Annotated in this window: 49 protein-coding genes, 1 tRNA gene and 6 pseudogenes (2 of these 56 cut by a window edge); 26 read left to right on the top strand and 30 right to left on the bottom strand. The window is 40.7% G+C overall.

Going from position 1 to position 57,671, the window contains the following annotated elements; translation table 11 throughout:
* Positions 1-2,985 carry the 3' portion of a beta strand repeat-containing protein gene (locus V7L20_RS01695; RefSeq protein WP_334742390.1) on the top strand. 48 nt of this gene lie to the left of the window's left edge, so 2,985 of the gene's 3,033 nt are visible here — the last part of the coding sequence; its start codon lies beyond the left edge, outside the window; its stop codon occupies positions 2,983-2,985.
* Positions 2,986-3,484: 499 nt separating this feature from the next.
* Here V7L20_RS01695 and V7L20_RS01690 read toward each other — a convergent pair whose 3' ends face one another.
* From V7L20_RS01690 to topA, 5 genes are all read right to left on the bottom strand, one after another.
* Positions 3,485-6,187 (bottom strand): HD family phosphohydrolase, encoded by a 2,703-nt coding sequence (locus V7L20_RS01690; RefSeq protein ID WP_334742389.1) that lies wholly within the window; start codon positions 6,185-6,187, stop codon positions 3,485-3,487.
* 236 nt (positions 6,188-6,423) lie between these two features.
* Positions 6,424-7,341 carry an ADP-ribosylglycohydrolase family protein gene (locus tag V7L20_RS01685; RefSeq protein WP_334742388.1) on the bottom strand — a complete coding sequence of 306 codons (918 nt, stop codon included), beginning with the start codon at positions 7,339-7,341 and terminating at the stop codon, positions 6,424-6,426.
* Positions 7,342-7,551: 210 nt separating this feature from the next.
* Positions 7,552-8,049 carry a type II 3-dehydroquinate dehydratase gene (gene aroQ, locus V7L20_RS01680; RefSeq protein ID WP_334742387.1) on the bottom strand — a complete coding sequence of 166 codons (498 nt, stop codon included), beginning with the start codon at positions 8,047-8,049 and terminating at the stop codon, positions 7,552-7,554.
* Positions 8,024-8,164 carry a hypothetical protein gene (locus V7L20_RS01675; protein WP_012410890.1) on the bottom strand — a complete coding sequence of 47 codons (141 nt, stop codon included), beginning with the start codon at positions 8,162-8,164 and terminating at the stop codon, positions 8,024-8,026. The genes aroQ and V7L20_RS01675 overlap by 26 nt, the downstream gene beginning before the upstream one ends.
* 425 nt (positions 8,165-8,589) lie before the next feature.
* Complete coding sequence (gene topA, locus V7L20_RS01670; protein WP_334742386.1) at positions 8,590-11,241, bottom strand: type I DNA topoisomerase; 2,652 nt, start codon at positions 11,239-11,241, stop codon at positions 8,590-8,592.
* A gap of 447 nt (positions 11,242-11,688) precedes the next feature.
* Between topA and V7L20_RS01665 the strand changes: the two genes are divergently transcribed.
* The 3 genes and pseudogenes from V7L20_RS01665 to V7L20_RS01655 all read left to right on the top strand — a co-directional run bounded on the left by V7L20_RS01665 (position 11,689) and on the right by V7L20_RS01655 (position 14,292).
* The gene (locus V7L20_RS01665; protein WP_334742385.1) at positions 11,689-11,997 is read left to right on the top strand and encodes a hypothetical protein; all 309 of its coding nucleotides are present in this window, start codon (positions 11,689-11,691) and stop codon (positions 11,995-11,997) included.
* Positions 11,998-12,010: 13 nt separating this feature from the next.
* Positions 12,011-13,031 (top strand): annotated as a pseudogene (locus V7L20_RS32465) (DUF6745 domain-containing protein).
* A gap of 547 nt (positions 13,032-13,578) precedes the next feature.
* Positions 13,579-14,292, top strand: coding sequence for an Npun_F0296 family exosortase-dependent surface protein (locus tag V7L20_RS01655; RefSeq protein WP_334742383.1), 714 nt, complete (start codon positions 13,579-13,581; stop codon positions 14,290-14,292).
* Positions 14,293-14,445: 153 nt separating this feature from the next.
* Here V7L20_RS01655 and V7L20_RS01650 read toward each other — a convergent pair whose 3' ends face one another.
* Positions 14,446-16,062 carry an iron uptake porin gene (locus tag V7L20_RS01650; protein WP_334742382.1) on the bottom strand — a complete coding sequence of 539 codons (1,617 nt, stop codon included), beginning with the start codon at positions 16,060-16,062 and terminating at the stop codon, positions 14,446-14,448.
* A gap of 399 nt (positions 16,063-16,461) precedes the next feature.
* Between V7L20_RS01650 and V7L20_RS01645 the strand changes: the two genes are divergently transcribed.
* From V7L20_RS01645 to V7L20_RS01630, 4 genes are all read left to right on the top strand, one after another.
* A complete protein-coding gene (locus V7L20_RS01645) occupies positions 16,462-17,394 on the top strand; it encodes a metal ABC transporter substrate-binding protein (protein WP_442943495.1) in 933 nt (310 codons plus the stop codon).
* Between the two features lie 64 nt (positions 17,395-17,458).
* Positions 17,459-18,235 carry a metal ABC transporter ATP-binding protein gene (locus V7L20_RS01640; RefSeq protein ID WP_334742381.1) on the top strand — a complete coding sequence of 259 codons (777 nt, stop codon included), beginning with the start codon at positions 17,459-17,461 and terminating at the stop codon, positions 18,233-18,235.
* A gap of 11 nt (positions 18,236-18,246) precedes the next feature.
* Entirely contained in the window at positions 18,247-19,116 is an 870-nt protein-coding gene (locus V7L20_RS01635; protein ID WP_334742380.1) for a metal ABC transporter permease, read from the top strand.
* 74 nt (positions 19,117-19,190) lie between these two features.
* Positions 19,191-19,263 (top strand) — tRNA-Phe (locus V7L20_RS01630).
* Between the two features lie 263 nt (positions 19,264-19,526).
* On the opposite strand, the gene V7L20_RS01625 is transcribed toward V7L20_RS01630, so the two are convergent.
* Positions 19,527-19,730 (bottom strand): hypothetical protein, encoded by a 204-nt coding sequence (locus V7L20_RS01625; RefSeq protein WP_334742379.1) that lies wholly within the window; start codon positions 19,728-19,730, stop codon positions 19,527-19,529.
* Positions 19,731-19,754: 24 nt separating this feature from the next.
* On the opposite strand from V7L20_RS01625, the gene V7L20_RS01620 reads away from it, so the two are divergent.
* Positions 19,755-19,910, top strand: a complete 156-nt coding sequence (locus V7L20_RS01620; protein ID WP_334742378.1) for a hypothetical protein — start codon at positions 19,755-19,757, stop codon at positions 19,908-19,910.
* Positions 19,911-20,302: 392 nt separating this feature from the next.
* Here V7L20_RS01620 and V7L20_RS01615 read toward each other — a convergent pair whose 3' ends face one another.
* Complete coding sequence (locus V7L20_RS01615; RefSeq protein ID WP_334742377.1) at positions 20,303-22,030, bottom strand: Rqc2 family fibronectin-binding protein; 1,728 nt, start codon at positions 22,028-22,030, stop codon at positions 20,303-20,305.
* 416 nt (positions 22,031-22,446) lie between these two features.
* Positions 22,447-23,682: pseudogene (locus V7L20_RS01610) on the bottom strand (glycosyltransferase family 4 protein); the annotation flags it as partial.
* 687 nt (positions 23,683-24,369) lie between these two features.
* Between V7L20_RS01610 and psaK the strand changes: the two are divergent.
* Positions 24,370-24,630, top strand: coding sequence for a photosystem I reaction center subunit PsaK (gene psaK / locus V7L20_RS01605; RefSeq protein ID WP_334742376.1), 261 nt, complete (start codon positions 24,370-24,372; stop codon positions 24,628-24,630).
* A gap of 180 nt (positions 24,631-24,810) precedes the next feature.
* Here psaK and V7L20_RS01600 read toward each other — a convergent pair.
* The 5 genes and pseudogenes from V7L20_RS01600 to V7L20_RS01580 all read right to left on the bottom strand — a co-directional run.
* A pseudogene (locus V7L20_RS01600) lies at positions 24,811-24,948 on the bottom strand (DUF3891 family protein); the annotation flags it as partial.
* 564 nt (positions 24,949-25,512) lie between these two features.
* Complete coding sequence (locus V7L20_RS01595) at positions 25,513-26,205, bottom strand: manganese catalase family protein (RefSeq protein ID WP_334742375.1); 693 nt, start codon at positions 26,203-26,205, stop codon at positions 25,513-25,515.
* 195 nt (positions 26,206-26,400) lie between these two features.
* Positions 26,401-26,556, bottom strand: coding sequence for a hypothetical protein (locus V7L20_RS01590; protein ID WP_442943494.1), 156 nt, complete (start codon positions 26,554-26,556; stop codon positions 26,401-26,403).
* Positions 26,557-27,417: 861 nt separating this feature from the next.
* A complete protein-coding gene (gene hemN, locus V7L20_RS01585) occupies positions 27,418-28,800 on the bottom strand; it encodes an oxygen-independent coproporphyrinogen III oxidase (RefSeq protein WP_334742374.1) in 1,383 nt (460 codons plus the stop codon).
* Positions 28,801-28,934: 134 nt separating this feature from the next.
* A complete protein-coding gene (locus V7L20_RS01580) occupies positions 28,935-29,612 on the bottom strand; it encodes a biliverdin-producing heme oxygenase (RefSeq protein ID WP_334742373.1) in 678 nt (225 codons plus the stop codon).
* A gap of 817 nt (positions 29,613-30,429) precedes the next feature.
* On the opposite strand from V7L20_RS01580, the gene acsF reads away from it, so the two are divergent.
* The gene (gene acsF / locus V7L20_RS01575; protein WP_334742428.1) at positions 30,430-31,515 is read left to right on the top strand and encodes a magnesium-protoporphyrin IX monomethyl ester (oxidative) cyclase; all 1,086 of its coding nucleotides are present in this window, start codon (positions 30,430-30,432) and stop codon (positions 31,513-31,515) included.
* A 258-nt stretch (positions 31,516-31,773) separates the two neighbouring features.
* On the opposite strand, the gene V7L20_RS01570 is transcribed toward acsF, so the two are convergent.
* From V7L20_RS01570 to V7L20_RS01560, 3 genes are all read right to left on the bottom strand, one after another.
* Complete coding sequence (locus tag V7L20_RS01570; protein WP_334742372.1) at positions 31,774-32,739, bottom strand: MvdD family ATP-grasp ribosomal peptide maturase; 966 nt, start codon at positions 32,737-32,739, stop codon at positions 31,774-31,776.
* Between the two features lie 50 nt (positions 32,740-32,789).
* The gene (locus V7L20_RS01565; protein WP_334742371.1) at positions 32,790-33,797 is read right to left on the bottom strand and encodes an MvdC family ATP-grasp ribosomal peptide maturase; all 1,008 of its coding nucleotides are present in this window, start codon (positions 33,795-33,797) and stop codon (positions 32,790-32,792) included.
* Positions 33,798-34,083: 286 nt separating this feature from the next.
* Positions 34,084-34,371 (bottom strand): microviridin/marinostatin family tricyclic proteinase inhibitor, encoded by a 288-nt coding sequence (locus V7L20_RS01560; protein WP_334742370.1) that lies wholly within the window; start codon positions 34,369-34,371, stop codon positions 34,084-34,086.
* 825 nt (positions 34,372-35,196) lie between these two features.
* Here V7L20_RS01560 and V7L20_RS01555 point away from each other — a divergent pair.
* Positions 35,197-35,997 (top strand): SDR family NAD(P)-dependent oxidoreductase, encoded by an 801-nt coding sequence (locus V7L20_RS01555; protein ID WP_334742369.1) that lies wholly within the window; start codon positions 35,197-35,199, stop codon positions 35,995-35,997.
* A 342-nt stretch (positions 35,998-36,339) separates the two neighbouring features.
* On the opposite strand, the gene V7L20_RS01550 is transcribed toward V7L20_RS01555, so the two are convergent.
* On the bottom strand, positions 36,340-36,615 hold the full coding sequence (locus V7L20_RS01550) for a hypothetical protein (protein ID WP_334742368.1): 276 nt from the start codon (positions 36,613-36,615) through the stop codon (positions 36,340-36,342).
* A 177-nt stretch (positions 36,616-36,792) separates the two neighbouring features.
* On the opposite strand from V7L20_RS01550, the gene V7L20_RS01545 reads away from it, so the two are divergent.
* Positions 36,793-37,551, top strand: a complete 759-nt coding sequence (locus V7L20_RS01545; protein WP_334742367.1) for a transposase — start codon at positions 36,793-36,795, stop codon at positions 37,549-37,551.
* A gap of 3 nt (positions 37,552-37,554) precedes the next feature.
* Here the strand turns inward: V7L20_RS01545 and V7L20_RS01540 are convergent, their stop codons facing one another.
* A complete protein-coding gene (locus V7L20_RS01540; RefSeq protein ID WP_334742366.1) occupies positions 37,555-37,947 on the bottom strand; it encodes a hypothetical protein in 393 nt (130 codons plus the stop codon).
* Between the two features lie 231 nt (positions 37,948-38,178).
* On the opposite strand from V7L20_RS01540, the gene V7L20_RS01535 reads away from it, so the two are divergent.
* A complete protein-coding gene (locus tag V7L20_RS01535; protein WP_334742365.1) occupies positions 38,179-38,925 on the top strand; it encodes a ferritin-like domain-containing protein in 747 nt (248 codons plus the stop codon).
* An 86-nt stretch (positions 38,926-39,011) separates the two neighbouring features.
* The gene (locus tag V7L20_RS01530; RefSeq protein ID WP_334742364.1) at positions 39,012-39,353 is read left to right on the top strand and encodes a winged helix-turn-helix transcriptional regulator; all 342 of its coding nucleotides are present in this window, start codon (positions 39,012-39,014) and stop codon (positions 39,351-39,353) included.
* Positions 39,354-39,443: 90 nt separating this feature from the next.
* On the opposite strand, the gene V7L20_RS01525 is transcribed toward V7L20_RS01530, so the two are convergent.
* From V7L20_RS01525 to V7L20_RS01490, 8 genes and pseudogenes are all read right to left on the bottom strand, one after another.
* Positions 39,444-39,833: a salt stress protein, Slr1339 family gene (locus V7L20_RS01525; RefSeq protein WP_334742363.1), complete on the bottom strand. Its 390-nt coding sequence runs from the start codon at positions 39,831-39,833 to the stop codon at positions 39,444-39,446.
* A 29-nt stretch (positions 39,834-39,862) separates the two neighbouring features.
* Complete coding sequence (locus V7L20_RS01520; RefSeq protein ID WP_334742362.1) at positions 39,863-40,468, bottom strand: vWA domain-containing protein; 606 nt, start codon at positions 40,466-40,468, stop codon at positions 39,863-39,865.
* Positions 40,469-40,692: 224 nt separating this feature from the next.
* Positions 40,693-41,298, bottom strand: a complete 606-nt coding sequence (locus tag V7L20_RS01515) for a vWA domain-containing protein (RefSeq protein WP_334742361.1) — start codon at positions 41,296-41,298, stop codon at positions 40,693-40,695.
* 442 nt (positions 41,299-41,740) lie between these two features.
* Positions 41,741-42,388, bottom strand: a complete 648-nt coding sequence (locus tag V7L20_RS01510; protein WP_334742360.1) for a hypothetical protein — start codon at positions 42,386-42,388, stop codon at positions 41,741-41,743.
* Positions 42,389-42,534: 146 nt separating this feature from the next.
* Positions 42,535-42,600: a hypothetical protein gene (locus tag V7L20_RS01505; RefSeq protein WP_334742427.1), complete on the bottom strand. Its 66-nt coding sequence runs from the start codon at positions 42,598-42,600 to the stop codon at positions 42,535-42,537.
* Between the two features lie 32 nt (positions 42,601-42,632).
* Positions 42,633-42,779, bottom strand: a pseudogene (locus V7L20_RS01500) (transposase); the annotation flags it as partial.
* Positions 42,780-42,984: 205 nt separating this feature from the next.
* A complete protein-coding gene (gene obgE / locus V7L20_RS01495; protein ID WP_334742359.1) occupies positions 42,985-44,013 on the bottom strand; it encodes a GTPase ObgE in 1,029 nt (342 codons plus the stop codon).
* A 74-nt stretch (positions 44,014-44,087) separates the two neighbouring features.
* Entirely contained in the window at positions 44,088-44,762 is a 675-nt protein-coding gene (locus V7L20_RS01490; RefSeq protein ID WP_334742358.1) for a Mo-dependent nitrogenase C-terminal domain-containing protein, read from the bottom strand.
* Between the two features lie 506 nt (positions 44,763-45,268).
* Here V7L20_RS01490 and V7L20_RS01485 point away from each other — a divergent pair.
* From V7L20_RS01485 to V7L20_RS01470, 4 genes are all read left to right on the top strand, one after another.
* Positions 45,269-46,366, top strand: a complete 1,098-nt coding sequence (locus V7L20_RS01485; RefSeq protein ID WP_334742357.1) for a glutamate--cysteine ligase — start codon at positions 45,269-45,271, stop codon at positions 46,364-46,366.
* Positions 46,367-47,229: 863 nt separating this feature from the next.
* Positions 47,230-47,580: a hypothetical protein gene (locus V7L20_RS01480; protein ID WP_334742356.1), complete on the top strand. Its 351-nt coding sequence runs from the start codon at positions 47,230-47,232 to the stop codon at positions 47,578-47,580.
* A gap of 383 nt (positions 47,581-47,963) precedes the next feature.
* A complete protein-coding gene (locus tag V7L20_RS01475) occupies positions 47,964-48,503 on the top strand; it encodes a Dps family protein (protein WP_334742355.1) in 540 nt (179 codons plus the stop codon).
* Between the two features lie 160 nt (positions 48,504-48,663).
* Positions 48,664-49,431 carry a ChaB family protein gene (locus V7L20_RS01470; RefSeq protein WP_334742354.1) on the top strand — a complete coding sequence of 256 codons (768 nt, stop codon included), beginning with the start codon at positions 48,664-48,666 and terminating at the stop codon, positions 49,429-49,431.
* A gap of 178 nt (positions 49,432-49,609) precedes the next feature.
* On the opposite strand, the gene V7L20_RS01465 is transcribed toward V7L20_RS01470, so the two are convergent.
* Positions 49,610-50,005, bottom strand: a complete 396-nt coding sequence (locus V7L20_RS01465) for a TIGR02588 family protein (protein WP_334742353.1) — start codon at positions 50,003-50,005, stop codon at positions 49,610-49,612.
* Positions 50,002-50,889: a TIGR02587 family membrane protein gene (locus V7L20_RS01460; protein WP_334742352.1), complete on the bottom strand. Its 888-nt coding sequence runs from the start codon at positions 50,887-50,889 to the stop codon at positions 50,002-50,004. Before V7L20_RS01460 ends, V7L20_RS01465 begins: the two co-directional genes overlap by 4 nt.
* 237 nt (positions 50,890-51,126) lie before the next feature.
* On the opposite strand from V7L20_RS01460, the gene V7L20_RS01455 reads away from it, so the two are divergent.
* The gene (locus V7L20_RS01455; RefSeq protein ID WP_334742351.1) at positions 51,127-51,309 is read left to right on the top strand and encodes a CsbD family protein; all 183 of its coding nucleotides are present in this window, start codon (positions 51,127-51,129) and stop codon (positions 51,307-51,309) included.
* Between the two features lie 94 nt (positions 51,310-51,403).
* Here V7L20_RS01455 and V7L20_RS01450 read toward each other — a convergent pair.
* Positions 51,404-51,499 (bottom strand): annotated as a pseudogene (locus V7L20_RS01450) (GlsB/YeaQ/YmgE family stress response membrane protein); the annotation flags it as partial.
* A gap of 455 nt (positions 51,500-51,954) precedes the next feature.
* On the opposite strand from V7L20_RS01450, the pseudogene V7L20_RS01445 reads away from it, so the two are divergent.
* The 6 genes and pseudogenes from V7L20_RS01445 to V7L20_RS01420 form a co-directional block, all read left to right on the top strand.
* Positions 51,955-52,068: pseudogene (locus V7L20_RS01445) on the top strand (Uma2 family endonuclease); the annotation flags it as partial.
* Positions 52,069-52,595: 527 nt separating this feature from the next.
* The gene (locus V7L20_RS01440; protein ID WP_334742350.1) at positions 52,596-52,772 is read left to right on the top strand and encodes a hypothetical protein; all 177 of its coding nucleotides are present in this window, start codon (positions 52,596-52,598) and stop codon (positions 52,770-52,772) included.
* Positions 52,773-53,525: 753 nt separating this feature from the next.
* Positions 53,526-55,403, top strand: a complete 1,878-nt coding sequence (locus V7L20_RS01435) for a GMC family oxidoreductase (protein WP_334742349.1) — start codon at positions 53,526-53,528, stop codon at positions 55,401-55,403.
* A 169-nt stretch (positions 55,404-55,572) separates the two neighbouring features.
* Positions 55,573-56,673, top strand: coding sequence for a ferritin-like domain-containing protein (locus tag V7L20_RS01430; RefSeq protein ID WP_334742348.1), 1,101 nt, complete (start codon positions 55,573-55,575; stop codon positions 56,671-56,673).
* Between the two features lie 46 nt (positions 56,674-56,719).
* Entirely contained in the window at positions 56,720-57,196 is a 477-nt protein-coding gene (locus V7L20_RS01425; protein WP_334742347.1) for a hypothetical protein, read from the top strand.
* A 114-nt stretch (positions 57,197-57,310) separates the two neighbouring features.
* Positions 57,311-57,671, top strand: partial view of a pentapeptide repeat-containing protein gene (locus V7L20_RS01420; RefSeq protein ID WP_334742346.1) — the 5' portion only. The gene runs 308 nt beyond the window's last position; 361 of the gene's 669 nt are visible here — the first part of the coding sequence; it begins with the start codon at positions 57,311-57,313; its stop codon lies beyond the right edge, outside the window.

The raw sequence follows: 57,671 nt of genomic DNA, 5'->3' as shown, positions 1-57,671 counted from the left end.
TTTGCTATCAACGGCATCAATCCAGATGACCGTTCAGGCTACTCTATTAGCAGTGCTGGAGACATCAACGGCGACGGTCTAGACGACCTAATTATCGGGGCAGATGGTGCCGACCCCAACGGCGACAATTCAGGGCAAAGCTACGTGGTGTTTGGCAGCAAGGAAAGTTTTGCTGCCCAATTCTACCTCTCCACCCTCAACGGCAGGTCGGGCTTTGCCATCAACGGCATCAATCCAGATGACCGTTCAGGCAACTCTATTAGCAGTGCCGGAGATATTAACGGCGACGGCATTGACGACCTGATTATCGGGGCAGATGGTGCCTCCCCCAACGGCATCACTTCAGGGCAAACCTACGTCGTGTTTGGCAGCGAGGAAAGTTTTCCTGCCCAATTCAACCTCTCCACCCTCAACGGCACTAATGGTTTCACCATCAACGGCATCAATCAATATGACTCATTAGGCAACTCTGTTAGCAGTGCTGGAGATATCAACGGCGACGGTATTGACGACCTGATTATCGGGGCACCCTTTGCCTCCCCCAACGGCTCCTCTTCCGGGCAAAGCTACGTGGTGTTTGGCAGCAAGGAAAGTTTTCCTGCCCAATTCGACCTCTCTACCCTCAATGGCAGTAATGGTTTCACCATCAACGGCATCAATGAAGATGACTCCTTAGGCAACTCTGTTAGCAGTGCCGGAGATATCAACGGCGACGGTATTGACGACCTGATTATCGGGGCACCCTTTACCAACCCCAACGGCGACAATTCAGGGCAAAGCTATGTGGTGTTTGGCAGCAAGGAAGGTTTTGCTGCCCAGTTCAACCTTTCCACCCTCAACGGCACAAATGGCTTTGCTATCAACGGCATCAATCCAGATGACCGTTCAGGCGACTCTGTTAGGAGTGCCGGAGACATCAACGGCGACGGTATTGCCGACCTGATTATTGGGGCACCCTTTTCCGACGCCAACGGCGACAATTCAGGGCAAACCTACGTGGTGTTTGGCAGCAAGGAAAGTTTTCCTGCCCAATTCAACCTCTCCACCCTCAACGGCACTAACGGCTTCGTCATCAACGGCTTCAATAAAGGTGACGGCTTCTTCAGCAGTTTTGTCAGCAGTGCGGGAGACATCAACGGCGACGGCATTGATGACCTGATTATCGCGGCACCCTTTGCCGATCCCAATGGCAGCAATTCAGGGCAAAGCTACGTGGTGTTTGGCAGCAAGGAGGGTTTTGGTGCCCAACTCAACCTCTTTACCCTCAACGGCACAAATGGCTTTACCATCAACGGCATCAATTCAGATGACCGTTCAGGCTACTCTCTTGGCAGTGCGGGAGACATCAACGGCGACGGTATTGACGACCTGATTATCGGGACACCTTTTGCCGACCCCAACGACATTAGCTCAGGGCAAACCTATGTGGTGTTTGGCAACCGCGCCCCCGTTCTCGACCTCAACGGCAACTCACAGGGTATTGATTTTAGCACTACCTTTAGCGGTACTCCCGTCTCCATCATCGGTAGCAACTTCACTCTGGATGACAATAACACTACCCTAGCTGGCGCTACCATCACCATTACCAATCTCTTGAATGGCGCAACCGAAAGTCTTAATGCCACTGCCATCGGCAACATCAACGCTACCTACGACCCCACCACAGGCACTCTCACCCTTAGTGGTACGGATACCATTGCCAATTATCGACAAGTCCTCAGCAGCGTTACCTACAACAGTACAGCTACCACTGTTAATACCACAATTGAGTTTGTCGTCGATGACGGGCAAGATTTGAGTAACACCAGTGCAGTGGCAACCACCACTTTAGGTTTTGTCCAGAAATTGATCACGGGCACGCCTGATGCAGATATCCTCATCGGCACACCCAACAATAACATCATCGAGGGCAAAGGTGGTAACGACAAGCTCACTGGTAATGGTGGTCGAGACCAATTCATCTTCTCAAGAGGCGATGGCATCGACACCATAACCGACTTTGGCGGTGTAGGTAGGGTAGGTATTGATTCAAATCCATCAACGGCGGTAATTCCTGAAGTTGATACTTCAAATCCATCAGCGACGGTAACTGCTGAAGTTGATACTTTAAATCCATCAGCGGCGGTAATTGCTGAAGTTGATACCTTGGATTTTACTAGATTAGGATTGACTGCTAAAAATCTGCAATTAAATCAAAATGGCAACAATCTAGAAATCACTTTTGAAAATACAAGCAATACCGAAATCATTCTAGAAAACTTCCTGTTAGAAAACTTAAATAATTTACCAGCATCTGATACTAGCCCAGCTATTGGCAATATCCTGTTTGATAACCAGAGGGGCATCGTTGACAGTTTTGATGTCTTCGATGCCAACTCCACTCAAACTGACTTATTTAACCCGAATACCGTTACATTCCTTAATGACCTTAACAATAACATTACGGGTTTTAAGGACTCCGGCGATGTGATTAATGGTCAGGGAGGTGATGACATCATTAACGGCAATAGTGGCAATGATTTGCTGCGGGGTGGAACTGGTAATGATACCCTCATCGGTGGTGCTGGCGATGATACTCTGGTTGGGGGTGCTGGCAATGACGTACTCACAGGTGGTGAAGGTGTTGATAGATTCCTTTACAATACTGGTGCTGCTTTTAATAGCGCTGATATTGGTCTAGATAGTATTAGTGGGTTCTACGGTGTATTTTTTGCAGCTCCTACACAAAGTGACAAGATTGTACTGGATAAGGATACCTTTAATACAATTACTTCGGTTCCGGGAGTAGGTTTTAGTAACGAGAGTGATTTTGAAATCACTTCTTCAGCTGGGACTAGCACGGCGAAAATTGTCTACGATCCTGTGAGTGGGCAGTTGTTCTACAACGAAAATGGCAGCACGACTGGTTTCGGCAGTGGTGGTCTATTTGTGACTCTAACTGGTGCGCCAATTCTCAACGCATCTGATTTTATTATCCAAACGTAGTTCTTTTGGAACAACAAACTTTGAGTTCCAAACACTAAACTTTGAGTTCGGAACATCAAACTTTGAGTTCTAAACACTAAACTTCGAGTTCAGAACCTCTCTCCTGCAAAGAGAGAGGCTTTAAATTCTCCTCCTTCCTTACCAAGGAAGGAGGTTAGAGGGTTAGATTTCGCGTTGGTTTTTCCACATAGCTTGAAAAGTCAGTGTAGCGACTGCTGTCACAAATAAATAAGAGCTTCAGAGAGTTTTTGCATAATTCTTAAAAAGTTTTTGGCGCTAACCCAAGCGTATTCTAATATAAGACTAATATTTGATTTATGAAAAAGCTCGTAAAACTCGAAAAGCCTAATTCCCTAGTCCCCACTCCCCACTTTCCTCTTACATAGATAATTTCAAAAATCGAATACGATTTTTATATAAGCTCAGAACATGGAACCTGTTCTCGAAAATAACGCTATAGAAGAAGTTTGGCAACCCAGATTAAACCTAAGTTTCTTAATTACAAATTCCGCACAGCGTTACTAGCCTTTAACTTAGGATAAGCAATGCGTTTGTGATGAAATTGCTGCCAAACATCTATAAATATCTGGGCAATTTTTGACATTTCTTCTCGTGTTAATCCTGAATCTACGAGTTGATTGTCTTGCCATTTGGCACGCAGAATATTGTTTAACATTGTTAAAGCTTGTTCAGTGGAGACATCTTTGAGCGATCGCTTCTCTCCCATAGGTTTAGCCGATGCTTCAAATGATCGCAGCGCCGCTTCACAAGAATCTGCTAACATGACAATTCCAGTTTCCCGTGATTGGGGAATCGGCCCATCGTAGCGAAAATCTGCGTCGTCTAATGTTAAACTTGGCTCTGACTGAGCCATTTGCTGGGCTTGATGATGGAAATAGGCAATCAGCATTGTTCCTTGATGCTCTGGAATAAAAGCTTGAATCGCTGTCGGCAAAAGGTGTTTACGCGCCATCACTAACCCTTCAGTTACGTGCTTTTTGATAATTTCTGCACTCTTCCAAGGATCTTTTATCTCAGTATCATGTTTATTCGGCCCCCCCATTTGATTTTCAATAAAGCCAAGGGGGTCGTGCATTTTGCCAATATCATGATATAATGCCCCAGCCCTGACTAACTCCACATTGCATCCTAGTTCTTTGGCGGCAGCTTCAGCAAGGGTAGCCACAAGCAACGTGTGTTGAAAAGTTCCGGGAGTTTCAGTAGCAAGTCGTTTTAATAAAGGGCGGTTAGGGTTCGCTAACTCCGCTAAACGGATTGGGGTAACTAAATCAAAAACTTTTTCTAGATAAGGACTTAACCCTAAAGCTACAACACTCCAACCTAAACCGGATAAAGCAAACAATCCGGCTTCTTGGAGAACAAGATACCAAGTTGAACCAAATGCTTGACCAATTAAGATTTTAACAACCAGATAAATGCCGCCCTGAGTTAAAGCGATCGCAACCCCCAATAATGCCAATTCTTCGCGCGATCGCAATCGTTGCGCTATGTAACTACCTAATATTCCCCCTCCAACACCAGCTAGAAGCGCAGCCTTGCTTATATCCAAGCTAATAGCTAATATTGGCAACAGCAGTCCGACAACTGTCAACCCCAAAATGGGGCCATAGAAGCTTCCTAACAATAAACCAAGGGCGCTCCAGGTAGTATAAGGCAATCCCATCGTTACCAATCCTGGCACACTCAGAGTTAGCAGTAACACCAACAAGCGATCGCGTTGTCGCAATTCGTAATTGACATGGCGTTCTACCCAGACAAAAATGGCAATGGCGATCGCAATTATGCCTGTTAACTTGACTAACTCCCACCATTTTATCTCCCAGCGAACCAGGTGATAATGCTCCAGCACCTTAAAGTTCCATGCAGTAATCTGTGCTCCTTTTCTGACAATCACTTGGCCATACCGTACCTTCATCATCACGGGTGACACCCCAGCAGCAGCTTTTTGAGCATTTTCTCTGGTTTGTTCTTCATCTTTTTGCAGATTCGGCTTGAGTACAGCTAACAACAGGTTCTTTGCCAAAGATTCGGCGGATTCTGGTACAAAGGACTGCAATTGTAAACTCACCGCATCCTCTAAGATATTTTTTGGCAGTCCCTGCGGGATGCCTTGGGTGAGAATCCGCTCTGCACTCTGATGGATTCCCATTTGTGTCGTTTTCCACTCATCATCTAACAAATCTAAAAGTATGGATTTCTCGTATACTGCTTCTGGGGTAACAGTCTCTAACTGTAAAAGTTTGGCAGTGGCTTGGGTGTATCTTTCGCGTGCTTGGGAAATTTGGGAAATCACTAAAGACAAGTTGTTCTCAGAAGTGACGCGGTAAGATTCTAGTTCTGCTACTGCTTGAATAAAGTCAGTGTTTTGAGAAAAATCAACAAGCTTTGTCTTCTGTGGCGTTGGTGTTGTGCGCCGTTGGTGTTCCTGATTGGGTGCGGATGAGACGGTGGTTTGTCCTGTTCCTTTCTTATACTGATTTTTACTATTTTCTACAGCTACTAGCAGTGCTTGCCATTCCAAGTCAGGACAAGAACGGAGGTAACGCTGGGTAGAGATGGACAAAACTACAGGATCAAAAAAAGGAAAAGCTCCAGCAATGGCGCGAATTTTGTTGCCATTATCTAGAAGTCGTTGCAAATTTTCGTTGATTTGTTCGTTCATTCGCGCATTAATCATCAACACCTGTAAGGATGTTTGACTAACGGCTTGGCGCTGTGATTCTGTTTTTTTTTGATCTTCGATGCTAGCTGTGTAAGGCGCTGTAATTGTTTGAGGCGCTGGATTTCCGATTTGGAGTTGAGTCTGATTGTATAATTTATGCCCAATAACGGCAGTCAGGGACACTAGAGCGATCGCTAAAATTACCAAGGAACGCTGTTCATGTACCCAATCTAAAGCGATTGCACAAATACTACTCTCAGTTTTAACCGATTTGGCCTTTGACTGGAGCGCTCTTTCTTGTTTTCGACGATGTCTACGGCTGGCTACACCTATGCTTTTATCGTTGGTTTTAGATAAAAATAAAATTACATTCTTAACGATAGTCCGTACAAGTTCCCTTCTATGGCTTTTGCTTTTGGGACTACTCATTAACTTTCCTTTACGGCGTAGTCCTTTGTACTGTCGCCGCCAGTTAGTCAATTGCTGGGTTAAGAATTGCAAAAATTGCTTTATTTTCATTATTTCTGCCTGCAATTGCTGACTTTGATAGCTCAAAATAAGACAATCATCAGGGAAGTTTGATTAGTTGCTACACTGGTGACGGAGCCTAATTAAAGCTGATTTGCCACAATAGTTACCTACAGAATCAGTCCAAAGGTTTGCTGAAAAATTCTAGTATATAAGTTTTTTAGTTTTTGGCTAGATTGGTAATGATCAGCGCTTAGTACCCGCACCGTTATTCTATGAAAATCGGATTAACGCGACCGAATAACGCGAGGAGCTGCATAAACTGAAAGCAAAGCCACCTCATATCCCTCCTCAGTTAACTCCCTTGGATTTAAGGTAAGATCATACACTCCCGACCACACCGCCACAAATGCATTGGCCAATTTTAACATTTGGGAAAAGTTAGTTAGCCCCCATGCAGGAGAATTCTTTTGCAAGAGCAAGACTTGCCAATTTACCGGAATTCCGCCTATACCGTTATATGCTCCTGATAAAGCACCAGTAATTGCACCTATAGCCTGTTGCATAAAATTGCCATTGTCAGTAGCTCGCAAAAGTGCCAGACGAAAGTCTTCCAAGGTACTCAAAAAGCAGTAAAATGCCATAGCTATAGTGTTAGTAAGTTTTTCTTCCTTAGCAAACTCAGCTTGCGCCCTTGACAATCCTGCTCCTTGCTCTAATAAATTCTGAACTGTTAATAATTTTTTTGGTATTGATGTCGGTGTTTCTTGGAGAAAAGAAATTGTTTGTGGTATGAGGATTAGGGGGTTAAGTTTTTCAGTTAAAGCAAGAGATATCGCATATCCTACTGCTAGCGTTACATCCCTTACTATTGGGTCATCTTCCCAGATTTTTAGGACATGCAGCAAGTTGTGTCGGAGCTTAATCGGATTTTCGTGAAAAAAAAGTGTTACTGGTAGTGTCGCAAGAATTATTTTTATCGATACGTCATCAGTTACTGCTAAATGAAGAGATTCTTGTTGCTGACGCGCTATCCAATCCTCTAAATCTAATCTACCCAACGCAATCAAACTTTCAGTACCCAGAACCGTCATTCTGCCCAAATCCAGGTAGCTTTGAGACTGTATATTACCAGTGGCTAAACTTTCCCCCAGAAATGCTCCGATTAAAGTACCTCTAAACCGACTTATAGGAGAGTAACGCATAAATTATGTAGTTAAAAGTGAGGAGTGAGGAGTTAATGAAATATTGCTAATTCTTAACTTTACTACTAACTAACAATTCCTAACCCCTAACTCTTGCACAGACGCGATTAATCGCGTCTCTACTATCAACTCTTGTACAGACACGATTAATCGCGTCTCTACTATCAACTCTTGTACAGACACGATTAATTGCGTCTCTACTATCAACTCTTAACTCTTAATTCTTAAATGATTCACCAAAGCCTGTAAGCCTAACAAGTAACTTTGTCCGCCAAAACCACTTATTTGCCCGATCGCTACTGGGGCGATGTACGAATGATGACGAAAATCTTCCCGACGGTAAATATTACTCAGATGTACTTCGACTGTGGGCAAGTTAACAGCCGCGATCGCATCTCGCAATGCCACACTTGTATGTGTATATGCCCCTGCATTAATCAAAATTCCGTGATGTTGTCCTAATGCGCCATGAATAGTATCTACCAAAATTCCTTCATGATTTGACTGCATAGAAAAAACTTTCGCCTGTAACTTGAATCCCTCTTCTTCTAACAGGCGGTTAATTTCAGCTAGAGTTAACGCACCATAAATTCCTGGTTCTCGCTGTCCTAGCAAATTTAAGTTTGGCCCATGCAATGCCAGAATGCTTAAGGGTTGCAACGTCGAGTTGAGCACTTTGAGATTAGTGGCGACGACGCGAGCGATCATTTACAGGAATCGGAATCAGTTCCGGTTCCGGTTCTGCCTCTGGCCCTAACAGGCTCTCAATTAGCCTGCGTGCTAATTCCTTAAGCTTTTCCAGCACCTTTTCTATATAGTCCATGAACTGACGGCTCCTGAGATACTACCTCAATTTTTGATTAACAGGTACGCAGAAATTGGCATATTTTCGCACCTCTGGCTTCCAAGCGGGCTGATAAACAATCCCGTATTTGGGACATAAGCCACTTCTAAAATTTGGCGTTGTGTTTTCCTTTACTTTTTAGAGTATCACACTTGCACCTACTGAACTGCATCCTATCAAGGATAGATATCAAGGGTCAAGAGTTCAGGATCGGACTTTGGACTCTTGACTACGAATTTTAGATTTATGATTTTAGATTTTAGATTTATTTCGCTTACAAGGCGCGGGGGATGAACCCCAAAATTCTGTTAATCCAAAATCGTTCGGCTGAGGGTACCCTTACGGGGATCTTGCTACGCGTAGCGTCTCAAAGAGAAGTCGAAGTCCAAAATTAGCTCTTGCAATTAAGCTTCTTTGCCCTTTTTTTTCGTAGAGGTTGTTGATTTAGCGGTTGACTTAGATTTGGAAGTCGTTGATTTCGTCGTCGTTTTGCGAGTCGATTTTGCTGTTGAAGCTTTAGCTGATAACAAGTTCAGCGCCTCAGCCAACGTTATATCTTCTACCTTTTGCCCTTCTGGGATACTTACATTAGTTTTGCCATGCTTGATGTAAGGGCCATAAGGGCCATCGTAGATGTTAATTGTTTCTCCATTATCTGGATGTGTACCCAATTCGCGTAAGGCTGCCTTGGACTTGCTGTTTGTGGAACTGCGTCCTTTTTTTGGTTCAGACAATAATTCCAACCCACGTTCTAATGTAATTGTCAATACATTATCCGCAGCTTTTAGAGAACGGTAGTCTTTTCCCTCCTTACCTTGGTCATGAACCACATAAGGGCCAAAGCGCCCCAAACTTGCTTGGATTTTGCCGCCAGTGACTGGATGAACTCCTAATGTCCGGGGTAGTGCCAAAAGACCAACAGCTATTTCCAGGGTAACGGTTTCTGGGGTAACACCTTTGGGTAGGGAGGCTTGTTTCGGTTTGGGGTTTTCGTCGGTTTTGTCACCCAATTGGACATAAGGCCCATAAGCACCAATTTTCACATAAATCGGTTCTCCAGTTTCGGGATGCCGACCTAGCTGATCGGGGCCTATAGTTTTTTGTCGCAGCAATACTTCTACCTGTTTGGGGTCGAGGTCGGCTGGTGTGAGGTCTTTGGGAATTGAGGCGGTGATAACTTCCTCACCATTTTCGACTTCAATATAGGGACCATATTTGCCAATGCGGACTTTGGCTTCTAGATTTTCTAGTTCTACAGTCCTAGCTTTAGTGCCATCAATTTGATTTTCCCGTTCTTTTACCAGGGTTTCCAGCCCTCTTTCTCCCAGATAGAATTGCTGCAAGTAAGGTAGCCATTTCGCTTCACCTGTGGCAATGTCATCCAGGGTTTGCTCCATCTTCGAGGTAAAACTGGGATCAACAACGTCTGGAAAATGTTTTTCCAATAAATCGGTGACGGCGAAAGCGGTGAAGGTGGGAATAAGAGCGTTACTTACCAAATGGGCATAACCCTTATCGATGATCGTGCCAATAATGCTGGCGTAGGTACTAGGACGACCGATACCTTCGCTTTCTAAAGTTTTTACTAAAGAAGCTTCGGTGTATCTAGCTGGTGGTTGGGTTTCGTGCCCAACTGCTTCTAAGTCTGTACAATTGGGGTGATCTCCCACTTTCAGATTCGGCAAAATCACTTCCTGGTCTTCCAGTGCTGCTTCTGGGTCGTCTGAACCTTCGACGTAGGCACGTAAGTATCCTGGAAACTCAATCCGTTTGCCAGAAGAACGGAATCCAGCATCCTCGACTTGCAATTGCACGGTAATTTGAGTTTGGCGGGAATCAGCCATTTGACAGGCAACAGTCCGCTTCCAAATTAAATCGTAGACAGCAAGTTCTCGACCACCCAAACCAGTTTCTTGGGGCGTGCGGAAGCTGCTACCTGCTGGACGAATGGCTTCGTGCGCTTCTTGTGCGCCTTTGGATTTGGTGGTGTATTGCCGGGGTTGGGGACTGAGGTATTGTTGACCGTAGAGCTTTTCTACACAACTCCGAGCAGCTGCGATCGCTTGATCCGACAAATGCACCGAATCTGTCCGCATATAGGTAATATACCCCTGCTCATACAAATTCTGGGCAACCCGCATCGTGTCACGGGCTGAAAGGCGCAATTTCCGGTTAGATTCTTGTTGCAACGTCGAGGTGGTGAACGGTGGCGACGGTTTGCGCGTCACCGGGCGTTCTTCTATGTCAGTAACACTCCAGGTTTTCCCAGTTAGGCGTTCCTTGAGGGCTACCGTTTGGTCTTCGTCGAGCAACAAGACATTTCGACCTGCGGTAATTTGTCCGGTCGTTGCGTCAAAATCACTGCCGTTAGCGATTTTAGTTCCTGCCAATGTTACCAACTGGGCAGCAAAGGGGGTTTTTTCCTTTGACAAACTAGCTTTCAAATCCCAGTACGTACCCTCATGGAAAGCGCGGCGTTGGCGTTCCCTAGTGACTAAAAGCCGCACAGCTACAGATTGCACTCGTCCAGCAGATAATCCCCAGGCGATTTTTTTCCATAGCAGGGGAGACAGGGTATAGCCCACCAGTCGATCTAAAATCCGCCGCGTTTCTTGAGCGCGAACCAACTGCTCATCGATATTGCGGCAGTTTTTCAGAGCTTTTTTGATCGCCTCTTGGGTTATTTCGTGAAACACCATTCGCTTAGTTGGAACTTTCGGCTTTAGCAATTGGTATAAATGCCAACTAATGCTTTCACCTTCCCGGTCTTCGTCCGTTGCCAGAATCAGTTCATCTACATCCTTGAGGGCTTCTTTGAGCTGGGTGACAATTTTCTTTTTGTCTTTCGGGACAACATATACCGGTTCAAAGTCGGCGTCCACATTTACCCCTAGCTGCGCCCATGATTCCCCTTTGACGGCAGCAGGAATTTCACTAGCCGACTGGGGTAGGTCACGTACATGACCCATAGATGCCTCTACCTGATAGCCTGCTGGCAGGTAGTTGCGAATGGTACGAGCTTTGGTTGGAGATTCGACGATGACGAGAGTTGACATGGAAATTTTAATAAAAAGAAGAGCTACTAAGCTAGACAGTCAAATTGATGTAATTTTTACAAATTGTCAAGGTAAAAGGTCACGCTTAGGGCGGTGATTTAATCCTCACATAAACTGCCTGCTTGGGAGAAAATTCGCTGAACTTATTGCCCAGTCTATCCCAGAGGATAAATGAGGGTACGCTGGGTTTGAATTGCCAGCTATTTCAATCTTTAACTTATCTAACGCATAATTGGCGACTACAGTTTTCAAAATATTATTGGGGAATTGGGCATGGGGAATGGGGAATTGGGCATGAGAGATGACAAAGTAGAGGCAGCAAAGGAAGAATAACTATTGAATTGACCTATACCTAATGCCCAATCCCTAAGAGCTTGTGCCAAAATTAAACCAAACTTGAGAGCAAAAGCGAAGTGGGGTTTGTACCCATGTCAGGAAAGTAAAACCATGCAACCAATTCGTCAAGGTGATGTAATCTTACTGCCTGTGCAACAAATTGAAGGACAAAAAATACCTCACTTAACTTTGGCAGAAGGCGAAGTTACAGGTCATAAGCATCGCATCACTGATGGAAACGCAGAATTATACGAAAAAGATAGCACACTCTATTTGCGTGTGTTTTCCGAGTCGGCATTGCTTGCCCATAAGGAGCATAAAGCTATTTCTATTCCTCAAGGTGACTGGATGGTGAAAATTCAGCGAGAATACGAGCCTGAAGGTTGGCGTTATGTCACTGATTTAAAAGTTAACGCCTGAGCAAGAGGCTTTAATTCTAGTTTATCGAGAAAAGTGGAGAGCGATCGCGCTTTCAACGGAGCGGATTGATCGTGAAAAAGCGGCTGTAGTTGTTAAAGCTGCTTATAAAATTATGGACTTCGATGAGCCTAAAATTCTATTTTATGATAGTCATTATGCAGCTTTGAAATAATTTATGCTGCAATTAGATAACTCGTTATTTAACCAGAAAGCTTACAAATTTAGAGAATAATTTTTGTTTTCAATACTAAATAAAATAATAAATCAAGAGTTAAAAATTTTCAGTAAATAAAAATATTTGTAAATTATCCTATTGACAGATATGAAATATTTTCTTTGATTATACCGACAGAAACTGAGCAATTTCTGTATGTCTTTGATTAAAGATTCGATGCTAGTGATATTAGTATTTATAACTTAAATTATATATCACCAAAACTATTGGTTGGTCATGCTATTTGTCTTGATTTATGTATATCTGAATTAAAATGGAATGTCTCTCAACAACTTTGGTTAATCTTACAAAATCTAATGAGAAATTGTGGTTGGATTTTTCCAGATAATAATATAGCCATTATATGCAATCGCCCCCTTCACCTGCGCTTCGACATCAAAATCGCCTCCACGCTGAAGGCCAACCCGCCATTGAATTTACCGATGGATATAGTCTCTACTTCTACCACGGTGTAACCTTGCCTGAAAAATACGGTAAAATCCACCCTCAGCAATGGCAAGCTACTTGGATTTTAAAAGAAGAAAACGCCGAACTACGCAAAGTGTTAATTCAGGGTATTGGTTACGCCCGAATTTGCCAATAACTACAAGCTATTGAATTAGATAATTGGCAATAATATACACTATTAAAAATTGATAAAAATGTAGATATCGAGCCGATTTATTTATTAAAAATGACTTGCCCTAGTACAAGCTTTATTCACGTCTTGCGAGTTCCACCAAATATGAATTCAGCGCGTGAAGCAATTCGCTGGGTTAATTGGGGAATAGAACTAGAAGAGTTTGCTATGCAAACCTGATTTTTGAATCGGACAAGAAGTTAAAAAAATACTCAATATAGACACAAACGATGCATTTTACTGTACATTTTTAAAATTGACTGCACAGGAGCCAACTCTACACTTCAATGTAATTTAATTTGATGGTAATAATAGTAGGCTGGTGTAGCAACAAGTCGCTACTCTCTGTTAGAACCATAGAAAAGACGCAAATTTATCCTTTGTGTTTTCAAGTAAGATTTTAAAAATTAGAAAGTAATGCGGTTCTCACTGTACCAATCACGATATCGTATAATGTTACCTTTTTTACCAGTAATCGGGAAAGTCAGTGTGGCGGCATAGTTTTAGATATTAATTAAGTAATTATACGGTTAATTAAGCTTTATTAGTAAATACACTTAAATATTTTTGAGATAATTACTTTAAAACCCTTTATATAAGAAGATTATACTGTTTTTAAAGTTAGCAGCCAAATATTTTTATTTGGTAAAAATTATTGCTATATACTACACAAATACCAGCCTGACATGCCAAGCTAAGAACATCAAATGCTTAAGGAAATAAATCAATGTTTACTCTACAAAAACTATCATTAGCCTTGGTTGGAACAGCAGTTGTTGTCATGAGTGCTAACCCAGCTGGTGCTGTTAGCCTAATTAAAGGAGGTTCCACACCTGTTGCAGGAGAAGGTCAATACACTAATATTCAAGGAGCTACAACAATCAACTTCAATTTAGGGACAGCAACCGATCCAAACGGATTTGCTACTTACTCTGCAACTAATGGAATTGTCAAAGGGAGTGTAGATAGTCAATATGCTACCCCCTTTGGTGATACCAGCTACTACCTAACGGTTGCGCCACAAGGTGTCAAAAATAGTAGTGGTCAGAATATTGCAGGAAACACTGGCGATGAAACCATTACCTTTGCTAAGTCTATTGATTACTTTGGTCTCTACTGGGGGTCAGTAGACACATATAACTATGTAGATGTCTATAGCGGAGGTAAGCTACTAAAAACATTTAGTGGCGCAGATGTTCCAGGCGCTCCAGCCAATGGTGAACAGAGTGGTAGTGCAAATAATGTCTATGTTAATTTGTTAGCAGATAAAGGAGAGACTTTTGATAAAGTAGTTTTAAGATCAACTGGTCTTGCATTTGAAAGTGATAACCATAGTTACAGACTAGCTAGTGTCCCTGAACCTACTGCAACATTGGGCTTGCTAGTGTTCGGTGTTATGAGTGCTGGTTCATTTGTGAAACGGAAATCAAAGTTAGTTTAAAATAATTTATTTACTCTGTCTAAAAAATTAACAATCTTGTTCTCATTTTAAGGTATAAAACCCAGCAAAAAATGCTGGGTTTTATTTTTGAAATCATCCAAAAAAGCGAAGAGACAAAAAATAAATTTGTGTCTTCAAGTAAGATTTTGAAAATTAAAAAGTGAATGTGGTTCTCACTGTACCAATCAAGATATCATCGTTTTGATTGTTATGATCTGGCGCTGTTAGCCAGATAATTCCTGGGGTAATGCTGATATTGTCACTCAGGCTATATTGATAGAAACCTTCAACATGATATGAAGTGTCTGGATCTTTGTTGATACCTGCATTGCTGAGAGAACTGCTCACACTGGTAACTTTAGGTTCCATGCCTACAATAATACCCGCAATATTACCTTTTTTACCAAGATCAGGGAAAGCTAGTGTGACGGCATAGTTCCAAATGTCAGCATCACCAACTGAAAGGACGCGAGCTTTGGTCAAGCCAGCCCAACCACTAATTACAAATTTTGAGCTAGGTTGAAAGGAAGCTTCTACACCGTAGGAGTTACTGGAAGCATTCTGCAATATATCATTAGCGTTATTGCTACCACCACTACCATTGGCAAAAAAAGTATTTTTGTAGGCGTTAATATAGGTCAAACCAAAAGTAATTTGGTTACTAGGCTTAACAGTTAACTGCCCCATAGCACCATAAGCACCGTTGAACAGTCCAGAGCCTAGCTGAGGGTTAGCAGAATCATTCGCTAAATACCCAAAGCTTAGTTCGAGGTTATCACTGAACTCGTGTTTGATTCCTATACCAGCCCCATTGAGTAGATAATAAATTGGGTTGCGAGTCCCAAAATGGGAAAGGGCACCGCTACCACCGTCCCCATCTAGGTAAGGGTTGACTGTATTAGTGAAATCATCAATTGCACCTGCATTTGCTTCTAGGGTGACGCCTGTTTTATCACCAAGAGGAAACTGATACAATAGCGCGTCTATCACAACTCCATTACTGTTATTACCACCAGCAAATCGGAAGTCACCTTCTGGTGTAAAGGTAGCAGTCTGAGAAAATGGATCTAGGTTTGTTGCCTGAAGTCGTGTTCTGAGTAAATCTTTGCCAGTGAAACTGGTGTCAAGGTTCAGACGTATCCGGTCTGCAAGAACAGTATTTTGGTTTACTTTTTGACCATTAACTGTATTTCCACTTACGACATCCGCGATCGCTATTACCACTTCTCCATTCAGCTTGGTTGTGGTTGAGAACTGATTCGTCTCCAATTCAGCAGTTTTAGATTCTACTGCATCTACACGACCTCGGAGTATCGCCAGTTCTGCTGAAAAATCTTCTTGCAACTTTTGTAATGTGGCTAAATCTTGTTTGTTAACTAAATCGCCAGTGGCTGTAGCAATCAGTTCGTTAACCCGATCCAAACAAGCATTCAAACCAGCCGCAAATTCATATCGCGTTAATGCCTGATTACCGCGATAAGTGCTATTTGGGTATCCTGCGATACAACCATAGCGCTCAACTAAGGATTGCAATGCTTGAAATGCCCAGTCGGTGGGTTGTACATCGGAAAATTGAGACACGGAGGTAACTTGCGCCATTGGCTGATCTGGCGCTATGTTCGTAGCTCCTGCGTCTGGATTAGCTAAAACTTGCGGTTGATTGATTTCAGACTTACTCGATGTTTCACCTGCAAATGCAGCAGTATTAACAAATAGCATGACACCGCAGACTGCTGGACTAAATAGTAGATATTTCCAGAATTTTTGCATTTTTCTCCTCACACTGATATCCAACTCACACCCAAACCACGTTTTTTTTAACGTGTATTTTATGAGAATATTTGTCAGCAATCTTATCAGAAGTAAACAACCTTTTTAACAAAAAAAGTCAAGAAATCCTAATTATTTAGGGAAAACTAAATTGCAGATGGCTGTACCCTCTGAAAAAGTTTTGTTGTTATTCATTACACAAGAAACCCAGAATGATATTATATACCAAAAATGATAATGAGAATTATTATAGTATAAAGTTGTCAATATGAATTTTGACAGAGGCAGAGTCAGCATCCGTTTTGAGGAGAAAATACCGTGAGTGTGAATTGGAGAGAAATTAGAACAAGCAGGCAAAGAAGCGGCATCTTGCCGATAATTGCTTTGCTGGTGTTGTCAATGACTGGTGGCTGTAGCCAATCGAATCCGAATCAGGGAAAGACTTCCGAACAGTTGCCGCAAGCACAGGAAGCTGCCTCTACCCCGTCGGTGCAGTCGGGAAAAACTAAAGTAGTGACAACATTTTTGCCGATATATTTGTTTACTAAGGCAGTAGCTCTTAATGTGGCAGATGTAGAAATTTTAGTGCCACCTGGTACGGAGGTGCATGAATATCAAGCGACACCCGAAAATGTCAAGGCGATCGCAACTGCGAATGTATTAGTAAAAAATGGCTTAGGTTTGGAGGGATTTCTGGAAAATACTGTTAAAAATGCCCAAAATTCCAAATTAGCTGAAATTGATGCAAGTAAAGGTATTAAACCCTTAAATGAAATTTCACCCATTGTAAAAACAGCCCAAGAAGAAAAAGACGACGAACATACCCAAGGTAATCCGCACGTTTGGTTAGATCCAGTTTTGGCAAAACAGCAGGTAACTAATATTCGAGATGGATTAATCGCTGCTGACCCTGTAAACAAAGCAACTTATGAGGCGAATGCTGCGACTTATATTAAAGAATTAGAAAATTTAAACAGCGAATTTCAGCAGACTTTGCAGAAAACTCCTAGTTGTACCTTTATTACCTTTCATGATGCGTTTCCATATTTAGCTAAACGCTATAACCTCAAGCAAGTTGCTGTGGTACAAATTCCCGAAGATCAACTTTCACCAACGGATGTGCAAAATGCAGTCAATGCGGTGAAAAAGTACAAAGTTAAAGCTTTATTTAGCGAACCAGGAGTAGATAATAAACTTTTATCCAGCCTTTCCAAAGATTTAAAATTAACTTTGCGTCCTCTGGATTCTCTGGAAACTGGCGAAACAAATCCACAGCATTATTTCGAGGCGATGAAAGCTAACTTACAAACTCTGCAAACAGCATGTAAATAGGTTTGTCATTTGTCAGTTTTCCTTTGTCTTTTGCAAATGACCAATGACTAATGACTAATAACCAATGACCAATGATATTGCTATTTTAAAAGTAGAAAAATTAACTGTCTATCAAGGCAGCTATCTAGCTATTCAAGATGTTTCTTTTGAATTATTGTCAGGAACAGATACAGCTATCGTCGGCCCCAATGGTGCTGGTAAAAGTACCCTGGTAAAAGCGGTTTTAGATTTGATACCTCGCAGTTCTGGTACGATTCAAATATTCGGTCGTCCAATTGCAAGGCTAGGGCGTTTACGTCAATTGTTGGGCTATATGCCGCAAAACTTCATTTTTGACCGCAGCTTTCCCATTTCTGTCAGCGAATTAGTCGGACTGGGATGGGACAAGGAAGTGAAAAAAGGGGATTTATTTTTTTCTCGGCTGTGGAGACAAGACCGCGAAAAATCGGCAGCAGTAGGAGAAGCTTTACGGCGAACCGATGCTTATCATTTACAGCATCAAGCTATTGGTACTCTTAGCGGTGGTCAACTCAAGCGAGTTTTATTGGCTTATTGTTTGGTAATGCGTCGTAAACTCTTAGTACTTGATGAAGCCTTTGCTGGTGTTGATGTACAAGGTTCAGCAGATTTTTACGCTTTGCTAAATGAATTAAAGCGGCAGGAGGGTTGGACGGTATTGCAAGTTTCTCATGATATTGATATGGTAAATCGTCATTGCGATCGCGTGCTTTGCCTGAACCAAAGTATTGTTTGTACTGGTAAGCCAGAAATTGCCCTTTCACCGCAAAACCTGTTAGCAACCTACGGCCCAGGTTTCAGCCGTTACCAGCACCAACATTAAAGTTTATAAGTATGAATTTCTTCAATGATTGTCAGATATCTTGGCTTGCGATCGCCAGTAGTAATGACTTGGTAAGCTTGTTGACATTCCCTTTTATGCAGCGTGCGATCGTAGGTGCTGTGTTAATGGGAATACTTGGCGGGATGTTGGGTAGTTTTGTCACCTTGCGCCAGTTATCTTTTTTCAGCCACGCGGTTGGTCATGCAGCATTAGTAGGTGTGGCGTTAGGTGTGCTGCTACAAATAAATCCGACTTGGATGCTGTTACCTTTCACGTTGGTTTTTGGCGTTATTGTCCTTTATTTTATCGACAAAACTGACTTAGGTAGCGATAGCGTACTTAGCATAGTGCTATCTGGGGCATTAGCGATCGGTGTAATTCTTACGAGCCTAATTAAAGGATATCGTGGCAACTTGATGGCTGTGCTGTTCGGAGATATTTTAGCGATCAATACCACAGATTTGATTTTGACGCTGCTTGTACTTGTGGGAGGTAGCATATTTATACTATCAACCCTGCGACAGCAAATTTTATTGACCCTTAACCCCGATGTAGCGCAGGTTCAAGGTATTCCCGTCCAGTTGTACCGCTATATCTTTGTGGTTTTGCTTTCACTCGCTGTTGCTGTAGCGATTAAAGCTGTCGGCGTTTTATTGGTGAACGCCTTTTTGGTGATTCCCGCCTCTACTGCCAAACTGATGAGTCACCACTTTAGCCGCTTTCTAGTCATGTCGGTGATAGTTGGTTCCATTAGCAGCATTGCTGGCATCATTGTGTCAGGTATTTTTAACTTTGCTTCTGGCCCAAGTATTGTTCTTGTTCAATTTCTGCTATTTGTAGCCGTTTTCATCTGGTTTAAGTTGAATTTGAAAGCTGCATAAATATTTTTCTCCAAGACCTTGCTATTTTCTTGTATGTTTGCTAAATTTATTAATCGTGGCTCACAAAAGCCCCAGCCGGGATAGCTCAGTTGGTAGAGCAGAGGACTGAAAATCCTCGTGTCACCGGTTCAAGTCCGGTTCCTGGCATACATTACAGCAAAATAGCCCTCCTGGCGTAAGGCATAACTGACATAAATTCGGCATAAGCCAATTTATCTCATAATCCAGGAAAAGGCTTATATGGATTCATTTTGAAAGTATCTGTCTTATTACAGAAACGACAAGCAACTATTATTAGTTACCAACGGGATTAGAAGTAAGACTCAAGATATTTTTTACACAGACTAGAATGAATGTAAAACGTAACAGGAGAAAAACATTTTCTGACTGCAAACCTTATTTTAAATCCGTTAATCAGAACTTTTTTCGCCAACCAGATGTAAAAATTTGCCCCCAAAATGGCTAATAAATATATTTTGGCTATCCATGTCTGAATACCTTGCTTTTCCTTGTAGGGTACTTACATCACATAATCCTAACTCTGTTAAATTATATAAACTTTCTTTTACCATTTCTTCCGTAATATAAGGAATGTCACTTTTGCCTTTATGCAAGAGTTATCGAGCGCTATAGAACAGATGAACTCACCGACCGATGAGCAGTCAGCACTCATCAAAGCAAGCTTGGAAGGAAGAGTTTTAAATGCTCCCAATAGGTACGTCCAAGAGAAACTGCTAGCACTGCATAAAGCTAAACATTACCTTGAGGTAGCGTTAGGGCTGTTAAGCCAGTAAACCCAATCCCTGATGCCCATTGCCTGTTAGCTTCCCTTATGGAAGCTTTTTTAATGGGTGTGTAGGCATAGAAAATAAGGTCAAAATTTGATCTTAAAAATCGACCTTATAAGCACTTAAAAAACAAAAAGACCAGCCTCCCACAGCTGGTCTATAAAATGTTTTTTTGCGTTGTCTTCTCAAGAGAGTTAAAACCCAATTGCGCGTTCCGAAAATGCAACAGGCAACTTTTCTTAACAATATTGTAACAGTCAACACAGATATTTCGTGAAACTTCATCAAAAAATATCCTAACAAAGCTAAAAAGCTTCTATCCATCAGGATAATTCAGGAAATCACAGGGTAGAAAAGGAAGGGAGTAGAAGAGCAGGGGAAAAATTATTAATTTTTGACTAATGACTAATGACCATTTGTGGTTTCCCCCAAAGGATGCTTTCCTGCTTGTAAATTGCAATTCCAGGTTTTGCTCCTTTGGGTTTGTAGACGTGTTTTAGCTGAGTATAAACTACTGGGACTTGATCGCTCTGACGGGCGCGACTATAGTAGGCGGCAAGATTAGCTACAAATTGCAAATCAGCTTCTTCTGCAACAGCACCGGGTTCTAGACGTAGTAGCACATGGCTCCCTGGAATTTCTTGAGCGTGGAACCAAATGTCATAATCGCTAGCTACACGAAAGGTCAATTGGTCATTTTGGCGATTGTTGCGACCGATTAATACTTCAAAGCCGTTGGGGGTAAGGTAATGATGAAAGTTGGTGCTGGGGGGTTCATTGGCACTGCGGCTGCGATATTCTGGATCTTCTAAATACTTTTGTCCAATCAACTCTTCGCGGATTTCTTCTAAAGCTCGCAAATCTTCTGCTGTTTGGTAGGTGTCTATCTGAGCGATCGCAGCTTCTACTTGTTCTAAATACTCAATTTCTGTCTGCACTTCTAACAGTAGCGGTTCGACAGCAGCACGAGCGCGTTTGAGCTTTTGGTGCTGTTTATAAAGACTTTGGGCATTTTGGACGGCGTTTTTATCTGGCAACAGAGCGATCGCTACTGGCAAATTTGTATCAAAATCTGCAAGGATAATTTCTTTCATCCCCGGTTCCCAGTTTTGCAAATGAGCCATCAATAAATCAGCTTTTTGCCGATACTCATCGGCTTGATCTGATTGCTGCAAGCGCGTCTTAAAGGTTTGAGCCTTATTCCGTAATTTCGCCAGAATATTATTCAATTTCTGACTCAACTGATGGCGCAATTGTAAAAATAACTGTTGGTCAATTTGATTACTGTAGTAGCGGTTGAGTAACTCCTGGATATCTTTGACTTTTTCAACTGCACCCCAACCCATGACGGTGTAGCCATCTTTTGTCCAAGCGGGTTGAAATTGACTGGAATCCAAGGCTTGCAGCCATTCTTGCCAGCGCTCAAATAGCCGTCGCCAGTCGTCGGAGTTAAGAGTATCGGTGGATGCTTCTGGTGCGATATTTGCTTCTAGCAGCATTAACTCCAGTAGTGCAACACTCAAGCCACTATAACTTTTGAGCAATTGCCGCTTGATTGCTCCTGGCACTAAACTTACCCGTTCTTGCCAACGTTCTTGTGATTCGTTCAAACTGGGGACAGTTCCAGTCAGTTTTGGCGGTGTTTCATAAGGTTGTCCGGTTTGGATGGGACGGACACTAGATTGTTGCTGACTGACTTGATGGGCAGCAGTGATAATTATATTGTTAGCATCGGTGAGAATGACGTTACTATACTTGCCCATGATTTCTGCATAGACATGATTAAGGGCAGTTTCTCCAGGACGACGGGCAAATTGCAAATCAATAACACGCTCCCAAGGGGCGATCGCCTCAATAGCCACCAGTGCCAAACCACTCAATTGGTGTATCAATTGTTGGCTAAATGTAAAGGTGTCTGGCGATCGCGGTGGTGGATCGCCGATGCAAATATGTGCAGCTTGGGGATGCCAAGAAATCTGTAGCCAATCTCGCTGTTTCAGGGTGCGTAATGCCATAGCAATAGTGTAGCGATCGCGCTGGTAAACCTGTTCTAAGCGTGATGGTAGCCAGTTAGCGCGGATTTCGCTACAAGCAGCTGTGAGAGTGGTAAAGTCAACTGGTTGCAAAGCGATTAGTTGTTAACATTCAAATGGTAGCGATCACTATGCTTTTATCTTCGTTTAGTCAAAGCATAGCAGACCTCAACTATCATAGCGGTTACTTGGTTTGGTGATAGCTGCCAATAAAAAAACGCAGAAATCTATATATTTAAATAGACTTTCAGTACTTAGATGATTGAGTAATGGTGAGTGACGACTAAAAAAATGGTGAGTGACGACTAGAAAAATCAAATTATTGCTTACTTCCGAGTTAGCCATTCACCATTATTTGTTAGGCAAGAGAATTATTTAGCAACCAAAACTGGCTGTTTTGCTGTTGATTGCACTAATTCGACTGTTGACTCCACTAGTTCTTTTGCTGTTGATTGCACTAATTCAACTGTTGACTCCACTAGTTCTTTTGCTGTTGACACTACTGGTTGTGGCTGCAACATTTGAGTGTAAAGTTCACTCAGTTGATGTGCTACACCATCCCAGCTAAACTTAGTTTCGACGCGCTTTCTACCAGCTTTACCTAATTCGTCTCGCCACTCTGGATTTAAGAGAATTCGGTCAATGGCAGATGCAAAGGCGTCTACATCTTGTGGTGGTGCTAATAAACCAGTTTCTTGATTAACTACAGTAAACTGAAGTCCGCCGACATCACTTGCTACCACTGGTGTACCGCTTGCCATTGCTTCGATCGCCACGAGTCCAAAAGGTTCGTAGTGACTGGGAACAACGCAAACATCGGCAGCTGCATAATAAGTTGGCAAAATATCTTGACTCAGACGACCAGCAAAGATGGTAAAGTCGCTCATCCCCAATTCGTTGATAATAGCCTCAATGCGATCGCGTTCAATGCCGTCACTGTTACCTGGAGTACTACCACCACCAATAATTAGCTGGATATTGTTGGAGTCACGTAGCGAAGACTGGTTTACTGCACGCACCAAGGTTTCTATCCCTTTGCGTTGGTCAAAACGTCCTACATACAATACAACTTTGGTTTCTTTCTCAATTCCCAATTCAGCCCTGGCTGCTTCTCGTACAATCGAGCCAAAGCGCTGAATATCTGTACCACAGGGAATGATGTCGATATTGCCTTTAGTGGAAACTAGCGATCGCATGTGTTGTTTTTCTTGCGGACTTGTCGCTACAATTCGTTCTGCTTTTTCCAACACCTGTTTTTCTACTCCTAATCGCACACTAGCAATCAGAGGAATATTATCTATAGTATTATACTTAACCGCTCCTAACGAGTGGTATGTGTGAACCTGTTTACTTTCTTGGATTTTCTTTAACTGCATCCCTACCCAACTAGAGAGCCAATAGTTAGTGTGAACTAAATCGTATGTGATGTCATTTTTTACTTGAAATTTAAGCAAATTATCTACAAATTCTGGCAGAAAATCAAAAATATCATCTCGTGGCACAAACTCAAGAGGGCCAGCTTTTAAACGAATAGTTCGACAATTGTCGCTGTGTTCAACAATCGAGTCTTGCTCTAGACTTACCTTGCGGGTAAACATATCAACTTGCCATCCAAGCTGCGCTAGTGCTTCACCCACGTTACGCACATAAACATTTTGTCCCCCAGCTTCTTCTTTCCCTATTTCAATCGCCGGATCTCCGTGGACGGAAATCAAGGCGATACGTTTTTCGGTGATAGAGTTCATAAGTTTGTGTGTTGCTGATTTTAACAATGTTTTAAGCTGTTCCAAACTCGTGTATAACACACTTGCTCAAATTGTTTAGGAACCTTGATTAATATTGATTTTAATTTACTATGCCTAATATTTTTTTACATCTTCTGTCAGAAGTATACTATTAGATTTAATACAAATATTTAATTTCTTTAAATATAAAAATTTGTTTGGCTTATATTTCATACTTTTGATAGATGAAAATTATATTTTTTATATAGATTCTAAATCATTTTTCAACGGCAAAATTCCTGAAAAGCTTATATATACGTGCTTTTAGCTTCAGTACTTTTCTTATTTCAGTTTGGATTGCTATATTAGTTCAAAATATTTAATGCTTTTGATAGAGAAATATTATAATTTCCGTCTTATTTATGCAGATATAATCCTCTAGATATATGCATTAACGTGAGTTTGACGAACTGAAAAAGCAACCCCACACATACCCAGTTGTACCGCAAAGCGCAAGTCAAAGCCCCCTTAATTCCCCAGAAGTTCTTAATGGGGTCATTTTTCCCTGTCTCTTGATTGAACTCACGTTGTATTAAGTAGTGAGAATAAGTGTTAAATATTGATGCAAAATCAGGTACTTTCTGGAATTTGCTTCGGAAAGTCTCAGATTATATTTGCAATCATTGATAAATTTCAGGAGCAAATCAGGTGTTTACTTCAACCTTACTCGCTGCTGCAACCACACCTCTGCAATGGAGTCCCACAGTTGCACTGATTATCATTATTGCTAATATCGTTGCCATTGCCTTTGGTAAATCTACCATCAAATATCCCAACGCAGAACCAGCACTACCCTCAGCCAATTTTTTTGGTGGTTTTGGTTTACCAGCCCTTTTAGCAACTACTGCCTTTGGTCATATCTTAGGAGTGGGCATTGTTTTAGGGCTGCATAACCTGGGAAGAATTTAGATTTTTAGGCAAATTAGCCTTTATTCGATGATTTTTTTGTCTCTAGCCTTGAGCCAGAAAGTTAGTTATCTGGCTCTTTTTTATTGAACAGAAATGTTTCGCGCAGTTCCCACCTAAAAATACTATAAAAATATCTACATTGTTTTAGGTGGGGTTAGCAAAAATGACAACGACAAGTATCTAACTCTTAACGAATGTCCACTCTAGTACCTTGATGGGAGCTTCTTGTAGTGCTTGAGTTAGTTCGGTGGTGCTCTCAAATTTCACTTGGGAGAGGTCGCAGGCTTCAATGTTGGCTGTAAATTTTTCGTTCTCGAAGATAGGGCAGAGGGCAGAAGGAACAAGTCACTTATGAGATTCAGACTCCTCCTGACTTGGAGCTACTGAACAATAGTTCAGTAGGGGTCTTAAACCCTTTCTCACTACGGTCATGGGCAGAAAGCAGAAATCAGAATTCTCTTCTGCCTCCTGTCTCCTGCCTTCTGCCTTTCTTGATAAATGATTTCCCAACCATTTGGCGTAGCGTTGACAATCACAAATCAATCTCCTGATTCTTAGTTTTGATTTTGAGTTGAATTAACTTCTGAATTCAGGAACGTCGGGATAGATATTGAAGAGGCGATCGCTCTAACTTTTTCAGGATAGCTAAATATTTATAGCTATAGCTATTTTCAATTTAGTGCAATATCCAAATACTTAGCTAAAATTCCCGACTTTTTTAATAAGTCGGGAATCTTTTTGTTCATGAAATCTAGCTAAACAACCCAACAATTCCTAAAGAAGGTGGGCAAGTAGCCTACCAGATAGATTGGAAGTTTTCAAGAATCTGTCAAAAATCTCTTTACCTCCAATCAATCTTTACTCTAACTGCAACCTATACAATTAAGAGTGACTTTCTAAGGGATTAGCAACGTATTTGAATGTTGGCTCAGAATTCCAAGGGCCACGCTCATCTTTACCATTACCGTCTGTAGATAGATTGTAGTAAAGAGCAACAGTTTCATCTGGCTTAATATTACCAAAGAATGGATCTGTCAACTTACCTAGCGAATCTAGAGCTTTCATAAACATCTGGGTATGAGAAATTTCTCGTGTTAACAGATGGACTAAAGTCTCTTGGGTTCCTTTGTCAGTTGCCAACTTAATTAATTCTTCATAAGTCTGACGAGCGCCAGCCTCAGCTGCAAGATTAGCTCTTAAATCACGGACTACATCTCCACCCTCATTCAAGTAACTTGCAGTCCAAGCATTACCTTGACTATCTAGAAAATGAGGACCAACCCCTCGGATTGCAAACAGAGTACTCTTATAAGCTTCTGTTTGATCCACATTTTTGGTATGACCTTCGATGAGTTTACCAACCATTTCTAAATGGCTGAATTCCTCAACCGCAATGTCTTGGAGCATGTCTTTAATTCCAGCATTCTCAACATGGAATGATTGAACCCAATATTGAAGTGCTGCGCTAAGTTCTCCAGTAGCTCCGCCAAACTGCTCTAAAAGTAACTGAGCAAAACGAGGGTTTGGTTCACTAATCTTAACTGCATGAATAGGCTCTTTCTTGTGAAAAAACATAGATTTATACTTCCCAAAATTATGATGTTCTCCAAAAGTTCGGCTATTTTATTGTCTCCTAGTATTTTCCTTGATAGAGCTAATTTAATGTTTGATAGCTTCTTAAACTGGTGAACTAGAAGACTGATAAAATACAGTAGTAATGTCAGTGTTGATAAATGCCAATCAGCAATTAGGCATTGCTGCTTATTCTGATTAATCCCAGAGATAAATAGCAACAAATGCGCCGAACACAGCTACCAAAAGACCAGAAATTAAATCAGCGCCAGCCGCAGTAATTTGCAGAGTTACTGTTCGTAGTAAGGTAAACAGACTTCCATCGACTAAAGCACCAATGATATCTAAAATCATTGTGGAGATGAGTCCGCCGCCTTGATAGCCAAGATGAATAGCTTTAGCGTAAGCGTAGCTTACCGTTGGCGTACCACTTACTGCGGGACGCTACACGAACGTGGAAGGAAGCTACGCGCAGCGTGTCGCAGACTAGCCTCTCCAAGAGTTGGTATCACACCTGCCAAAAGTTATAAAACTATCCAAGCAATAATACTCATAACTACCTCAACAATCTCACTTATCTCTAACTTATCAACTCTGACTGGCAATTCTTTCTACCACATGGGATAAATGCTAAATCCAAAAGTTAGATAAAAAACTTTACATCAATAAATATTTGAATGAAATTTAGCATTGTTTATTTTTTAGCATAAAAATGCTAAATGAAAGTTTTGCCTGATAAATCAGGAATTATTTAATACATCAGTCTATACATAATTTGCTGTAAAAATAGACACAGAAAAATTAATCAATTTATTATATCTATCTTAAGTAAGAGGTTAAAATATTATCTAACTTTTTGGAGATGTGTCAAAATCTGGCTCAGACAAATTTATAACGGTTTCGTTAGCATTCATCATTGATTATCTTTAATTACAGATAAATAATTAGCCAATATTTTTGCAAAATTTTTATTTCAAATCTCAACGAACTGCCTAAATGATAATTTTTATCATCAAATTTAATAGCTTTGTGATAATTACTAATAGTTTATTTTAAAATTCAAATTTTTCCAAGAGTTTATTATATTTTACAGCACAGTTTGCTCACAATAATCATTTTAATAATTGCAACATATTAGATAGATTCCCTCAATCGTTATTTTCAACGTAAATTGAAGGAATAATATCTATCTTGCCAACATTTGCAAAAGTGGTATCAAATGGCGCGTGAAAATTTTGTCTCTTGTGTTCTGGTATAAGTATCAAATATGACGGCAATATTTCTGACTAGCAATCTACCGATATCTGTAATCTGGATGTGATTTTTTGATAAACTGACTAGACCATCGGCTTCTAATGGTTTTAACGCCTCTAGTTCATCATAGAAATATTTATCAAAATTGATATGATATTTGTTTTCAATGTCTTGCTTATACAATTGAAAATGAGACATAATACCCATGATCACATCCCGTCTGATGATGTCATTTTGAGTAAGCTTAATACCTTTGCTAATAGGTAAAGCACCTGCTGCAAGTGTCTGATAATAATCCTTTAATTCCTTGTGGTTTTGAGCATAAGCATCTTCTAGCATACTGATGGATGTAGAACCAAAACCAAACAGTTCTGTCTGGGCGTGGGTAGTGTAGCCCTGGAAATTGCGTTTGAGAGTACCATTGCGTTGAGCGATCGCTAGTTCGTCATTAGTTTTAGCAAAATGATCCATCCCAATAAATAGATATTGTTTATTCATCAATTCTTCAATGGTCATTTTCAGAATTTCTAACTTTTCCTCTGCTGGGGGGAGCGCCTCTTGAGGAATATTTTTTTGTGTAGGTTTGAGCCACGGTACATACGCAAAGTTAAAGACAACAATTCGGTCAGGGTCTAACTCAACAGTCTTTTTCAATGTCTCCCGAAATGTCTCGCGGGTTTGATAAGGTAAACCATAAATAAGGTCTACATTCACACTTTCAAATTTAGCTTCTTTAACCCAACTCATGACATCAAATAGCATTTCTTCTGGCTGGACACGATTTACAGCTACTTGAACTTGGCGATTAAAATCCTGAATGCCAAAACTAATGCGGTTAAACCCAATCTGTCTCAGAAAGAAAATGTAGTTTTTATCGATATAGCGAGGATTAATCTCAATTGAGATTTCTGCTTGTGGATCGATGTTGAAATGGCGATTGATGTTTTTCCATAAAAATTCTACTTGGTGACGATCCAAGTAATTAGGAGTACCACCTCCCCAATGGATTTGCAGCACTTTTCTATCTGGATCGATTAAAGATGCGGTGTTTTTGATATCTTGAACCAAAGACTCCACGTAAGGTTTAGCAATATTCTTGTTGTTGGAAATTACCGTGTTACAGCCGCAGAAGTAGCAAGCACTTTGGCAAAAGGGGATATGGAAATATAGACTTATAGGAGTTTTGCGTTGATTCGAGGCTGCGATCGCGGCCTTAAAATCAGTTTCAGTAAATGTTTCGCTTAACTCTGTAGCAGGCGGGTAACTGGTGTATCTAGGTGCGCGAGTATCGTACTTTTGAATCAGATCCAAATCAAACTTGACACCAGGTAATAGAAAAACCATTGAGTTGCTTTCCAATGAATGAGTGGGGAGCAGGGGGAGAATGACAAATGACTAATACTTCTCTTCTTAGGCTGCGCCTTAAGCGTAGCTATGCCGCAGGCTTTACGGCTACGCTCAGTACAAGTGACAAATGATTAATGAGTTAGGCTATTAAACATAACTTGACCGAATGCTTTAATTAAACTTCCTTCTAACTCTTGAGCTATCTGTAAATTGAACCCAAAGGCATTATTAGCTTCTGCAACAATCCGTTCTGCTGTTATATCATCAACTGGTAATTCATTTAATGCCTGACGATACTTATCTTTAAATGCCTTTTTGTCAGGAATTTGCTCAAAATTATAAAAGGATGTGCCTTCATAGCCGGAAAGCTTCAGGGCTGATTGAGCAACTTTTTGGAGCATTTGACCCCCAGAAAGATCGCCCATGTAACGAGTGTAGGCATGACCTAGCAATAAGGCTGGTTCACTAACAGAAATTTTTTGAATGCGGTCAATATACTTTTGGGTAGCGGATGAAGGTGTAACTTGCTCTCTCCAATTATTCCCATAATAGAACACCATGTCTTTTTCGAGCGAAGATTGGCGATTAAGTTCGGGGAAGTAAACCGCACTAATCACAGGATGCCTTAAATGGCTTTCTAATGCTGCTTCTAGTTCGCTGTAGACGTAATACAAGTTGCTTAAGAACTTGGCGAAGCAGTCTCTATCCACAACTCCTTTCAAAAAACATTTCATGAATCCCACATTTTCGGCTAAGGTGTGGGCTTGTTGAGTTCCAGAGCGCAGTTTAATGGCTAGATTACTACTCATTGTTGCTTCCTTTATGTTCAAGGGCAAGCTTTCTGGGCAGTCACCGACTCAGGATGACTGCCAGTGCTAGCTAAAAAATTGTTATTCTAGGTTTAGAGAGGATCTGCATCACTCTACCTGGCAAGTACCACTGCCGATGTAGATCCCAGCTATTTTTATTTCTCCTAAGATTATTTAACTATTAATTTATATATAACTATAAAGATATTAGTATTTATTTATATTTTTCTAATTTTCACCCTTAGAGAATATGTAAAGGGGACTGGGGATTAGGAACTTATACTGAGCGACTTATACGAACCGGAGCCGAGGTAAGCCGAAGTATTGGGGATTGAGTGTCAAGTCGAAAATTATGGTGGTTGCTCATTACCCACCACCAAATTTTCAAAAACTTTTCCCAGTATCTAACTTTTTATGTATGGTGGGGGACTGCTCTGAGCGACCTATTGAAAAGTCCTCTTGTCAGTAACAAAACGTTTTCACTCCTCCTAAATCCCTCGATAAATTGGGGGACTTTGATTCCGGTTTCCCCATTTTTAAGGAAGGTTAGGGGGGATCAATAAGTGCCTAACATTACAACCAAATACTTTTCAAACAACCTCTTAGGCACATTCCAGTTGAGTAGTACAAAATTGATTGGGGAATAGGCATTTAAACTCTTCTAAAATAACGGGTAATAAGTTTATTTCTCACAATTTACTCTCAATAATTTAACTGATGTCTACAAAGAACTATTTATGCTTATATAACTTCTAAAGGATTAAATAATCAAAGGATTCTTATGGTTAAGTCTCTGAAAACCGAACACCAGTCGCTCATGGGGAAAACCCCTAAGACCGCACTGGCATTGCAACCTGAGTTGCTAAAACCAGGTGTAAAAGCGCCTGTTCAAGAAACATTATTAACACCTCGGTTTTATACTACTGACTTTGAAGCTGCGGCGCAGTTGGATATTTCGTCTCAGGAAGCCGAGTTACTGGCAATTGTAGAGGAATTACGAGCTGACTATAACCGTCATCACTTTGTCCGTGATGAAGAATTTCAGCAGTGTTGGGATCACATTGATGGAGAAACGCGCGTCGCCTTTATTGACTTTTTAGAGCGTTCCTGTACTTCAGAGTTTTCTGGGTTTCTGTTGTTTAAAGAGTTATCACGCCGTCTGAAAAACCGCAATCCTATTTTGGCGGATGCTTTTAATTTTATGGCACGGGATGAAGCACGCCATGCAGGATTTTTAAATAAGTCAATGGCAGATTTTAACCTTTCCCTCGACTTAAGTTATTTAACCAAAAATCACACCTATACCTTCTTTCCGCCAGAGTGGATTATTTACACAGTCTATCTATCTGAGAAAATTGGCTACTGGCGCTACATCTTAGTGTATCGTCACATGGAGAAACATCCAGAACACCAAATTTATCCACTATTTCGTAAGTTTGAAAGTTGGTGTCAGGATGAAAATCGACATGGAGATTTCTTTAAAGCACTGCTGCGATCGCAACCTCAATTATGGAACAATTGGAGAGCTAGATTATGGGTGCGTTTCTTTTTGCTGAGTGTTTTTGCTACTCACACATTGACAGTATTTGAACGTGCCACATTTTATCAATCCATTGGGATAAATCCGCGCGAATATAATATCAGAGTCATTCAAGAGACAAATAACACTGCTGCACGGGCATTTCCCTTAATTTTAAATACAAATCATCCAGACTTGTTCCGACGGTTGGAAAAATGTTCTGACCTTAATTTGAAATTAGCAGAGATTAACAATAGTAATCGCTCACCAGTTGTCAAATTCTGTCAAAAACTACCCTTGATCGCCTCCATTGTTGGGCATCTATTGCAGACTTACCTAATCAAACCCGTTGATGCTGAATCATTGAGAGGGACGGTTTATTAACTATAGCAATCCGATTTTATTTCTGAACTTCTTTGCGTGGGCAGGGAGTAGAAAGTGGGGAATCAGGCTTTTCGAGTTATACCGAGTCTTTTCAAAAATCAAATAGGAGTACTATAGTAATTGCATACATTAACTGAATCTACAAGTCTTCTTTGGGAATCTCTTCACTCGAATTCTATAATCAATTGCATAGTTTCTACAATTAAATATTCTAATACCAATTCTTTCTAAATTTTGAGTAAACGCCTGCTGCTCTCTTCAATTCTGTAGAATCTTTGCGATCGCCTGAGAAATCGGTAAGCCAGGACACCGTTCTAACCAGAAAAACTCACCAACTGGGTTAACCTCAAGAAATACATGACGACCATCAGGAGTCAAAATAATATCAATAGCTCCATAGTTCAAACCAAATTCTGCCATGAGTTTGAGCAGTTTTTCTTCGATATCTTCAGGCAAAGTGTATGGTTCCCAAGCGTCGAGTAAGGCGATTCCCTGTTTGCGCCAATCGTAACGCGCCTTATCTAAAGCTTGAGAATCAACCGCAGCAGTCAGCACACGTTTGCCTACAATAATTGTCCGCAATTCCAATGCCTTGGAAATTTTTTCTTGAAATGTCATTGGACAGAAACGCAATCCATCAAGGTTGTCCAGATCCTCAGATGAAATTGGATTTGTAAACACAACTTTTTCTCGTCCTTGTTCATCGTAAATTGCGAAAGAAGAGAGCATCTTTGTAATCATTCCTTCCTTACACTCTTGGGCAAATTGCTTGACTGCCAATGAATTATTTGTAGTCAGGGTGCGTGGCGTATCTAGACCAATCTCTCGTGCTATTCGTAATTGCAGTTGCTTATTTTCGGCTCGGCGAATATTTGGCAGAGGGTCGAGATGAAAACCCTTAATACTGGCAATCATTCCCTCAATGGTGACGCGAGATTCTTTGAGTGAGGCTTGTCTGAGTTGCTTGTCCATTGAGTCGGGAATTCTTGACCCAATTGCGATACGGCGATACCAAACTGCTGACACTTCATTCAAATCTAATGTTTGGTCTTCAACGCTTAGAGTAACTCGCTCACTTTTAGCATAATAAACATCTAAGGTGATTTCTGTGGGAAATCGGTCTGTGTCAAAACGAAATACTTTCCCTCCTTGGGCTTCAATTGCCTGAATAACTAAAGGAATACTTTCGTTGTCTTCGCTATGAGTAATGATTAAAACAGTCACGTCGCTTCGCTCCGAATTAAAAATTAAAAATTAACAAATTTATAAATTTATCAAGAAGTAAGAGCATTTTGCTTAGGACTTGTTGAAATTAATGCATCTGCGATCGCATCTGCGATCGGGTATTCCAAATCTCTCTCCAGCATCCCCCACTCTCCTGTAGGATTAATTTCTAAAAAAACGTATTCCCCTAATGGCGTTTTGATGAAGTCAAATGCTCCGAAAATCAGTCCAAACCTTGCCATAAAAGCATCCAGGCAACGGATTAGTTTATCAGGTAATTGATATGGTTGCCAGGTAAGAGTCTCTTTTGTCCCACGTCGCCAATCTTGGGTGGATGCTGCATACTCAGAGGCATCCAGTGCGCCGACAAAGAGATTGCCATTTACATACACTGCGCGTAGTTCTAGCTCTTTGGGGATTTGTTCTTGAAACACAACTGGACAATAGCGCAGTGTTTCAGCATCAAGTAAGTCTTCTTCTTTAACCGCACTTGTATACATGAAAAAAGAGGAGGCTTGCATCCCATAAGAAAGAGGTCTGAGTAGCTTGGCAACCATTTTTCCTTTAACTTTCCCAAAAAACTCTCGTGTTTGTTGAGGATTGTTAGTGACGATAGTCCGAGGTATCACAAGACCAACTTCCGATGCAATTCTCAGTTGGCGTAACTTATTTTCAGCTGCACTGATCCGTTGTAAATCATCCACCCAGGTAACTCCCCTAAGACTGTCCCAAAAACCATCTAACACTGCAAGGGATTCCCTAGAGCAGGCTGCTTGGAATTGTGGAGCTAATTCTTCACCTAGCTCAGGTTGCCAGATCCGTCGCATCCATACTGCTTGCACTTGCTCGGTGTTCAAAGAGCGAGTGCCATATTCTAGTTTATGATTGCTCCCAGAGTTACTGAAATTCGCCTCAATTTGTACTGTCATCGGAAACTTATCAGTATCAAAGCGAAATGGCTGTGCGCCTCGTTTTAATACAGCTTCTGCAACTCTATCTATTGTGAAATAATCACCACTATGGGTGATTAATAAAACCACATCACGGTCAACGTGCATAAAATATCTTCATTAGGTTTTTGTATTGCCCTTACTGTCAGCTATAAAAAAAATGGCGTTGCTGAATTGAAGTATAAATCCGGATGTAGAAACGTAGCACTGCTAAGTCTCTACAATAATTTTGGTATTATGCAAAATCATTTTCATACGTGAAATCAGCAACGCCAAAAAAATAAACTTTTTTAATGGGAAGCCAACCCCTAGATGGAGTTGGCAAAGCTAACAGTCTTTTTCTTCTCAGAATATTTTTTAAAACTGCATCTCTGGTGTAATCAAAAGTATGCAGTTATTGTGTTGCCCCTCCACTCTCCTCGTTGTCTGAAGGGTACTTCAGAGTCATAAACTGTTCATCACTATCAGAAGGATACTTTTTTGTTACTCCATCTTCTTGATCAGATGGGTGCTTTCGAGTTTCGACAGTTGTATGTTTCTCCTTCTTGGTTACACGACAATTTCCGCCGCCAATCCCTTCTGATTCTTGATCAGATAGGTCTTCAAAGCTTTGCCCTTCTAAAAATCTGGCAAAGAAGGGTACTGCTTGTGAATTCAGTTCTTCTGGTTTGTTTTCAGACATAATTTTCTCCTACAGTTAAGTAAAAATAAATCTGCCTCATATTCCGCACTTCAAAATGTTATACATTAATACTTCAATAAATATTACAAATAACTGTTAATATCATTAAGTATTAACACTGCTATTGTCTAGGCTTTTGGCAATGCCGATAGCGAGTATTGTCTGCGACATGCTCTTGCGTTCGAGCGTCATAGCCCGTCGTAGACATCGCTATTCAACTACCATTAGTCTAAAACTTGTAATTTGGTATATTACAACATGAAGTGCAAAATCTGGGATTTACACTGATAACTATCATGCTACATAGTGTTTTATTTATGTAGTCATAAACTTAGTCTTGTAATTATTTGTAACATTTAAGTAAATATATCGCTTTTGCCGCTCCCTTTGTGAAGAAAGGCAGAAAACTTTACGCTACGATATCCGCTTTTCGGTCAAAATACCTTTCTGTATTCTGACCGAACTGCAATTCGCAGTTCGCAATGGGCTACGCCCTGCTACGTTCGCAAAGCGTCTCGTAGAGAAGAGAGCAATTTTCACGTAATTGATAATTGATTCATCCTTCTCTACAAGACGTTACACGAACGCGTTAGAGCAACTAATTTTAATTATGAAAAAAACTTACTTATACACGTAGTATCAATCCCAATGTACTGCAATGCAATATCGAGTTTAATCCCGATCGCATGGGTAATTTAAGCAATAAAATTCCCTCTATTTTGATTTTATGCTCTAATTTTGGGCAAAAGCTCAATAATAGAAATCATACCAATCTGATTTTCATCACGGCCATTTGCAACAATTTTTCAATAAGAGGTTGAATCTATGACAGCAAAAGCAACTTATCAGTTTGCAGGTAAGACGATTCTTATTACTGGTGGTGCAGGAGATATTGGCAAAGCAACTGCACACCGTTTTGCTGCGAATGGGGCAGGAATAGCGCTGCTAGATTTGAATGAACCGAAGATGGCAGATGTAGCTGGGGAACTAAAACGTTACAACGTTCCAGTTGGCATGTTTTGCTGTGATGTTACAGCTGGTGATGATGTTGCCAAAACTTTTATTAGCGCTGTAAAGCAATTTGGGCAAATCGACTATGTATTTAATAATGCGGGTTATCAAGGAGTATTTGCCAAGACTGACGAATATCCTGAAGACGACTTTCAAAAGGTGATTAACATTAATGTTGTCGGCGTTTTCCACATTCTCAAAGCGGCTGCACAACAATTACGCGATGCAGGTGGAGGGGCGATCGTTAATATGGCGAGTTATGCAGGGGTGGTTGGCCCACCAAATATGTTGGCTTATGCCGCTTCTAAGTTTGCTGTCATTGGTATTACTCAAACGGCAGCGAAAGACTTAGCACCTTACGGCATTCGGGTAAATGCACTCTCCCCTGCGTTGATTGGCCCTGGTTTTATGTGGACGCGGCAAACCGAATTGCAAGCAGCAGTTGGGTCACAATACTTTGATGCCGATCCCAAGGTAGTTGAGCAACAGATGATCAATTCCGTGCCAATGCGGCGTTTGGGAAGTTTGTCAGAGGTGGCGAATGGGGTCGCGTTTTTGATGAGCGAAGAGGCAAGCTACATTACTGGGTTTAACTTGGAGGTTACTGGGGGATAATAGAAATTTAAAAATAATTGAGCAAATATTATATCTTTGGACATATACTCAAAATCATCTAGCCATGCAATTTATAAATACATAGTTTTTGCAAGTAGTATATAAGACAACCTTTTTTATAGCGGCGCGATCGCAAATTAGACCTGGCTGCTCATGCTGCTTGGCTCTATGCCTGGAATGCTGCGTTACATCAAGACGGCTTCATCAATGACGATGAGGTGACTGAATTGATTGAACTGGGAGCAGTAGGAGAAATTGCAGGTTGGGCTTACAGCGATCGTGGAGTGAATGGCACTAAGAAAAGCTCTAAGCTATACTGAATAAGGGCTACAGCTTTGAAAGTTATTGAACAGTGAAGGAGGAGTCAGGCGATTGTCCTTGATACAGTGTTATGGAAGCGATCACTTCCACTGTAGTTTGCGATCGCAGGCGGGCAGGTACACCATCGCTGTACGTTGCTTGAGAGAGTGAAATCAGATGTACAAGTTGTCTAAAAATTTCTTGTAGGTAGAAAAAGCTTACTCGTTCATGAAATACTTTCATTAATACGAATAAGCCAACAACATAAATACTACTGTGACACTGCCAGTACGAATCTAAGCGCAAAAATTTAGTCAAAGTTTGGGACTACCCTTTAAAGAACTGTTACCAGAATCTGTAATTGAGCAAGCTTTGACTGAGCTAAAAATTAAGTACCATCAGCGATTATTTGACACGGCAGTCTGCTCAAGTCGGGAAACCCGCCCACACGGCTGCCTCCCAATAGTAACACTGTGGGCGTTTTTATCTCAGGTTTTGGATACGGATAAAAGTTGCCATAATGCCGTGAGTAAAATAATTGCCTATTTAGCAGGGCAAGGAATAGAACTTCCGTCAACTGATACAAGTGGTTACTGTCAAGCTAGAGCAAGATTACCAGATAAATTATTAGAAAAACTTTTTAGTAAGGCTGGACAAAGCTTAGAAGAAAAAGTAACAACAGAATATTTATGGTGCGGTCAAAAGGTGAAAGTGATAGATGGGTCAACTGTCTCCATGCCTGACACTGTGGAAAACCAATCATGCTACCCTCAGCCAAAGACTCAAAAAGCTAGATGTGGTTTTCCAATTGCAAAAATTGGTGTGATATTAAGTTTAGCAACGGGAGCCGTTGTCGCTTTTGGCATCGATGTTTTGAACACTCATGATATTAAATTAGCTAGAAAGTTGTATCAGTTTCTTAAGCTCTTAGACATCCTTTTAGGAGACAGAGCCTTTTGTACTTATGCTGATTTGGTTGCTATTAAAAAACTGGATTGTGATGCACTATTCCGTAAACATCAATCCCGAACGACATCAATGCGAAAGGGAAAAATTGTTGGAGATTGTGACAAGTTAGTTACTTGGTACAAACCTAAAATCTGTCCTAAAGGATTGAGTAAAGATGAATTTGACGCTCTACCACAAACTATAGCTGTAGGAGAAATTTACTATTACATTGTTATTCTTGGTTTCCGGGCAGAAAATTTGCCGAAATTTGAAGCCCTCACCGTCAGATCGATACTTTTAAAGTAAATATTATCTTTGTGACCTTCTGTCGGCTGAATTTTTGGCAAGTAGCACTATAACAGTAATTGGAGCGAAGAAGATTCCAAGGAAAAACCATAGCCATGCGTTGCGACCAGTATTCTGAGCCCACAATGCACAAAATGCTCCAACACAAAGTATCGCAATACTTCCAGCTTGCCTAACACCGTCTTCTAGGTTGGAGACTTGATACTTTAAACTTGTGACTTCTGACTCTAAACTTGTAACTTTTGATTCTAAGTTTGCAATTTCTGATTCTAAGTTTGTGGTGTTCGGTGCATTTTGCTGGGCAATCCAAAAGCTTATTTCTGAATACCTTATATGAGTGCCTTGAATTAGATGAACAAAATCTCCCTCTTTACCCGTGCTGATATAACTTGCCATGATTCCACCTTTATAATTTAGTACGAGGCAATTAAGTTGTTATATAAAGCTTATTTGATGTTGTCTTAACTGTAACCGTTCACAGGATTTGAAACGCTATAGAGAAAAATGGTATTCTCCATCCCATGCCAACTTCCAAAATCCCCCCCTGCTCCCTGGCCATAGCAACCTAATATAAAATGCGGATTAGTATAAGAATTGTAACCTTTCAATTCTCAGCAGGAATTTCTGATGAACTTCTTGACTCACGTTCTGCATCTAGCTGGTTCAGGTGCCTTTGCCTATTACTCTGCTGCTCAAATTCGTGATTCTAAAACCCGCCCTAACATCCTTGCGGGGTTTCAGTTGGCAGAATCTGGCTCTGTGCCGTTTTTATCTGCACTTAGCGATCGCGCATCTGCCGAAGGCGATACATGGCTAGGCGAAGAACTAGCAAAACATGCATCAGATGAAACTAGGCATGGTCACATTTTTGCCCACGCCTTAAAACAGCTGAATAAACAAGTGATAGATTTCAAGCGTCAACCCCAAACTACATCTACAAAAAAATCACAACAGCGTAGTCCCTTTTTTGCAGCATTCTTTGAAGGCTATACCCAAGAACAGCTAAAACCAGCTGTCATTGACTGGGATGTATTTATGGCTAGCACATACATTCTGGAGTTAGATGCTAGCAAAGACTTTGAGCGAATGGCGAAAGTATTACCTGATAATGAGCCAAGCGCTCGTAACTTGAAGTTAGGAATGCTAAGTATTGCCCAAGATGAAACTGGACATGCTGCTTATCTCTACGAAGCGATGATGCAACGGATGTCTGTGGCTGAAGTGCAAAAACTCGTAGATATGTGGCGAACCCGCAAGGTAAACGCTTTGTTGGCAATGGTTGGCGGTATATTTCAGGGTAATGGTGAAACGCGATCGCTAGTCCAGGATAGTGCGCCGTCGGAAATCGATTCTGAGTTGCTAGCTACGTCATAATGAAAAATTGAATTGAGAACATTCAACATTTAGCTTGAAAGGCAAGAGATAAACCTCTTGCCTTGTTAAAATTCACAAAATTAACTATGAAAGCTGAAGTAGAAAATAATCGCAGGCTGACTTGTGAAGTAGAAACTACCTTAAAAGTGATTGGCGGACGCTGGAAAGTTTTGATTATTAGAGAATTAATGACTGGCGTAAAACGGTTTGGTGAGTTGCAACGGGCTTTACCTGGAGTTACGCAAAAGATGCTTACCCAGCAACTCAGAGAAATGGAGGAAGACGGTATTATTCATCGAGAAGTTTATCCCCAAATTCCGCCCAAAGTGGAATATTCTCTGACGCCTTTAGGAGAAACTTTACAACCAATTCTTTATGCTATGCATGAATGGGCTGTGCAACGATTAGCTCTACAAAATCACCATTAATATTGATTGAGCGTAGGTAATAAATAATAATTGCTAACCTATAATTTTAGCTAGCAAATTCCTCCAAATTACGAATAACGAATTATTTTATTAGTTATTTTTTAAATATTCAATCGCTGCCTCTAATTTTGAGGGGTAACTTTCAGCAAACCTTTCAAACCAAAGTCCTTCGGAAGAAAGTGGATCTACTTTAGCTAACCATTCTTTTGCTTCCACTTTTAAAGCCTTTAGTTGTTTGGCTTTGAGCTGTTCTTGTCGAATTCCTTCTTGTTCTAATTCTTGCTGTCTTTTTAACTCAATAGCAGCATCCTCTTTAGCAAAATCAGCTTTAATTTCTGCCAAAAGGTTATCCATTAAAGATGCCGACTTTGGCGATAATGGAATAAACGATTTGGCTATGGCTGATTTTGACTGCTGTTCTGGTTGTACTTCTTTGTATTCGGCTTGGAGTTCAGCTAATAGCTTATCAATGGAATCCATTTTGGCAATTCCTAAAAAAAATGGTATGGCTAGTCATTAATGGCATTAAGTAGTACTTCCGATAGACTCATATCTTCCATATCTTCCATAGTAATTGTGTCACAGATATCAAACTTAGCACCAGCACTTTGGAGTTCATCGTCTAAGACTTTGAGAAAACGAGTAGCTTGGGGATCTGTACCGACTTGAATAAAGGAAATGGCCAATTCTTCATCTCGATCTATGTTGCGAGAAGCTTCAATAATCACCTTCATGACCGCTTTGCGATCGTCTGGTTCACCATCAGTAACCACTAAAATTGTTTCACCATTTGGCTTGGTTTGACGGGCTGCTTTACGTTGAAAGAAATCATCAGTCGCATGTTTTAACACACCTGCTAAGTCAGTTGTTCCAGAGGGATCATTTTCTTGAAAAATTTGTGCTACCTTGCTGGATGTCACATTTTCATATCGCTTAAATTTACCAGAAAATACATAAATATTGATACCATCTGGGTCAAATTGCTCACACTTACTAGCTAAAGCTAAAGTAGATTCCTGTGCTGCAACCCATCTAGTTCTACCACCCTTTTGATCTTTAGTTGCCATGCTGCCGCTTTTATCGATAATCAAGGTATAATCACGATTTTCTAGCATTATTCAATTCTCCAATTAAAAGTCAATTAATTTTGGATTTTGGACTTCGGCTCCTTTCGGCTTTGCTCAAGGCAAGTCGCTCAGTCGAACGATTTTGGATTTTAGATTAACTGTAACCTAGAAAAGGGTATGGAAAATAAATTTGGGATTTGAATTTTCATAGTTGAAACTAGTCGATCTCAAACCAGATTTAACTTTTGAATCCTTCAATCCAAAATTTAAAATTAATCAGTTATTGCGTTCGTCAATACATCTACAAGGCTCATTTCTTCTAAGTCGTCTAAAGTAACCGTGTCACAAATATCAAATTTAGCACCAACACTTTGCAACTGATCATCCAAAGCTTTGAGGAACTTAGTTGCTTGGGCATCTGAACCCACTTGAATGATCGAAATTCCTAATTCTTCATCACGTTCCATTTGGCGAGTTGCATGAATGATCGCTTCAAATACAGCTTTGCGATCATCTGGTTCACCATCGGTGATAACTAAAATTGTCTCTCCGTTTGGCTTGCTTTTGCCGACAGCTTTGCGTTGAAAGTAGTTATTGAGTGCATCCTGAAGTACAGCTGCTAAATTTGTCGTTCCAGAAGGGTCATTTTCGAGAAATATCTGTGCGACTTTGGCTGAGGTGACATCATCGTAGCGTTTAAATCTACCAGAAAACAAGTACACCGTAATGCCATCGGGGTCAAACTGTTCGGCCTTTCTTGCCAAAGCGAGAGTAGACTCTTGGGCAATCTCCCATCTACTTCTACCACCCACTTGATCGGGTGTGGACATACTACCGCTTTTGTCAATGATTAATGTGTAGTCGCGATCGCTCATCATAATATTCCTATGATTGTTACCCTGATGGTTCTAGTCTAGTCTACGATTTTGACGATATAGCTATCTGTACCTGACCAAGTTGCAATCTGCTGTAAGTGCGATCGCCTAGTATCTTAGGGACTTCCAATTAAAAAAATATCCTATCGGTGTGTAGGCAGACGGGCAAAATTATCTGCTAGGTAAACCATTAATCCTTTTTATCGCTGAACCAGATCGCCGAACCTTCATGAAGCAACTGGTAAATTTGCAGCAGGTGCAGGATTGGGAAGTCTATCTACAGCCACGAGGAAGTATAGGTTTTCCGCTCGAATCAGGATGGTTGTTATGTATGATTCACAACTTTTTAAGAAAGTGGCGAGTTTGAATTCCCCATTGATTCAATTCTGACTCTTGTATTCAAAATAGCTGAATTCTTCAAAAATCCCATAAATCACCCAGTAGCTCAAAAGTAACGTCTGCGTGATATGAAACCAATCCCAATTACACATATACCGAATAGTGTTGCGTTAGTTCTTAGTTCTGAAACTTTCTGTGGCGTCTGGAAGGAACCACTCAAAAAAGCTTGACCTCTCAAGAGAGCAGTTGGATTTTGATCGAGTGACTCAATTTCATTAAAGTTAAATATACCTGTAGCACCGCTAAACTTGCCTGCACCACCGGTGATAGTTATAGTACCAGAACCTACTAATTGGCGGTTGATAAAGTCAAATGAAGCACTAGCGCTACTGCTGCCAAATAATTTATCATTACCACTGCCAAAAAACTCGTCTCTGCCGATTGGTAAGCCTTGCAAACCAAATTTTGCTGGGTCTTGAACGAACACAAGATTTCCAGTATTGGGGTCAACTCGGCTGTAGTTGTCTATACTTAAAAAGTTAGTCAGCCCGTATGCAGCATCAGAATTAAAGCCTGAGACGAATGCTTTTGATACGTCGGTTGATGGAATAGGTGTCAGAGTAACTTCTGTGTTGTATACTACATCGAATGGAAACGTAGTTTGGGCGATCGCTTTTGCCGTACTCGCACCCACGCCCAGTAAAGAAAAAACTAGGGGAATAAGACACACCTGAGCATATAGTTGCAGTGCCATTTAAAAGCCTCCCGGATCAAAAAATATTGATTTTTACAACGAACAAAATCTTTATTTACTAAAAGCCAGAGAATAAGTTCTTTGGCGTGTAAACAAAGAGGTGCAAAATTGCAATTTGATTTTTCAGCAGTTCTTCAAACATCATCTCATGCAATTCCACCGTTAGCGCAGATATTTTGCCCAGTCATCCATCGTGCTTTATAACTTGCCAGAAATGCAACTACGCCAGCAATTTCTTGTACCTGGTTTTCAAGTGATAATAAATTGCGTTACAGATTTCTCGCGTATCAGTGGTGCAAAGATGGCCACGCTTTTTCGCTTGTGGAATCAGAAGAGTAAGGATTCTCCATTCAGCATTGCTGAGGTGGGTAGAATATGCCTTGCGAAACATTCTTACACAGTAAATATACTCTCTATTCGCATTCTACAGTTAGTCTTCTACCCAATTGTTTGCTCTTTAGATTTACTTTATAAATAGTCTCTAACGTAATTCGTAATTTTAATACTGTAAGTAAAAACAAAGTATCTTCCCTACCAGTACCTACTTTTGCTTCAAACCCTTCTCGAAGTAGTAATTACGAATTACGAATTATTAATTATGTAAATACCTCCACTTCTTCAGGAACTTTCATTTGGTCGAGAATTCCCCAAATTTCTTGTAACATCGGCTCTAACCCGGTGCGGGTAACTGCTGAAATCACAAAAACCGGGGCATAGGAGAGATGATTAAGTTGAGTGGCTAACGCCTCCAAATCGACAATTTCCCGATCAACTGCATCAATTTTGTTCAGCGCTAAAATTTGCGGGCGTTCTGCTAAACCCCGTCCATAAGCTTGTAATTCTTCTTTAATTGTGTTATATTCTCGAACCACATCATCACTGGTGGCATCAATTAAGTGAAGTAGCACTCGCGTGCGCTCGATATGGCGCAAGAAATCGTGTCCCAGTCCTGCACCTTGAGACGCACCCTCAATTAATCCGGGAATATCGGCGAAAACAGTACCATCGCCAGTAGGTTTTTGCACTACACCCAAATTTGGAATGAGGGTAGTAAACGGGTAGTCTGCAATTTTTGGACGTGCTGCTGATAAAGATGAAATTAGAGTGGATTTACCAGCATTTGGTAAACCAATAATCCCCACTTCTGCCAAAAGTTTTAACTCTAGACGCAACTGCTTTATTTCCCCTGGTAATCCTGGGAGGGCGTATTCTGGGGCGCGGTTACGGTTACTCAAGAAATGCTGATTTCCTAGTCCGCCTTTACCACCTTGGACAATCAGCAAAGTCTGGTTAGGCTCAATTAAATCCCCCAGCAATTCGCCAGTTTTAGCATCATAAATGGTTGTACCACAGGGGACTTCGATAATTAAATCCTTTCCTGCTGCTCCAGTGCAGTTATTTGGACCACCACGACTGCCTTTTTCTGCCTGAAAGCGATGGTTATATCTGAAGTCCAGCAAGGTTTGCAGGTTTTCGTCGGCAACGAAAAATACCGAACCGCCTCGTCCTCCATTACCACCAGAGGGGCCACCAGTCGGCACGTATTTTTCTCGCCGGAAGGCGACAATACCATCGCCGCCCTTACCAGCTTCAACTTCAATTTTTGCTTGGTCGATAAATTGCATACTTAAATAATAGTGAAAAGTGAGGAGTTAGGAATTAGGAGTTAAAAGTTATAACTCCTCACTCTTCACTTTAACTAAATATATGGTGCAATATCTTCACCACATTTATCTGCTAGATAAGAGAGGGCGCGGAAACGTAAGCCCACCAGTTGTTCATACAACGGGTTGATTTTACACATTGGTGGTATATGGACAATCTTGCGTCCAAACAAAGTGACATCCCGCTCAAAGGGACATTGAGAAGGAATCATTTTACACAAAAAGCGGGCTACTCTTGGGTCTTGGATATCTAGCCTATCCAGCCAGTCGCGCAGGGGGTGTAGTGCATTAATTTGACGCTTTGTAAGCCCAGTGCTGGCAATAGTCGGGGTAAGCTGTGGATGTTCTAGGGTGTAGCGAAGGGCTTCTAGTAAATTCTCTGGCTGTTCTAAGGCTTGGCAGAACTGATGCAGAACCTGATCTTCGCTGGGAGAATAAGTACCATCTGCGATCGCTACCATCACTGCTGTCCTTAAAAAATTTTCCGCAGCTGGGGTACCTTTACCCAAAACTGCGGCTAATTCTTCCGGCGTAATGACCTCTAGTAAGTCCCATTGAATCTTAGGAGCTAACTCGTTTTTGGTGATGCTGGCAATTAATTCTTGCTCTTGAGCATCAAAATTACCATCTGCCCAAGCAATGGTGAGCAGTCCACGCAACCAAGCAGCAATCTGTTCGCTGCTGTAGGGGGATTGAACGGTACTTGTCATAAACTCATGTCTCAAGCTTTCGTCAGTCACTACTAAGCTACCCTACCTGGCACTAGGAAGATAGTGGAGTCAATACAGAATAATCAAGAAAGCACGTAGGCATAGTTGCCTCAAGAAATAAATTAGAGAAGTTTTAAAATCACAACAGTCGGTCTTGGGGTAAAATCCATCTGAGACTAATCTTGAGAATTATTTCTACTTAATCTGAAAAAGGAGATTTAATCTGTGTAGTAGAGGTATTCGTTGTAGAGGTATTCATGAATTAAACTCTAATCATCCTCGGCATCATTCCAGAAACACTACTAATTCTCCTCTGGGCTAGAGCTGGTGAGCTTCAGGCAGCAGATCCAATTATTATAGTAGATCCTAAATCATCTGAGATTATTGCAGTGAACACTTACCAATTTGATTAACTTGCTACTGCAAAATCTTCTTATATAGGCTGTTGTTGATGAGGAATTATCGTCCACAACTGGTTACGCACCTACACAAGAAAGGTATATATAATGTTTTTATTTGGCATTGAGCATGAAGTAGCTTTCCTAAATAAAGAAGGAAAGTTTGCTGATTTTTCCCACACCAAATTTGCTGATTTAAATCAAATTATTGAAAGGTTACCTACATACCCCAGCGACTATCCTCAACTACGCGTTGGCGATGCGGGTATTAAGATGAAAAGATGGTATATTGAGGGATTTGAAAGATTTGCAGATTCTGACAAGGTGATAGACTGTCATACTAAAGGTATCGAAATTAGAACAACTATACATTCTGATATTCAAGGTGCTATTACTGAATTATCAGAAAGTTTTCATTTGCTAAGTGAGGTTGCTGCTGACTTTGGTTTTTCACCAGTTTTAGTTAGTTTTAATCCCTATAATCCGGTTTTTGAGCCTCAACCCCCATTAAACGGTTACGAAATAAAACAGCTAGAGGCTTATCCTGATGAACAAACTGCTAATATTCACATGGTGTCATACGGCCCAGATTTAAATATTTCAATGGCAAATTTGTCTACTGAAGATGTGATTGATGTTGGCAAAAAGTTAACTTATTACAGTCCCTATATTGTTCCTTTTAGTTATAGTTCCCCTTTTTATAAGGGAGGATTATGGGATGGTTTATCAGTACGAACATTTATCAGAACTGGAAAAAGACCAGCAACCCTGGTTTTTCTTCAGAAACAAGAACAAATGGTTGATAGTATACCTTCCTTAACAAAAATTGCCCGCATTCCGGCTGAAGTGGGACGCATTGAATTTAAGGCTTGTGATAGTTGCGATAACTTTTTAATTTATGCAGCTTTACTAACATTATTGAAAGGTTTGGTGTTAGATGAAACCTTAGTAGGTAGAGCAACTGTACCCGATGCAATCTTACACCAACTTTCTGCAAAAGAGGGATTTGACAACGAGGATATTTTTGGGAATGCGACAAAAGTATTGCAAGCAGCCGAAGTTGCTTTAGGAGATGATCCAGATGTTCATTATTTAACGCTGTTAAAAGTGCTGCTAGCAAAGCGAAAAACAAGATCCCATGAATTAATAGAAATGTTCCATCGCCTAAGTTCAATAGAAGAAGTAATAAGACAGACTTATCAGTAGCGAAGATTTATAACTTTAAAGTTTATGTAGTAAAAGTAATAATTGGTGTTATATAATTAACTCCTTTAATGCTGATGCAGCTTCAGTACAAATATCTTTATCTATGTATTATTCTGATGTAGAATGAACGAAATAACTACCTATTCACTCGATCCATACCCATTGCAATCGCACCATTGCAACGGATGTTGGCCTTTTCTAAAATCAGCACATCTATATTAAGATTCGCTAGCTTTGCCTTGACAACTGCCATTTTTTCTGCGGTACTACTGCCAATGACTAGTACACCTGTTTTAACTTATAGGGGATTGATATTCATATCTAAATCTCTAAATTCGTTATAGAATTTTATGTAACATTAGTATTTTTTATTTCAAATTTATATGAATAAGTAGTACAAGCAAGATCGGGCAAAAGTTTTTCTACTGGGAAGCATATAAAATGTGTAAATTACAAGCTAACTGAAGATAATAGTAGAGCCATTAGCTTGACAAAAACGTATTAAATCGATATACCTAGAGATTGATTTTATTATAACTAAAGATGTAGTAAATTTCATTCTAGAGATTGATGCAGGCGTTAGTATTTTCAAAGTATAAGTAGAAACAGGGAATCTTGAGAGAAGATTGTCACATAAAAAACGTCAATGATTTTGCTAAAGAGTTAAAGTGATATTTGTTTATTATCCTTTAACTAATTTAATGCAGAAATTTTAAGACAATTTCTTCGTCAAGTTCGTTTTTAAAGAACTTTTAGATTGAAATGTATCTGGCTCTTTTTATTACTCTTTACCAAGTAAGGTGTGATCTGCCGCTATTTTAGTCAAAGTTCTGCGTTGTTAAAGCTGTTATCGAGGATTTCAAATGAAAATGATTGCTTCTGTTTTAAGTCCAGTACGCTTCCTAGTTGTGGCTTTTACTTGCGCCTTATTATTGTTATCTAGTGCTTTTCCTGCTTTTGCGATCGATAGCTACCAAAGTGACCCTACTGAAGCTACTACACAACTACTTGACATTCAAGCTAAAACTGATGAAGCCGCTAAAGAACCACCAGAAGGATTGAAAAAAACTCAAAAAGAGGCTAACGAAGGTCTTAATGAGGTTCAGGGAGCTGCTGATATTGACAAGCAGAAGCGTCCAGAAAATTCCCAGGCTGCAACATCTGTTGAAGAAAATATAAAGAATGCATTGGAGAAAGTTACAGGTAAGAAATAAATTAATAGTCCTGGTAATTTTCCGGTAGTAATGGGTGATTGTGTAAAAGCAGTCACCCATTACTAATTAGTACTGTTATGGAGACTACAATTTAATTATAAAAATATGTCCACCCTGAGCATCTATGGTTAAACTGGATTTGCATAGTTTTGATTAAAAATATCTTAATTAATAATTATATTTAGTATATTTTATTGTTATAGCTGAAAAAATCAATAAAGTTTGCTAATTACTAGAAAATTGGCTTAATACTACCTATTAAGGCATAGGCATAATTATCAATGGGTTAATTAATTCAAGCTGACAATGTTACCTTTGGTTGATGTGGATTATGTTGAAAATTTGAGAAGTTAGTAGATAAGTTTGCTTAGGGATGGAAAACAATGCGTTCGATAAACATTGGTTTGACTGAAGAACAGCGTCAAGGTGTAATTAATCTGTTAAATCAAGATTTGGCAGATGCTTATCTACTGTTGGTAAAAACCAAAAAGTACCACTGGGATGTCGTTGGGCCTCAGTTCCGCTCTTTGCACCAGCTTTGGGAAGAACACTACCAAACGCTGACTCTAAATATTGATGCTTTGGCAGAACGGGTTCGTACTTTGGGCGGTTATCCAGTTGGCTCATTGGAGGGATTTCTCAAGATTGCTACCCTCAAGGAACATGCTGGTAACGTTCCCACAGCAACGGGGATGGTATCTAATCTAGTCAACGATCACGAGCAAGTTATTCGTAATTTAAGGGATCATGTAGATAACTCTGGCGAGCAGTTCCACGATCAGGGAACTGCTGACTTTCTGACTGGACTGATGGAACAACATGAGGAAATGGCTTGGATGCTACGTTCATTCATTGAAGGCGAAGCAATAGGCCCAGATGGTAGACAGCCAGCAGAAGGGGTCAAGACTCCTGTAGGTGTGTAGCTCATAACGTCTGAATGGAGAATGGTTGTCTGTAAAACCAGTTAGAAGGAGAAATCAATCCTCCTTCTAACTGGTGTGAAGGAATTAATCCACTTGCATCTACCTATTCACTATATTCATTGCCAAAACAATATAGTACAAACCAAACAGGGGGTTTTAAGTGTCAGAAGTATATAAAGCAGAACGTACTATCTCTGCTGTATTTAAAGAACAAAAGCAAATTGATGATGTGATTCGACGTTTATTAGACAGAAGTGTGCCTAGAGATCATATTTCGGTCATGGGCAGAAACTTCCAGTCCGAAACTAGAATCGCTGGCTTTATTAGTAAAAAAGATGTGATTCTGGGAGGTTTGAGAACAGGGGCAGTTTTTGGTTCTTTGTTTGGTTCGTTTCTCAGCTTGCTCACGGGTGTAGGCGTACTGTTTATTCCTTTTGTCGGTCCAATCGTAGCAGCAGGGCCTATTGGTGCAGTGCTGTTGGGGGCTGCTAGTGGAGCGATCGCAGGTAGTGCTGGTGCCGGTCTAGTATCGGTTTTAACTACTTTGGGGATGCCAGAAGATAAAGCGGCTATCTACCAAACCCGCTTACAAGCTGGCGAGTTCTTACTAATGGCAGAAGTCCCGAGCGATCGCACTGGCGAATTTCAATTGTTGCTTGAAACTGCTGGTGGCGAAGAAATTCACACGATTGAAAAAACCTTTGCTCGCCCTTGTCCTGGACAGTGCAACAGCCCACAAGACTTGTCTCCTGAAGTTCGCGCTCATCTTTCTGATGAAGCTCAACGCACCTTCATTGAGCGCTATAATACTGTTTTCAATGAGAAAAATGACGAGTTTACAGCTGAACAAGCCGCCTGGGAGTCTGTTCATCAGCAGTATGATGAAGATGAAAACGGTGTTTGGTCAAAAGCTAAGGTTAAAGCTTAAAGATTTTCAAAAAATAAATTATCCAATTTTATAGGGTGGGTAATCCTTCTGGGTTTTCTTTAGTTAAGAGCGGGCGAGATGCCCACCGTACAAGCAGATGAATATAGATACTCGTGGGACACGGCATTGCCGTGTCCCTACCCGTGAGCATCACTATATCTGCGGTTTTAAATCTTTATCAGGGCAATTTATAGCTACTAACACGCAGATTTAACTGACCTTGACGCGGGTTCTGGCTGAATATAAATGCTCCTTCTTCACTTTCCCTGCTAGATAAAAAGTCGATCTGTTGCTCTCCTGTTTCTGTCACTTTGCCGTTAATTAGTAACTCACCCATAATTTGAACTGATTCGGCTGTGTCTCCTCCATTATTGACAACTTCAAAGGGAACATAAAACTGCCCATTAATTTCCCGAATTGTTTGTTTTTTGGTGACAGAAAGGACGGGAGGTTGATTCTTTTCGTTCAGCCAAGTGTAGCCTACCAGACTCACAATGATTGCTAAAATAAGTGAGGCAATGCTAAATGTGACCCACTCAGCTATTGAGCGTGATGGTTGTTCTGTTTTAGTCATATTGCTAACCTGCCGGCTGCACCGCCAATAGTAGCAGGTAAGCCCAGCATCAACGTGTGATCTAACCACATTGTCCAAGGGTCGCTAAAAGTTAACTTTTGAAAGAACCACAGCATAAAAGCGCTTGCTAGCAGTGATACTAGGTAGGACATAGTAGTTTCGCTCGATGGTCGTTGGAAAATTCCCTTTTGCTGTTTCCGCTTTTGCTGGTTAGAAAAACCTGCCTGAAATACAATGCCATAAGAAATCAGCAAAGATGTGGCGATCATTGCCAACTGCCAAGGTGGCGAAGCTGCGGCTGCAAGCATAGGTATTTCATCTGTTGGAGCAATGTTAAATGCAATTATGGTTGCACCAATCAGAGTTCCACCGACATCAGCAAAGGTGGCGTATAACTCATCCCCTTTGTTCTTGGTTGTACTGTTTACCTGATCGCTTCCTTGTGCTTCTACATTCCCATTTTTAGTATCTCCTAAAAGCTGGTTAGCTAATGCTACACCGAGAGCGAAGGGCACACTTTCAAAGATGATTTTACCTAAAGATTCCTTTAGGGAGGTTTCTAGCGTCAATTCTCGTAATAGTAGCAGCACAAAGGCAGAGCAAGCTAGTCCGATCGCGATCGCTTCTACGGTATCCATTGCAGCTTGAGTAGTTAGCCAGCTATATCTGCGTTTGCGAAAGCCTTCTGTCAGATTGAGCAAGTAAACCACAATAAACATGAATGCGATCGCCATCATCATTAGTTGTGGTTTGACCAATGATCCAATCCACCAAACCTCCATTGTATATAGTAAAGGTATACCAAATAAAAAGCCTCCGCAACCACCGCGAATGATGTCATTAATCTCATTCCTCCATACATTTTTTTGACTTTTTGTTGCCACTCCTTTAGTTTCCTTTTGTTGAAAATTTCCTTTTACTTATACTAATTCTCTATGAAGGTGCATATAGCAGTTCTAAATCCTTTTAATATTTTTTCAGTTGGTGTTCCGTTGCACTCCGTATCTATCTTAAGATATATAATCTATTAAATTATTGTATCGGTTGATAGAAGTTCAAAATAATATAGTACTGTTAATTTATGTAATAGGTTAATCAACTACAAGCTGGAAATAAAAACCATGAGTGCCGAAAAAAGAGTAGAAGCTACTGCAAAAAATATTGAAGGGAAAATTCAAGAGATTGTGGGTGAAATAACTGGTAATCCACAAGATAAAGCTGAAGGACAAACAAAGCAAGCCGAAGCCCAAGTTGCTCACACTGTAGAAAACATTAAAGACGAACTTAAGAAGACTTTAGACTAATTTAGTTTTTGCAGTGTAAATAGAAATAGTAAACTAGCAATAAATTTATTACTCCACTAATTTTTATTAAGTGGAGTTTTTTGGTTGTTGGTGTAATAATAGTTGAAACAATCCCACCACCCTGACGACCAGGATAAATAACTTTCGATAGAACTCCAGCAATTAAACCTAGAATTATCCAAGTAATTATTTTAGCAATAATAATGTCCAGCTTAATTTCTTTTATCAAAAAAGTTAATAACTAGCTTATAACTTACAATAATGTTTCCCTTCTACCCGAAAATAAGTATTTAACTTTAATAAAAATTGATGCCAGTTATGCTAATTAGATTGCACTTTGTTACCAATAACTACAACCTTAATAATTGTCTGACTTTTCACGTTATCTGAAAAACCTCACTTCTATTTCTCTCTCCTAAAAGGCTACGGTGTATACACAGAAACTATTGAGAATAAAATCCTTTTGTTGACATGATGCGTTTGCCCTAAGGGATTAGAGGGTTAGGTTTTCGTGGACTTTTGCAATGTGAAAAGTCAGTAATGATTGTAAGTCTTATCTACACGGGTACATACGCGCTAGCGGCTTCCTTTGAAATACCTTTAAGATGGGAAAATATCAAGAATTATTCCTCCGAATCAATCGTCGTGACTGTTATTCTTGCAAAGTGGACGATTGAAGAATATCACCGCATGATTGATGCTGGCATTTTGAGCGATCGCAAAGTAGAACTACTTAAGAGAGAAATTGTCGAAATGTCGAAAATGCAAGAAAAAGTTTTAATTGTATTGCACCCTAACTCTTCCCTTTATAAGGATAGGGGACTAGATAGCATTTGACTGAGTTATTGCATCAATATTTGACGGCTTAAAATACTTTTGCTCAGATAGATTCACAGGGGCTGCGTTGTTGCCTTGGGTTGGTAAATACTGCTTTTGTTGTGATTTGGCAAACTTTTTTTCTGGTGCAATGATCATAACTTGTACCAATTCTGTATGAAGATGCGCTTATAGTGCAACAAAAAAGAACGAACCACCAAGAGCGCCAAGTAGACCAAGAAATAATCAATTAAGAGATTTGGCGCAGCTTCACAAAGAAATGGTATTGACTCCAATTGTAGGGGTTAAATGAAAGGCAATGTTTACGACGGGCTACGCCTACACAAATTCTTGGGCGAGGGCGATCGCCTTTATTATTTCAATATGTAGTATATTTTTATATTTATTAATATTATTTAAGTATTTTTACACAGATTTAAGCATGAGAAATTGGTGTAAATTTATGTGCGATGTCTTTTGACTCGCCGATGCAGCCTCTACACTTTGTATCAATTCAATTCTTGCGATCGCTATACGGCCCTTCTCCTAAAGAAGACGCACTCGCGTTCGGGCATCCTACGGCAGGCGTTGGCAAAGCCATCGCTTTTGTATTTAATAAAAGCAAGTTTGCTAAGTTCCTATATTAAACTTCTTGCATGAATCAATGAGCTTTCACCTAAATCCCTCTCCCAAGTTTAAGAGAAGGGGTTGGGAGATGTAGCAAGATCCCGCAGGGTGGGCGAATTTTACATTTGGACAGTCGTTGATTGAATTCGGGCAGTCGTTTATTGAATTCGGGGTGTCGTTTATTGAATTCGGGGTGTCGTTTATTGAATTCGGGGTGTCGTTTATTGAATTCGGGTAGTCGTTGATTGAATTCGGGCAGTCGTTGATTGAATTCGGGTAGTCATTGATTGAATTCGGACAGTCGTTTATTGAATTCGGACAGTCGTCATAAAACTCCTATTTTATTTCTGAAATAACTCTTTACAACTGGAAAAGGCTGATTCTCAACTCCTTGCTCCCTACTCCCTTAGACAGTACAAACTATAACAATAAACGAATTGAGCTAATGAAGTAGCTTGAACTAGTGAATATATTTACGTAAGATTACTGATTGACGACGCGTATTTACGGTGATGATAATGTGATGGTGTTGATAATACATAATTTACAAAGTTTGTAACTCAAATACACAATTCATCTATAAATTCAGAAATTGGCTACTGAAAACTTCTTATTTCTGACAATATGCGTTTGCCTTTTTATCTAGTGGAATTAGAGTTAGCAAACGAGTATGTTACTAAATTTTATGACAAGTATACAGTACGGAACTTTCTTAAAGAAGTTGATGGCAGCCTAAGAATAAGTCCGTCAGTGTTAACTCCCAAGGAGAACCGATGAGCCTAAGTAAGACACTTGTAAATGTCGATTCCGAGACTGTCTCTAAAACGTTTTATGATGCTGTAATTGTGGGAACAGGGGTAGCTGGAGCCATTGTTGCCAAAGAATTAAGTCAACAGGGCAAGAGGGTTTTAATCCTTGAAGCTACGATACAAAAGGATTTCACTCTTGAGGGCTTTCAAAGTTACGTCGAAACCTTCTATAGTGCGGTCGAGAAAAATCCCAACTCTCCCTATCCCGCTAATGCCAATGTTCAAAGCCCCACTGATTACAAAGACTATTTTATAGAGCAAGGTCCCATGCCCCTTTCGGGTTCCTATACACGGGTTCTGGGTGGGACAACGATGCACTGGGAAGCAAAAACCCCACGAATGTTACCGGAAGATTTCAAGTTATACAGTAACTATGGACAAGGTCTTGACTGGCCAATTGAGTATAAGGAACTTGAACCGTACTACCGCAAAGCCGAGTACGAAATGGGGGTTTGTGGGGACGTAGATGAGCAAAAAAGACTGGGTCTGGAATTTCCAGATGACTATGTTTTCCCAATGGAAAAGCTTCCACCATCTTACTTGGATCAGAAAGTTATTGAGAAAGTTAATGGGACTACAGTTGAACTCTATGGACAGACCCATACATTAAACTTCTCTACTTTTCCTCAAGCTCGCAATGGAGTACCCAATCCTAAATACGATCATGGCAACCGCTTTGTTGCTGACGGAGTTACCAGTGTCCATCCTGTTCAGTATGGGGAACGTTGTCAAGGAAACGCTAACTGTGTTCCCATCTGTCCGGTTCAAGCCAAATATGATGCTCGCAGAACTTTAGCTAAAGCCTTTGAAACTGGTCGGGTTCATGTACTCTACCAAGCAGTGGCTTATCGGGTTGAATACGATCGCGAAAATGGTCGCGTCACTGCCATTCACTATAAGCGTTATGAAAACCCCAATTCTAGTGAGTACACTACAGGAACCGCTAAAGGAACATTATTTGTATTAGCGACTAATGCCGTCGAAAACGCTCGGCTATTGCTCGGTTCTGATTTGCCTAACACCAGTGGAATGATAGGGCGGCATTTAATGGATCACCCTTTCACCTTAGCTTGGGCTTTGATGCCTGAAGTGACTGGTACTATGCGAGGACCTCTTGTTACATCAGGAATCGGAACATTTCGTAAAGGCGATTTTCGTCAAAAACAATCCGCCTTCGCGGTAGATATTCATAATGATGGTTGGGGATGGGCAACCGGATCGCCCAAGGGTGAAGTGGAAGATGCAGTCGATAACAAACACAAATATGGCCAAGAACTGCGCCAGACATTAATTAGTCGTATTTCAAGACAACTACTACTGGCTTTCATGTGTGAATTACTCCCTGAGTACAGTAACCGAGTAACCATCGACCCAAGGTACAAGGATAAACTGGGTAATTATCGTCCCGTCATTAGCTTTAACCTGCCAGACTACAGTCGCAGAACCCTTGCCTACACCAGAAAAGTCTCTCGTGTAATCTTCGAGCGTTTAGGAGCGCAAGATTATACCAATTACGATCCTAAAGACCCCGCCTATTTTGAGTTTGAGGGTGAAGGTTACGTATACAAAGGCGGAAACCACTTTTCGGGAACTCATATCATGGGAGCGACCCCATCCAAGTCAGTTGTTGATAGTGATTTGCGTTGTTGGGATCATAAAAATCTTTTTCTAGTTGGCGCAGGAAGTATGCCAACCATAGGTAGTTCAAATACAACATTGACCATTGCCGCACTGAGTTTTAGACTTGCCGAGCAGATGCTTAAAGAATTAAATTCTCAAAATTTACAAGCCAGTCATTTGCAAGCCAGTCATTTGCAAGTAAGTAATTTGCAAGCTAAGTAAGGCGTGTCATTAATTAAAATTACACTCCATCAGGCAAAGGCTTTGGGCGCTTTTAATCCAAAACTTCATGATGGCTGAAATTCAGCGATAAATAGGGTTCTACGGCTATTTGATCATAAGCCCTAGTACCCCTTACACAGTCGAAAAAACATTGTGAGTAGATGTAATTATGACTACAGTCTCCGATAGCTTGAAGTTGATTACAACGGTTGACCAATTGAAGTACTATCTCATACAGGCAATGAAGATAGAACATGCAACCATTCCCCCTTACATGACAGCACTTTACTCAATTAAACCCGGAACGAATTTAGAAGCTTTCCATATTATCCGGGCGGTTGCTGTAGAAGAAATGCTACATCTAACTCTTGTGGCTAATGTTTATAATGCGGTGGGAGGATCGTTTGAATCACCAGTCCTGACGGCATCTAATTTTATTCCTAAATATCCTAGCTATCTACCTACAGGATCTACTGATTTTAAAGTAGGTTTAAGCAAGTTTTCCAAAGAGACTATAGAGACCTTTCGTCAGATTGAACGGTCTCAAGACGTTCCAGAAAGTATGCCATCAGTTGCATCTCGAAGCTTAGAAGAACGTTTTTTGGAAATTATAGGCTTCGATCCGACCAAGACTTTCTACAGCATTGGCTTGTTTTATGCAGAGATCATTCGTGGTCTGAATGCGCTCTATAAAGAGAAGGGCCCCGATCTATTTTGTGGCGATCCTAAACGACAAATTACCCCAGAATACTACTATAACGGTGGTGGAGACATCATCCCAGTGACCGATCTGCGTTCAGCCATACGAGCCTTAAAAGTGATTCAAGATCAGGGTGAGGGGTCAAGAAGCGGAACGATCTATGATGCAGAACGACAACTAGCCCATGACTATCGTTTTCAGCAAATACTATTAGGGAAATATTATCTGATTGACAAGGATGATCCGACAAAATCCGATCAGCCCAATCAGCCTACAGGTGAATCTTTTACCGTAGATTGGAACGCAGTTTATCCGATTAAGGATAATGCCAAACTGAGTGATTATCCCGAAGGATCAGAAGTGCATACAGCAGCCTTAGAGTTTCAGTCCGCCTATAGTGAGTTCTTAACCAAGATTGAATACGCTTTTAATGGACATCCTGAGCATTTGATTCCCGCAGTTGGGGGAATGTTCCGCCTCAAAGAACAGGCTAATAGTTTAATGCGTAACCCTATTCCAGACAGTCCAGGGGTTAATGCGGCTCCTATTTATCGGTTAGACCAGCTTTAGCTAACTTTGACTTGCGAATCTAAACTTTTGTGGAGGTAAATAACTGATGGATATTAATGCACCTGAGTTTATGGAGTATTTTCTCAATCTTTCAGTGGTTCTTACAGGTTTTTCTAAGTTTCACTTGCAGGGAACAGGCCTTGCTACTCTTTATTTTGAAACCATTCAAGACATCATTGGTGAAGATATCTTTGGAGAACTGTTAACAACTTTTCATCAGTTGGAGATTGAAAAAACAGAAAAAAACCACGAATCAATCATACAAATTCTGGCGTCTGAAAAATTTGGCCCGATCGCTCGCAATATCATTAAGGTTTGGTATATGGCCACCTGGTATACACTGCCCCAATCCTGGCGGGATGTTTTTGGAACCAAAGAAAAGGATGGAACCTTTATTATCAGTCCACATGCCTATCCAGAAGGACTTTTATGGACTGCGATCGGTGTTAACCCACCTGGTGCGAAAGGCCAGGGATATGGAACTTGGAGCGAACCCCCTTTAGTTAGCCTTACTAAAAGCTAACAGCCTTTCTGGGTAGGGATTAATGATGTTTAGCTTCACCTCACTCAAGCTTTAACAAAAGACCCATCTTTGATCCTGACAAAATTGCAAAAAATCCTAGTTTTAAGACAAAACATGAGTATTACATCTTGGTTTCATAGACTCTCTACTATTGCTCTCTCGATTTTCCTTAGCTTAACAATCTTCACTTTGCCCGCTAAGGCTTTCGTTGCGACAGATTACCAGAAGTTGCTTTTGACAAACGCCTGTGTTAGTTGCGATCTATCGGAAGCGGATCTATCGAACAAAGATTTATATGGCAGCGCACTCGGTGGGTCTAATCTATCCAAAGCAAATCTCTCTGGTGCCCTACTCAATGATGCAAAGCTTCAAGGAGTTAATCTAACAGGAGCCAATCTATCGAAAGCTATTTTGATGGGGATCACCTTGTCTGATGCTAACCTAACGGGGGCTAATCTTTCTGAGGCAGATTTAT

Origin of the sequence: Nostoc sp. (assembly GCF_036916735.1) — a bacterium.
Taxonomy (GTDB): domain Bacteria; phylum Cyanobacteriota; class Cyanobacteriia; order Cyanobacteriales; family Nostocaceae; genus Nostoc.
This window is presented reverse-complemented; position numbering and strand designations above follow the sequence as displayed.

What these genes read in the sequence shown, in the direction of transcription:
- V7L20_RS01465 (WP_334742353.1), bottom strand. Translation starts at nt 50,005, where the DNA reads ATGACTAAAACAGAACAACCATCACGCTCAATAGCTGAGTGGGTCACA.
- V7L20_RS01645 (WP_442943495.1), top strand. Translation starts at nt 16,462, where the DNA reads ATGACTGGTGGCTGTAGCCAATCGAATCCGAATCAGGGAAAGACTTCC.
- V7L20_RS01665 (WP_334742385.1), top strand. Translation starts at nt 11,689, where the DNA reads ATGCAACCAATTCGTCAAGGTGATGTAATCTTACTGCCTGTGCAACAA.
- V7L20_RS01555 (WP_334742369.1), top strand. Translation starts at nt 35,197, where the DNA reads ATGACAGCAAAAGCAACTTATCAGTTTGCAGGTAAGACGATTCTTATT.
- V7L20_RS01655 (WP_334742383.1), top strand. Translation starts at nt 13,579, where the DNA reads ATGTTTACTCTACAAAAACTATCATTAGCCTTGGTTGGAACAGCAGTT.
- V7L20_RS01480 (WP_334742356.1), top strand. Translation starts at nt 47,230, where the DNA reads ATGAAAATGATTGCTTCTGTTTTAAGTCCAGTACGCTTCCTAGTTGTG.
- V7L20_RS01580 (WP_334742373.1), bottom strand. Translation starts at nt 29,612, where the DNA reads ATGAGTAGTAATCTAGCCATTAAACTGCGCTCTGGAACTCAACAAGCC.
- V7L20_RS01590 (WP_442943494.1), bottom strand. Translation starts at nt 26,556, where the DNA reads ATGATTTTAGATATCATTGGTGCTTTAGTCGATGGAAGTCTGTTTACC.
- V7L20_RS01515 (WP_334742361.1), bottom strand. Translation starts at nt 41,298, where the DNA reads ATGATGAGCGATCGCGACTACACATTAATCATTGACAAAAGCGGTAGT.
- V7L20_RS01520 (WP_334742362.1), bottom strand. Translation starts at nt 40,468, where the DNA reads ATGCTAGAAAATCGTGATTATACCTTGATTATCGATAAAAGCGGCAGC.
- V7L20_RS01455 (WP_334742351.1), top strand. Translation starts at nt 51,127, where the DNA reads ATGAGTGCCGAAAAAAGAGTAGAAGCTACTGCAAAAAATATTGAAGGG.
- V7L20_RS01690 (WP_334742389.1), bottom strand. Translation starts at nt 6,187, where the DNA reads ATGAAAATAAAGCAATTTTTGCAATTCTTAACCCAGCAATTGACTAAC.
- acsF (WP_334742428.1), top strand. Translation starts at nt 30,430, where the DNA reads ATGGGGAAAACCCCTAAGACCGCACTGGCATTGCAACCTGAGTTGCTA.
- V7L20_RS01640 (WP_334742381.1), top strand. Translation starts at nt 17,459, where the DNA reads ATGACCAATGATATTGCTATTTTAAAAGTAGAAAAATTAACTGTCTAT.
- V7L20_RS01540 (WP_334742366.1), bottom strand. Translation starts at nt 37,947, where the DNA reads ATGGCAAGTTATATCAGCACGGGTAAAGAGGGAGATTTTGTTCATCTA.
- V7L20_RS01595 (WP_334742375.1), bottom strand. Translation starts at nt 26,205, where the DNA reads ATGTTTTTTCACAAGAAAGAGCCTATTCATGCAGTTAAGATTAGTGAA.
- V7L20_RS01650 (WP_334742382.1), bottom strand. Translation starts at nt 16,062, where the DNA reads ATGCAAAAATTCTGGAAATATCTACTATTTAGTCCAGCAGTCTGCGGT.
- V7L20_RS01525 (WP_334742363.1), bottom strand. Translation starts at nt 39,833, where the DNA reads ATGGATTCCATTGATAAGCTATTAGCTGAACTCCAAGCCGAATACAAA.
- V7L20_RS01530 (WP_334742364.1), top strand. Translation starts at nt 39,012, where the DNA reads ATGAAAGCTGAAGTAGAAAATAATCGCAGGCTGACTTGTGAAGTAGAA.
- V7L20_RS01535 (WP_334742365.1), top strand. Translation starts at nt 38,179, where the DNA reads ATGAACTTCTTGACTCACGTTCTGCATCTAGCTGGTTCAGGTGCCTTT.
- V7L20_RS01425 (WP_334742347.1), top strand. Translation starts at nt 56,720, where the DNA reads ATGGATATTAATGCACCTGAGTTTATGGAGTATTTTCTCAATCTTTCA.
- aroQ (WP_334742387.1), bottom strand. Translation starts at nt 8,049, where the DNA reads ATGATCGCTCGCGTCGTCGCCACTAATCTCAAAGTGCTCAACTCGACG.
- hemN (WP_334742374.1), bottom strand. Translation starts at nt 28,800, where the DNA reads ATGGTTTTTCTATTACCTGGTGTCAAGTTTGATTTGGATCTGATTCAA.
- V7L20_RS01565 (WP_334742371.1), bottom strand. Translation starts at nt 33,797, where the DNA reads ATGCACGTTGACCGTGATGTGGTTTTATTAATCACCCATAGTGGTGAT.
- V7L20_RS01510 (WP_334742360.1), bottom strand. Translation starts at nt 42,388, where the DNA reads ATGGCACTGCAACTATATGCTCAGGTGTGTCTTATTCCCCTAGTTTTT.
- V7L20_RS01560 (WP_334742370.1), bottom strand. Translation starts at nt 34,371, where the DNA reads ATGTCTGAAAACAAACCAGAAGAACTGAATTCACAAGCAGTACCCTTC.
- V7L20_RS01675 (WP_012410890.1), bottom strand. Translation starts at nt 8,164, where the DNA reads ATGGACTATATAGAAAAGGTGCTGGAAAAGCTTAAGGAATTAGCACGC.
- obgE (WP_334742359.1), bottom strand. Translation starts at nt 44,013, where the DNA reads ATGCAATTTATCGACCAAGCAAAAATTGAAGTTGAAGCTGGTAAGGGC.
- V7L20_RS01435 (WP_334742349.1), top strand. Translation starts at nt 53,526, where the DNA reads ATGAGCCTAAGTAAGACACTTGTAAATGTCGATTCCGAGACTGTCTCT.
- V7L20_RS01440 (WP_334742350.1), top strand. Translation starts at nt 52,596, where the DNA reads ATGTCTTTTGACTCGCCGATGCAGCCTCTACACTTTGTATCAATTCAA.
- V7L20_RS01685 (WP_334742388.1), bottom strand. Translation starts at nt 7,341, where the DNA reads ATGCGTTACTCTCCTATAAGTCGGTTTAGAGGTACTTTAATCGGAGCA.
- V7L20_RS01430 (WP_334742348.1), top strand. Translation starts at nt 55,573, where the DNA reads ATGACTACAGTCTCCGATAGCTTGAAGTTGATTACAACGGTTGACCAA.
- V7L20_RS01490 (WP_334742358.1), bottom strand. Translation starts at nt 44,762, where the DNA reads ATGACAAGTACCGTTCAATCCCCCTACAGCAGCGAACAGATTGCTGCT.
- V7L20_RS01475 (WP_334742355.1), top strand. Translation starts at nt 47,964, where the DNA reads ATGCGTTCGATAAACATTGGTTTGACTGAAGAACAGCGTCAAGGTGTA.
- V7L20_RS01620 (WP_334742378.1), top strand. Translation starts at nt 19,755, where the DNA reads ATGAACTCACCGACCGATGAGCAGTCAGCACTCATCAAAGCAAGCTTG.
- V7L20_RS01635 (WP_334742380.1), top strand. Translation starts at nt 18,247, where the DNA reads ATGAATTTCTTCAATGATTGTCAGATATCTTGGCTTGCGATCGCCAGT.
- topA (WP_334742386.1), bottom strand. Translation starts at nt 11,241, where the DNA reads ATGTCAACTCTCGTCATCGTCGAATCTCCAACCAAAGCTCGTACCATT.
- V7L20_RS01485 (WP_334742357.1), top strand. Translation starts at nt 45,269, where the DNA reads ATGTTTTTATTTGGCATTGAGCATGAAGTAGCTTTCCTAAATAAAGAA.